This window comes from Ferrimonas balearica, from assembly GCF_019802055.1.
Classification (GTDB): Bacteria; Pseudomonadota; Gammaproteobacteria; order Enterobacterales; family Shewanellaceae; genus Ferrimonas; species Ferrimonas balearica_A.
Window position 1 is genome coordinate 1 of record NZ_JAHVHW010000005.1, and the last position, 57,671, is coordinate 57,671.

Genomic DNA, 57,671 nt, shown 5'->3' on the forward strand with positions numbered 1-57,671 from the left:
TTTGCCTGGTGGCAATAGCGTTGTGGTCCCACCTGATCCCATGCCGAACTCAGAAGTGAAACGCAACCGCGCCGATGGTAGTGTGGGAGTTCCCATGCGAGAGTAGGTCACCGCCAGGCACCTAATTTGAACGAACCCCGTCTCGAAAGAGGCGGGGTTTTTTCGTTTTGGCGTTCGAGCCAACTGGCTTTGGTCCGAAAAATCTTCGAGTGGACCTGGTCTTAGGTTTACTCCTCATCACAAATCGGTTACACCATTGGCCTATGGTGACGCTTTTTGGATCTGAGGCCGAATTTCAGGCCAGCGACTCACAGTCGCTAAATCGCTTTATTCAACTGCACCCGGCTCTGTACGGGGATCTGCTCTATCCCGCTTTCGATCTACGCCTGTTGCATCGCTATCTCGATAGCCAGTGTGGCCCCGAAGTCGCGTCGGAGCTGCTGCAGTGTGTGGATATCGCCCCCAAAGAACTGGATGAACGACAGTACATTCTGGCGTGGCAGATGCTTAAGGCGATGGAGCTGGCCTCTTTAAGGCTGCCACAGCCCGCTGCGGGTCTCCGCTTTGGCCGAACTTTTCGGGCTGGGGACCTGGAAGGTCTTCAAGGTCCGCTATCCCATTCCCGCACTCTGGCGGAGGCGTACCAGATAACCCGCCAAAACCCGAACTTGACCGGTAGCTTCACAGATAATCTTGAGCGTGTTGAAGGGCAGTACCTTGTGGTCAAGGGCGTGAATGTGGCCCAGATAGACGATTCCACACTGCAGTTTGTGTTTGAGCAGGGGCTGGGCTCAATGCTGGCCATCGCTGAGGAGTTAACAGGAAAGCCGGTTAAACTTGCCTGGGTGCGCTTCCCCGGCCCTCCTCCCTGGACGGTGGATCTGGCTCAGTATGAAGCGCTGTTGGGATGTCCGGTCACGTTTGAGGGGCACTTCTTTGAGTGGGCCATTGCGTTGGATGAGCTATCGGCTCCAGTGCTTTGGAAGCCCTCCATTGAAGCGTTAGAGGTGGAACAAGCCCTGCCTGCTCATGAGGATTCCCTGGTGAACCGGATCCTAACCATGCTGCTGGCTGTGCCCGAACATTGGCCGACTCAGGAGCAGGTGGCGGAAGAACTGATGGTCTCCCGCCGTACCCTGCGGCGACGCCTCAGTGAGTTGGGGACTTCCTACCAACAGATCCTCAACCAGGTCCGCTGCCAGCTCGCGATTGAGTGGCTGCAAAAAGGCGAGCGGGACATCGACTGGATCGGAGAGCGCCTCGGCTTCCGCGATGTCAGCAATTTCCGCCACGCCTTTAAGCGCTGGATAGGGAAACCTCCCGGTGCGTTTCTGATTCGTGATTGATTACCCGCAGGTTCCCAGGCTGGGATCCAGACTGTCGATCCAGGCTCGGATAAGCGTCACCGCATCTTCGTGAACCACGGCCCGACCAACCGGAGGCATCTTGTCCTTGGGAGACAGATGCTCCATGCGGTAGGGCAGAATCGACTCTGCACCGTTACCCGGAACGATATCGTAATCCAGCCCGGCTGCTCCGCCATCGTATCCGGGCGGTTGTTTGCAGATGCCGTACTCCATGGTGGAGTGATCCACAAAGTAACCCAGGCGCAGACCTGAGATGCTGGCGAAGCCTTCGGGTCGGTGGCAGTGGGCACAGTTGATGTCGAGATACCCCTTGGCGCGGTCGGTCAGGCTGGCAGAGGTGTCGTACAGGTCAGCGGCGGTAGGAATTGTCGCCGGTGCCCGATCCAACATCCCCTGCTGAACCCATGCCTGAAGCTGGTTGCTCCCCTGATCGCCGGAGCGGTTGAGCAGTCGGGCCTTGATGCCTATCGGGCTGAAGCGCGCCGTGGTGCCGTCGCTCAGTTGATGGCACATCTTGCACTGGGGTTGAGAGGGTACTTCGTATTGAAATTCCAGGGTCTGGTCGCCATGGGTCATCTGGTGCGCGACCAGGGTACCAGCAGGCGTAAACTCGGCATCATCCCCCTGCCAGAGATAGGGCAGGGCCACCCAACCCGACTCCCGATGTATCAGCAGGCGGGTTTCTATCCGGCGTTCGTTGTCGTCCCCTGAAAGGGCGGTGTCATAAGGCAGAGCAAAGGTTTTGACCAATACGGAACCGACCGGCAGGTCAAAGGTTTCGGTGTCGTGATACGCCATCCCCTCGCCGGGAGGCAGGAACAGAAAGCGGTATTTGCTGGCGTAATCGGAGAACAGTGCCGTGGTCAGTTGATAGAGCTGGCCCGGTTGACGAGGATCCCGGGTTGGGACCGAGGGGTCTACGAACAAACCATATTGGGAAAGCAACTCGCAATTCTCGGTCTTCAAGGCTTCCCAATTCACCTCACTGGTCGTGGCGTCGCAGGGTGAGCTTGGGTCAGGATCCGGATTGGTCGGTGGGGGCTGAGGCGGTTCTGGCGGGGGCGGTTCGGCGGCGCTGTCGTCTCCGCCTCCGCAGCTCAGCAGGCCCAAGAGTATGAACAGGTAGAGGTACTTCATGGACGGCTCCAGAGAAAAAGGGCCGGCTCATGCCGGCCCTTTGGGACTTACTGAGAGCAGCTGGCTGCTGGCAAGCGGCTGATCCACTCGTGGATCAGAGCCACACCCGCATCGTGAGACAGACTGCGGCCAATCTCCGGCATACGGTCACCGGGCTCGGTAGAGGCCATACGGAAGTGGGTAATGGACTGCTCCGGGTTACCGGGAACAATGTCGTAGCCCAGGCTTCCGCCACCGTAGGCCACCGGGGACTTACATTCGCCGTGCGCCTGCTCGTTACCCTCATAGGGACGCCAGTACTCCAGCTTGAGGCCGGTGTTGGAGGCGTTGCCCTCAGGGCGGTGGCAGTGGGCACAGTTGATGTCCAGGTAGCCTTTGGCCAGGTCCATCACTTCGGCGTCGGTGGCAGTGCTCAGGTCACCGTTGCCGAGCAGGCCGAAGGCCGGAACGGTCGGGATGCTGGCCAGGTCTGCCGGTGCACCAGTGAGAATGCCGTGGGCCGTCCAGGCACTGAGCTGGTTGGCAGCGCCATCCGCATACTCGTAGTTGCCGTTCAGGTGGCGGGCTTTCGGACCAATCGGCATAAAGCGCGCTACGCCGTCCTCGCCGCTGTACTGGTGACACTGTTTACACTGGTTCAGACTCGGCACCACGTAATCGAACTCCAGGGTTTCCCCTTTGTGTACGACAGACTGCTTGGTGATGCTGCCAGGCTTGGCCAGCTTGGCGTCATCCTTGGTTGCGGTCCAGATGTAGGGCAGTGCGGCCCAGCCAGCTTCGCGATGGATCAACAGTCGGGTTTCGAGGATCTCTTCGTTCTCGTTGCCCGGCGTTGCGGTGTCATCCGGCATGGCAAAAGTCTTCACCAGAACGGTGCCCACCGGGAAGTCGAACACTTCCTGAGCATCGTACTCTGCCGCCTGGCCACCAGGCACGAACACGTAGCGGTACTTACTGGTGTAGTCAGTAAACAGCGGGCTGTTCATGTCATAGGGCAAACCCCCACTGTTGGCGATGCCTTTGGGGTTGGTGCTGTCGGCAAACAGGTTGTAGTCGGACAGGTTGGGGCAGTTGGCGCCCAGCAGTGCGTTCCAGTTAACCTCGCTGCCACTGGCTTCACACAGGCTCAGATCGCCGTCACCGACCAGGCCACCTTCGCCTTCACCGATGCTGCCGCCATTGCCCACGGTTTCGCCACCGTCACAACCTGCGGTGTCATCGTCGATGCCACAACCAAACACTTCGTCGCCGAAGGTCACGGTGTGAACCGGCAGAGAGACCTGGGTACAGTTCATCAGGTTTTTCTGGCTGCTCTCGAACAGCACACCGGGAACACTCAGGTCACCGGCGTGGTCGCCGGCATACAGCTGTCCGAGGCTTACATCGCCATTGCTGGATACACAGACGTTGTCACTGCCATCTTCAGCGAAGGGCGGCTCCTTGAAGTAGAGCTCTCCCATGCCGTTGTTGGCGATCGCTTCACCCAGACCATCATAAAGAATCGCAGGGAAGACACCGTGGATCTGGGTATACGCCCCGATGATCTCCTGAATCAGGTAACCATTGGGGTTGCTGCCGCTGTTGGTGATCTCGTTGTCGTGAATATGGATGTTGCGCGGTACCGCACGCCAACCATCGTCGATCACCCCACCAGGCAGCGCGTAGTTGGGGATAAAGGCGCCCTCGATATCCGGCTCGGCAATAAAGAAGCTTGAGGCGGTAATGGAGAGGGTGTCGTGGTCCTTGATGACGTTGTTGAAGATCTCAACGTCATCGGTGGAGAGGATGATGATACCGGTGCCGGGCGGCACGATATGTACCCCGGCCGGGTTGGCGCTGGCGTTAGCGAAGTTCTTGGTGTTGTTGGCTTCCACCAGGTTGTTAAAGATCCGCACGCTGCTGCCGTAACGGTGGTTACCGATGGGCAGGTCGAACACCAGAATGCCGCCGGTGTTGCCGATGGCGTGGTTGTCGTAAACGTCAGCGTACTTGGAGTTCTCAATCTCGATGCCCGCTACGTTTTCGATGGCCACGTTGCGACGTACCACGATGTATTCGGACTGGCCCACGTAGATACCGGCGTCTGCGGAGCCGCGTACGTAGGTGTCCTCAATCAGAATGTTTTCACACTCCACCGGGTAGAGGCCGTAAGCGCCGTTCTCTTCGTTCAACTCACCATCCCAGATGGTAGCCAGTCGACGCAGAATGATGCCGTTGGAGTTCTTCAGCTTGATGCCGTTGTTTTTGGCTTCATTGACCGACATGTCCTGGATGATGATGTTCACCGCGTTCTGGACAAAGATGCCGTCGCCGGAGGCCGCTTCGGAGAAGTCCAGAATGGTTTTGTCTTGGCCATAGCCCATGATGGTGACGTTCTTGGCAAACACGCCATCGCCGTCCGCATCGCCGTCAAACAGCAACGTACGGTCCAGCTTAAACTCACCTTCGGGCAGAACGATGACGTCGCCACTCTGAGCGTTAATGAAGGCTTCGGTGATGTTGGCGCCGAGGTTCCCCTCCGTGCTGACCATGATCGCGCCTTCCGGGAAGGTCGGGCCTTCCGGCTCCGGCGGCGGGGTGGTCGTCGGAGGCGGGGTCACGGTGACAGGGTCATCGTCGCTGCCACACCCGGCCAGATTGATGGCTACTGCAGACGCCAGCAGAGTTGGCAGTAACCAGGAGCGCTTCTCCCACATCTTGTTATCTCCATGTTGTTGTTATGTGATACCGGTCAAACTTCGAACACTCGTTTGATAAAATCAATGTGCGATGTGGCCAACATTCGTAACGGGCTTGATAAGCAGTGGAGAGAAACTGTGAACTCGGACGGAAAAAGCACACTTTGCTGGGCAATTGAGCATCGGCGGTGGCACTATCTACTGTCCGAACCAGGTCTATACCGATAATAAAGTGGAAACAAACCATGAGCTCCCAAGCACAAGTGCCGCAAGGTGAAAACGGGCGCCTGGCCCGTATTCTGGATGGCATCGAGAAGGTGGGTAACAAGCTGCCTGATCCTGCGATCCTGTTCCTGAGTCTGATGTTGGTTGTGTGGGGCGTGTCTGCCCTGTTCTCCAACATGACCTTTACCGAGATCGACCCCCGCACCGGCGAAGCGGTCGTGATCAAAAACCTGCTGACCGCTGAAGCGCTGACCAGCTTCCTCACCGGTATGGTGAAAACCTTCACCGCCTTTGCTCCTCTGGGCGTGGTGCTGGTTGCGATGCTGGGTGTTGGTGTGGCCGAGCACTCCGGCTTTATCAACACTGCCCTGAAGAAGATGCTGCGCATCACCCCGGTGAAGCTGATCACCCCGGCTGTTGTGGCCGTGGGCATCATCTCTCACACCGCAACTGATGCGGGCTACGTGGTGGTAATTCCGCTGGCAGGCGTAATCTTCTACGCCGTAGGTCGCCACCCCATCGCGGGTATCATGGCGGCGTTCGCCGGTGTTTCCGGTGGCTTCTGTGCCAACTTCATTCCGTCCGCTATCGACCCGCTGCTGCAGTCCTTTACTCAGGCCGCTGCTCAGACTCTGGATGCGGATATCCAGTTGAACCCGCTGAACAACTGGTTCTTCGCTGCTTCCTCCACCCTGCCGATCATCGGTGTGATCTGGTACCTGACCGACAAGGTAATGGAGCCGCGTCTGCAGCGTTCCACCAAGCTGGATGACGGCATCGATGCTCCGGCTCTGGATGAGATCGGCGAGCGCGAAAACAAAGCGTTCCGCTGGGCCTCTCTGGCGATGGTGGGTTCCATGATTCTGGTGGCCGTGCTGGCCATTCCTGAGTCCTCCACCCTGCGTGATGCCAGCGGCAGCCTGACCAACTTCAGCGCACCGCTGATGCAGGCCATCGTACCGCTGATCTTCATCTTCTTCGTGATCCCGGGTGTGGTATTCGGTTACGCCAACGGCGTATTCAAGAGCTCCGCGGACATCATCAAGTCCATGACCAAAGCGATGGAAGGCATGGGCGCCTACATCGTAATGGCGTTCTTCTGCTCCCTGTTCATTGCCGCGTTCTCTCAGTCTGACCTGGGCGTACTGCTGGCTGTGAAAGGCGCGAACTTCCTGCAGTCTCTGGGCATGCCGGCTGGCGTGACCATTGTGGGCATGGTGTTCCTGGTGGGCTTTGTGAACCTGTTTATGGGTTCCGCTTCCGCCAAGTGGGCGCTGATTGGTCCGGTACTGGTTCCGATGCTGATGCAGTTGAACATCTCTCCGGATCTGTCCCAGGCCGCTTACCGTATTGGTGACTCCTCCACCAACATCATCACCCCGCTGATGCCTTACTTCCCGCTGGTGGTGGTGTACTGCCAGAAGTACGTGAAGAACACCGGTATCGGTACTCTGATTGCAGCGATGCTGCCGTACTCCATCGCGCTGCTGCTGACCTGGACAGCCTGGTTGCTGATTTACTGGACCATTGGTCTGCCCCTGGGTCTGGGCGCAAGCTACACCTACGGCCTGTAAAGGCTGTTCGATCTGGTACGGAAAAGGGGCCTCGATTGAGGCCCCTTTTTTATGGGTTGGATTCGCTCAGCGACTGAGTCTGCACAAACTCGGCTATCGCCTTGCGGCTGACCTTCAGCCCCATCTGGGCCAGGTTATCCGGCCAGGGCAGATAGTGACGAGGCCGCATAAAACGGGGCAGCTTCTTCAGGACCCGCTTCTCCCACAGCTCCGGTGCCCATGCTCCTTTGACGACAGCGACGGGCAAATGACCGAACTCCTCGTTGGCGATGGGGATAACGATCGCCTCCTCAACGCCCTCACAGCGTTTAAGCACCGCTTCGATCGCTTCCGGCTGCACATTCTCTCCACCGCTGACAAACATGTTGTCTGCTCGGCCCAGCACCTTGAGCTGCTCGCCGATAAACTGGCCCCGATCCCGGGTGGCAAACCAGCCCTCACTGTCGAAGGGGCGGCTCAACGTGCCATTGGCGTAATAGCCGAGGAAGCGGCAGTCACCGCGCACCTCGATCAGACCGTCGTTGATCCGAACCTGACGCCCGGCCAGCGGCGTGCCGGAGAGGCCCTGATCGTTGGCGGGACCGGTGGTGATCTGGCTGCCCATCTCGGTCATGCCGTAGCTGGTCAACACCTTGATGGGGTAGGGCTTAAGCCGCTCCAGCAGATGGGTGGGAATGGCACCGCCGCCCAGCAGCAGCGTGGTGACGGAGGCCAGCACCTCACCGGCATCATTCCGATCCAACAAACGAACCAGTTGGGTGGCGACCAGTGACAGGTGGGTAATGCGCTGCTGTTTCAGATTGGAGGCCATATCCTGATGGCCGGGCAGAACCGCGGTGGCGCCGCAACTCAGGCAGCGGAACAGGATCGCCAGCCCACCGATGTGGAACAGGGGCAGGCTCAGCAGCCAGCGGTCTCCCCGATGCAGGGGGGTCTGGTCATGACTCCCCTCGGCGGCGGCCATATGCTGCGCCAGTGTGTGCATGGCGGCTTTCGGATGGCCACTGGAGCCGGAGGTGAGGATTAGGGTCAGAGGGCGGTTCAGGTCCACCTGCCAGCTCTGTCCCACCGAAGCGCTGGTGAAGGAGAGGGCACGCACGCCCTGAGGCAACTCACCTTCACTCCAGCACCAGCGGATATCCAGCTCCTTGATCAGGGCATCGCGCTGCGCTTCGGGAAAGCGGGGAGAGAGGGGGGCAAATACCGCACCCAGTCGCATCGCTGCGTAGAGCAGAAGAATCGCCTCCAGATGGTTCTGGCCGATGTAACCCAGATGGTCACCTTCCCGCACCCCCTGGGATCTCAGGTGAAGCACCAGTGCACCGACTCGGGCGTCCAGCGCCTCATAGCTGAGGTCGCCTTCCGGTCCGCTGACGGCGATGGCATCGCTCCAGCGGCGGGCAGCGGTATGAAGGGGGCAGAGGATCAGACTCATAGTGGTTTCAGCTCCGATTCGGTGATCAGGGGCTTATCCTGTCCCCAGGGGTTGGGTTCGATCAGGTCGGCACCCAATGCAGTGAGGGTGTCCAGACCCGGGACGCTGGTGGGGGTCAGTTCCGTTGCCAGGCGTGCCAGATGGGACACGCCGATGTTGCTTTCAAAGCTGGAGGAGAGCACCACCTCGACGCCATCCAGTGTGGCTTGCTCCACCAGGTGTTGCAGGCGGGTGAGGGAGCCAATCAATGTCGGTTTCAGTACCAGGGCGCGTACCCCGGCCAACGACTCATATTGGTAATCCGGGTGCTGGGTGGTTTCATCCAGGGCCAGGGGCAGGCGGTGCTGGGCATGGAGTCGCAGCGTGTCGTTGAGTTCCCGACAGGGCTCCTCCACATAACGCAGGGCGCTTCGGGGCACACAGGTGGCAAAGTGACTGGCCTGTTCGTAACTCCATCCCCGGTTCGCATCGATACGCAGTTTGAGTTTGGGGTTTCGCTCAAGCAACCCGTAGACCAGGGCGATCTCTTCCTCCACCGAGGCGCGAGCCAGTTTCAACTTCACTTCGCCGGGCCGCTCGGTCAGTTGCTCGTACTGGGCCAGTTGCTCATCGGGCGTGCCAACCAGCAATGGCACCGGCGAGGGCAGACGCAGGGGCGTCGGGTTCTGCAACTGCCAGCGGGCGCAATCCAGGGCAAAGCGTGCCGCCGGGGGCAGGTCTTGCTCCTGGGCTTGCCCGTCCCTCATAGCTTTCAGAGCGTCCGCGCACTGCTCGAGGGTGTCCTGCGAGAAGCCGGGCAGAGGCGCGCAATCGCCCCAGCCGGTGCGGCCATCCTGTTCCAGTTTGATCAGCAGCCCCTGACGCTCGGTCAGGGCATGGCCGGCAAAGCGCAACGGCGTTGCCAGTGGCAGGGTATAGGCGTAGAGCTTCATCGATGTCCTTGATGGCGACCAGGCCGATTACAGTGGGCGCAGTGTAGCAAGAAAGGCGTCCGGGCGGGCGCGATGTACGTTGTGGCCTGCGTGGTCGATGATGTGATGTTGCCAGCCGGGGCGGCACCAGTGACACGCCAGCTCGGTAAACTTGGGATCCTGCGCCCCGGTGATCAGTTGCACCGGACAGCGCAAAGTCAGATCCCGCAGGTCCGCCTGATGGCCCAGGCTGGTGCCAAGATAAAGGGCGGCCAGTGCTGCCGGGTCGTTGTCTCGTCGTGCCGCCACCAGGGCGTCCCGGGCGGCCGGGTTCAGGTCAGCAAACACCCCCTGCCGATACCAGCTGTCCAGCCACTGCTCCGGTGCCTCTTCGGCCATTCGCCGGTGCCAGTTGGCATCACTGGCCAATCGCGCAGTGCGTTCGGTGGGATCCTGCAGGCCCGGATGGGCCGACTCCAGGGTGACGCTCAGCAGCCGGTCTGGCTCATGCTGGCTCAGATGGTGCGCCAGGTGAAGCGCGAGACGGCCCCCCAGCGAGTAACCCAGTAGGTGAAAGCGTTCGATTCGGCGGTAGGCCAGGGTATTCAGTATCAACTGAATTACCTCATCAAAGGCGGGCACCTGGTACAGGGGAACCGAGCGGCTTAATCCGTGGCCGGGCAGGTCCAGTGCCAGGCAGTCGAACCGCTGACCAAGCGCTTCTGGCCAGTCCCGATGATCACCGAGAAAGCCGTGCAGCAGCACCATTGGGGCACCCTGGCCCCAACGGCGACCCGAAAGACGACGCTGGGCGTCAGTCATCGCCCCGGATCTGCTCGGCCAACTCGACAATCAGGTCGGCAGACTCACTGGGCGGCACGGCGACCTCAATCACGCTGGCGCCCTCAAGGCTTAACCCTTCGCTGAGGGCCAGGCTCAGTGCGGCCAGGTTATCGGGACGCGCATAGGGCAGATGGAACTGGTTGGCAGCCCCCTCGAAGCCGAAGCCATGGCCCAGGCGATAGTACTGTTGGCGCAGGGACTCGTTGGGCACCGGCAGCAGATTGAAGATGCTGCCCCCATCGTTGTTCAGCACCAACACCACCAAAGGCGTTTTGAGGCTGCGGGCCAGCGCCAGGGAGTTGAGATCATGGAGCAGTGACAGGTCACCCACCACCAGAACGGTCGGTTTGGCGGTTGCCAGCGCTACGCCGCAACTGGTGGCCAGCAGACCATCGATACCGGACGCGCCCCGATTGGTGAACACCGTAGGGGCGTCGCCGGGCGACGCAAGCATGTCATACAGCCGGATCGGCAGACTGTTGCCGATAAAAAGCTGGTGCTCGCCGGTCAGTTGGCGCGACAGCAAGCGGATGGTGGAGAGCTCGGTCAGGCGGCCCTGGTCATGCCGCTCGGCAAACTGATGCTCCAGTTCGAGACTGTAGGACTCCAGGGCATCGGCCCAGCCGGAGCCCGGCAGCAGCGGCCAGGGCAGGGCAGCCAGCATCGGCAGGCTGCCGATAAAGCGGCGTTTGGTGAGGTGGCCAGGGTCCAGGTTCTCCGTGTGGCTCATGTAGTGCCAGTAAGCGTTCCAGGAGTGGCTGGCGATAAAGCTCATCAGCCGCTTGGAGAGCAGGCGGCCCCCAATCAGCAGCAGGTTTTCCGCCTTACCCAGCAGCTTGAGGGCTTTGGGGTGATGGAACATCTGGTCGATATGGTGAACCACACCGTCGGCCTGTCGCAGTTGAGACTGGGCGTCCGCCAACACCGGCCAGCCCAGTCGGCGTGCCAGTGCCAGAATCTGCTCCGGTTGCTGGTGGGGCGCCAGCGTACCAACCACGATGATCCCTTTGCCCTGGGCAAAGCTGTTGCACTCATCCGGCCCCGGCAGAGCGCTGCGGCTGATGGGCGGGATCGCGCTCCAGGGCGTGGTGTTGCCGCGCCAGGCTGCAATGGGGGCCAGGTAGGACTCAAAGGGACTGCTCTGCCCGTCCGGGTAGAGGGGCTCCCGGTACATGCAGTTAATGTGCAGAGGGCGATCCAGATCCACCATCGCTTGATCCAACTGGGCCAGCAGCGCTTGTGGCGGCAGATCCAGGCTGGGAGTTGGCAGATCCAGACGGCGGGCATAGTTGGCGAAGATGGCCGGTTGGATGATCGCCTGGTTGGCACCACAGGCGATCAGTTCCGGCGGGCGGTCTCCGGACAGTACCACCAGCGGGACGCCGGTCTGGTAAGCCTCGATAACCGCCGGGTAGAGGTTGGCCACCGCCGTGCCGGAAGTGGTGATGATGGCTACCGGAGTTTGGCTTGCTTTTGCCAATCCCAGAGCGGCAAAGCCGAGGCCCCGTTCATCAAAATGGGTATGACGCTGGAAGCCGTCGTGGCCGGCAGCCGCCATGGTCAGGGGTGTGGAGCGGGAGCCCGGTGCCAGGCAGAGGTGGCGCACGCCGAGGCGGTGCAGCTCTTCCAGCATCAGTCGCGCCCACAGCAGATTCAATTCGGCGCAGTGAATGGTGGTCATAGTCCGTTGAGGATCCCGAGTACCGTAGTCAATTTGTTGTTCAGTTCCTGCCACTCGGCGTCGGCTTCGGAGTTGGCGACAATGCCCGCTCCGGCAAACAGGGTGACCCTGTCCGCTTCAAACCGGGCGCTGCGGATCGCGACGGCAAACTCGGTTTCATGCGCGCCAAAGTAGCCGCATGCGCCCGCATACCAACCGCGGGCAAAGCCCTCGCGCTGGCGGATAAAGTTCATCGCTGGCTCGCGAGGCAAGCCACCGACGGCGGGAGTGGGGTGAAGGGCGCCCAGAAGCTGGAGGTCATTCACGCCCGCCTTAAGTTCGGCCCGGATGGCGCGGTGCAGGTGCTGAATGTGGTTGAGCTTGAGGATAGTCGGTGTTTCTTCGGCACCGACGTAATCGCTCAATGGGCCCAATTGCTGTTCGATATGTTGGCGCACCAGAAGGTTCTCGTGGCTGTTCTTGCCGTCGTGCAGCAGGGCATTGGCCAGAGCCTCATCTTCCGCTTCAGTGAACCCTCGTGTGGTGGTGCCCGCGAGGGCTTCCGTGGAGAGTTCCCGGCCATGACGGTGGAACAGTCGCTCTGGTGTGCAGCTGACGAAGCTGTGCCGCTCCGTAAATTGGAAGCCGAACTGATAGCTGCCCGGATTGAGCAGTTGCCAGGCGTGCAGAACGGTCCAGTGATTGGGCAGTGCGCTGGTAGTCAGCCGGGTTTCCCGGGCCATCACCACTTTCGGAGTGGTGCTCAGGAAAGCGGGATCGGTGATCTGCTCAATCAGCTCCCGCCAGCGAGGTTGGTCCGGGGTGTCCTGCCGGGCCAGCACATGGGCCGGGCCCAATGGTGACAGCGGCGCAGCAGGCTTCAGTGAGTCCAGTGCCTGGCGTGCTGCCTCCAGCTCCTCGCGCCAGGGACGTTCCTGGGCGCAGAGATTCAGCAACAACGTGGCCTGATCGCCATGACGGCGGATCTCGATGCGGGGCAGGACAAAGCGGGCCTGACCAAAGTCAGGCCAGGCGGGTTGGCGAGGATCGAAAGCGTGGCCACCATAGAGCCGCAACTGAGTATCCTGAGCCGCGCCCAGATACTTGTGATAAAGACGGTCCAGCTCTTCCGACTCAGGCAGCGCGGGGAAGTGAAGATCCAGTGCCGCGCCAATGGCCGCGACCTCTTCGCCACCACGACGACCGTGCCAGTAGATCTTTGGCAGGGTGCTTTGGTTGGCCAGCCAGGCGATCAGCGGAGGAGCAGTGAGCGGTTCACTCAGCTGCAGACAGAGGTGGCCCGGGGGCTGTTGCTCCAGTTGGGTTAACCGCAGCCTGAGTCGCTCAATGGAGCTGGCCAGAGGGTGTTCTACCGGAAGGATGCTGTACCACCTTGTCTAGAGAAGAGGGTAAACCACTGAAATTAAAAATCACCACTGAGTGATGTCAAGGCATCGGCCTGAAGATTGTGATCCCGGCGTCGCCAGAATTAGAGGCCAAAGGCCCAGAGCAGGGCCACCGTCAGGGTCAGTGTGGTCAGGCTGTTGCCCAAACCGGGCTTGCCCAAATAGATGACGTTCCAGACGGTTTTGGTGATGGCAGCGGTGACAACCAGTGTCAAGGCGAGGCTCAGTTGGTGAAGCCACAGCAGATGAAGTGTCAGGATGGCGCCGCATACCCCCAGGGCGAGCATCATGGCACGCTCCAGATGGGTCTGTACAGCCACCATCTCCTGTTCACTCTGCAGCTTTATGGAGCGGCTCTCTTTTAAGCGGATAAGGTGTACGGTCAGTGCCACGAGTCCGAGCAGACCGAGGAGCATGATGGGGAGGGATTGATTCCAGGCACCCACCGCCGCCGTGGCGAGGGTAGTTGGTCGCGCCCAGCTATGCAGACGGGCGGCGGGACAGCCGGAACGGGCAACCATAGCGACTCCTGGTTAAAAGTTATTCCACCATTAGAGCGCTAACTCGACCGGCTATACCAATATAACCCCCTAAAACTTGATAGAAATGTGCACCCGATCCGAGTTGTGAACGGGACATTTCTGAGCGGTTGTTGTAGGGGTGAATAGCCTGTTTACTGACCGGAACCGGACTGTATTGGCTTGGTGACCAGGGTCCGTTCAACCGCTTCCTGCCACCCTTGATAGAGCTGTTGTCGTCGCTCTGCTTCCATCGCTGCATCGAACCGGCGCTCCACCTGACTCAATCCGGCGAGGCTCTCCAGCGACGGCCAGTAACCCACGGTCAAGCCCGCCAGGTAGGCCGCGCCTGCCGCGGTAGTCTCCCGGTTGTGGGGCCGCAATACCGGCGTTGCCAGGATGTCTGCCTGGAACTGCATCAGGAAATCGTTAGCTACGGCGCCGCCGTCCACCCGAAGCTCGGTCAGCGGCAGTGCCGCATCCTGCTGCATGGCATCCAGCAGGTCCCGACTTTGATAGGCGATGGATTCCAGGGTGGCTCTGACGATGTGCTGGCGGTTGCAGCCCCGGGTCAGACCGATCAGCGCGCCCCGGGCATAGGGGTCCCAATAGGGGGCGCCCAGCCCGGTAAAAGCGGGAACCAGATAAGCGCCAGCGGTATCCGGTACCGATTGAGCCAGGGCCTGGGTTTCGCTGGCGTGACGGATCAGGCCCAGTTCATCCCGAAGCCACTGAACGCTGGCGCCGCCCATAAATACCGCCCCCTCCAGCGCATATTCGACCCGCTCCGGACCGCTGCACGCGATGGTGGTGAGCAGCCCGTGCCGGGACTGGACTGCCTGCTCGCCGGTGTGCATCAGCATAAAGCAGCCGGTGCCATAGGTGTTTTTGGCCATGCCCGGTTGTGTGCACAACTGGCCGAACAGCGCCGCCTGTTGATCTCCGGCGATGCCTGCCACCGGAATACGGGCCCGGCCGATCTGGGCATGACCAAACACTTCCTGGCTGCTTTTCACCTCGGGCAGCAGGCTGGCGGGGATGTTCAGTGCTTCCAGCATGACCGGGTCCCAGCGCTGCTGATGGATATCCCAAAGCAGGGTGCGTGACGCGTTGGTGCGGTCAGTGGCGTGCACCGCACCGTCGGTCAATTGCCACAGCAGCCAGCTGTCGATGGTGCCAAAGCGCAGCTCACCTCGTTCGGCACGTTCCCGAGCACCGGGCACATGCTCCAGCAGCCAGGCGATCTTGGTGCCGGAGAAGTAGGGGTCCAGAACCAGTCCGGTGGTCTCCCGGACGTGTTGCTCCAGACCTTTGGCTTTCAGTTGCTCACACAGGTCGGCGGTGCGTCGGCACTGCCAGACGATGGCGTTATGGATCGGGACCCCGGTTTCAGCATCCCAGATTACGGTGGTTTCACGCTGGTTGGTGATGCCGATGGCCGCCACCTGTTCATGGCGGACACCGCAGCGTGCCAGCACCTCGGTCAACACCGCACGCTGGCTGGCCCATATCTCCATGGCGTCATGTTCGACCCAGCCAGCATGGGGATAGTGCTGGGTGAACTCCCGCTGGGCGGCTCCCTGAATCTCCCCTTTCTGGTTAAAGATCAGGGCTCGGCTGGATGTGGTGCCCTGGTCGAGGGCAAGAATAAAGGGTTCGTTAGACATGGCTCAGTGCGGTCGGTGGTTTGGTTTCATGATAGCGAACTGCTGGCGGAAAAACCCAGCCTGCACAGCGGTCTGAATGTGCCTATTTGGGTGGGGGCACCGAGTCGGCAATCAGATTCAGGGCGTCCGCCAGGCCACTTATCATCATCAGTTGAGATTGCCCCTGGCGATGGATTTCGACGGAAACGGTGGCGTTCTCAGGCAACCGGGCCAGGTAGTCCCGGAACTCGGCCCGGGTCAGTACCCGATGCCCATCCAGCGCCCAGAGCACATCGCCGTGTTGCAGAGTTTCCGCGCCACTGCCGGGGCGTACTGTGTCCACCAGCAGGCGATTGGGGCGTCCGGCCCGATGCAGCGCAGCCATGTAGTCGCGATCGGAAAGCTGGCGGCGCGCCTGGTCCCAGAGGGCTTGCCGCTCCCGCACCAGACGCTCATCGGTGGCCCAGCCTTCCGCCAGAGCCTGACGCTGCAGTTTGAGGTCGGCTCGGGTCAGGCGCTCCACCAGGGCGTCGGCTGCCGCCCCTTCCGGAGCGGACGGTGGTGGCGAATTGGGTTGATCGGCTGGCGGCGTTTCCTGCATGGCGGAGAAGGTCTGGATATGGCCTGAGATGTCTCCCTTCAGCCCCGCTTTGACCATCGCCATCAGCATCTGGTTTTCCCACTGCAGCATCGCCAGGGCCTTCGGGTCTGCTTCACAGGGGGCTTGAGGGGGACAGACCGGAGGCTGGGGTTGAAGCCACCAGGCACTGAGTAGGCTGCCACTCAGGGCGCCAGCGAGGAAGGTAAGGGTTGGGCGCAGCATCCATGGGTCCCAAAGTCGGTCAGTTGCACACAGTGTAGCGATGGCCAATCGGGAAATTCGTTGATCCGGGTCGGACGGAAGAGGAAACCCGGTTCAAAAAAACCGGCCCCGAAGGGCCGGTAGACAGAGTTGTGTGGAGCGTTTATCGGTCGATGTTGTCGCCGGTCTTCACCTGAACTTGCGCATCGGTGCTGACCGGAGTGCCCTCCTCATCCACAAACTTAACGACCACATTGCGGTTCGGGGCGCCGCGCAGAATGTCAGCCTGGAACTCAGCAAAGTCCCCTTCGTTGAAATCCGCCAGTTCCACGGTAAAGGCACAGACGTACTCCTCTCCCGGGTCCAGCTTGAGGCTGTATGTCGGCTCATCACAGGCGACAGGCACGTCTGGCACTGGAGCGGTTGGGTCGTCATCAATGCCGGTCAGGGTGCCGCCATCGTTAACGATGCGGAAGCCATTGAAGAAGTTGCCGTCCTTCACCGGCGTATTGAAGATGCTCAGCTCTACAAGCTTGATCGCTTCAAAGCTGGTGTTCTTCACCGCAATAAAGATGGTGCCTGCCAGGCCATATCTGCCGGTAACGGTGGGCGGAACATCTTTAAACAGCACGGTGGCACTGTCCGGTTGGGACTGAATCTGCTTGCCTTGTGTGCTGGTGGCCTTCACGTACGCGGTGTTGACCAGTTGAGTGTCATCGTAGGCGGTGTCACTGACATCGGTGGCGTTCCCGTCCACATAGGCCACCAGAGTGCAGACGTAGGGGGTGCCGAAGGAGAGGGTCTGCGGGAAGGCACACTCATCGCTGCGCTGTACCGGTGCGGCTGTGGCCCGAACACTGCCAAACAGGGTGTCGTCCTCCAGGCTGTTGATGGTGAGGTCTTCCTGGGTGGCGGAGTTGCTGTTGGTCACGGTGAAGCGATAAACCACCGGATGGGCACTGCCACCGGGCTCGTCGATGGTGACCGAGTCCATAAAGCTGGCAGAGCCGATCGCCGGGGTGGGGATACCCACATCGCCGGATTTGGCCACTTTCTTTTCCAGAACCACTTTGGGAGTGGCCCGGGTAACGGTGATCATCGCCATACTGTCGGTACGACGATTCTCATTATCCTTGGCGAAAACCTTAACGGTGTTTGTGTAACTGGCACCGTTTGCGAGAGTGACATTCACGATGTACCGGCAGGTAAATTTCCCTCCGTTGGCGCTGAGTGAGGAGGGATAAGTATCACAGGCCGGGGTGCCAGACTTGTCGATCAGCAGATTGGCGACTGAGGTGTCGGTCAGGCTCAACAGACTCAGGGCGTCGACGGTGCTGTTGTTGGTGATGGTGATCTCATAGGTGATGAGACCCTGATCCTCAACAAACCAGGCTCCCCCAATGTTTTGCAGGCCGGGGCCCGCTACCGGGGTCTTGGTGATGGCGATGGCCGGATCAACATTGGTGATCTTAACGGCGATGATGCCGGAGCAGTTGCCCACATCGTTACTGGTGAGATCGTCGGTCACATCACAGGTGTCGCTGCCAACCGGATCGCCATTGAGATCCTCTGAGCTGACGCGGATAAAGTTCTGGTACTCCTCTTCGCCAGCGGGCGGCATCGGTGTGTCACCGTCGGGGTCGAGTGCATCCGGCAAGTCTTCATCGCTGACTTTGACCTTGAAGTTACAGGTGAAGGTCGGGCTGGCGGCGGTCAGGGTGACCGGCAGCTTGCCATAGCAGTTGTTGTCGGCGCCAAGCAGCGTCAGGTTACCGATGGTGGTGTTGCTGTTGGTGCCATCCAGGTCAAACAGGATCGGCGCATCGCTGCTGCCTACTTTGGGGCTACCAAAGTCGGCGACGGAGCGATAGAGATCATCGATATCGGTGATCACCAGGTCCGCATCAGTAGTGCCTCGCTCAATCTTCACTTCGTACTCAAAGGTGGCCATCGGTTCAGTGCCGCTGTTGCTGGCGCTCTTGAGTGTCTTGGTGATCTTGGGCGGATCCGGCCGGATAAAGATGTTCAGCGGGATAATGTCGCAATTACACTTCGACTTGGAGCTGGGCTCCTGGCCTGGGGCGGCGCCGGTGGCAGAGCAGTTCAGCGGGTCCTCCTGCACATCCCAGGCGGCGCAGTAGTTAAACTCCACTTTTTCGCTGCCGGGTGAGGCGGTACAGGTCATGGTGAACACGGCGTCCACCAGCGTGTATTCGTCATCAACCAATCCGGACTTGGCGATGTCGCCACACTCATCCGCATCCAGATTCTGGGCATTACCGGTGCTCTTGAAGTCATTCTTCGGGATAAGAATGCTGCACGCTTCCTCATCCTGTTGAACCACCTGAGGGGAGTCGAGATCCCGGGAAACAAAGAAGGTGGTGTCATAGCGTTCCGCCGCATTGGTGCGAACGCGAAGATCGGCAGTGACTTCGATGGTGTCGCCGAGAGTACAGGTGAAGTCGCCGGTGGTTGAAGTCTCTCCATCCACCGCTTTGACCGTTACTTCCGCGATCTCCACATCTTCGGCGGTACAGTTAATCACTTCACCAACACGGTCTTTCAGACCTTTACCGCCGGTTTCGATATAGGCGTCAGCCATACAGGAGTCGGCAGTGTTGGCTGGGTTGTTGAAAATCGGATTGTCGGCTTCGGGGACAACGGCAAGGCTGGGAAAGGTGATTCCCGCCGTCGTTAAGGCAACCAGTAGCACCGACATTGGGTGTTTTGGGTGAACCAATGGTGTGCGTCTCATCTTGTTAATCCTGCTTACAGAGACAAAAGCAACCCCTCAGCAGCGGGACCGCTACTGATGAGCAATGAGCCAGTAGGGAACTGGCGTTATTCCTTAAGTGGTGGGAAGTGGCAGTCAACTGCCCCGAGAGTAGGTGACCGCCCTAAGACAGGCCAGATGAGGGGGGATAAGCGTGCGCATAGAGACCTCCGCAAAACGTCCTGCGAATAGACACAACACTATGCTGGGCAAGGGAGCCAAGCCCAAATATCGTTTGGAAAAAGAGTCGGTTTCGACTCTAAGTTAAAATCTAGTTCACTGGCTTCAGGGCGCAAGCGACAAGCGGAATTCGTGGCAGCCTGGTGGCAGGTTATGGGGACAAAAAAAAGGGATGGCATACGCCATCCCAATACCTGCAGGGAGGGGGCGGGAGACCCCTTAGTCGGTCTTTCTGCCGCCTTTCTTCATTGGATCTCCTTCATAGCCAAGGGCTTGCCAGTCGAGGCGCTCCCCTTTGCCATGACAATCCATGCAACCCAGGGCTTCCTCTTTGGGAGAGACCATGTGGTTGATGCGCCACCACATTTCGGTGGGGGCAAAACCGTATTTACCGCTGTAGCTGATGCCCAGCTTTTGCAGCTCAGGGTTGGCAGCCATGCCGAGCTTGGCGGCCTGGTCCCAGTCATAGGTTTTCCAGTAGCCCTGTTCACCCCAGACCTTGGCGGTCACAAAGATGTTGTGGCCCGCATCGTAAATCTGTTGGCCCCGGTGCACTTTAAAGGGGTAGATCTTGGCGTTGGGGTCAGTGATATCGCCCAGCGGGAAGGCCAGCTTGGTTACTTTGGCGGGGTCCATCTTGTCGCCGGTTACATAGGCGTCGCCGTTGCCGTTGTACCAGGCGTATTCGGGCGCAACCATCTTGTCCCAGACAAAGTCCCCTTTCTTGCGCTGATAGGACTTCTTGCCAAACTCATCCAGGGTTTCCTCACGATCTTCGCCTGCGGTAGACCAATCCCACTCCATCTTGGTGGGCTCGTTACGGGCGTAGAAGGGGATATGACAGGTCTGACAGGCCACCGATTCAACGTGCTTGTCCAGTTTGGCGTTCTGGTGCGGTTGGGCATCGTGGCAGCTGTCACAGCCAAAGTGGTTCTGGCCGCCGGGGGAGACGCCCATCGCCTGACCCGCGATCTGGTGATCAGGGGCCTGGTGGCAGGCCTGGCACTGGAAATCCATGCCGTCGACGTCCATATGGACGTCTGTCTGGCGGTCGGGATAGCCCATGCTGGAATCCAGATCGCCATGTTTCACTCCGTCGCCGCCACCGCCATAGAAGTGGCAGCTGCCGCAGTTATCCCGAACCGGAGCGCCCACATTCTGGGCCACTCTCAGCAGGTTTACTTTCTCCAGCGGAGCGCCCGCGCCTGCGGGGTCTTTGATGTAGGTACCGGTGGTGTCGTGGCAGATCAGGCAGTCCACATTGGCCACATTGGTGAAGTCGAAGCTGTTGTCTTCCCAGCCATAGCCAGCGTGGCAACTGGTGCAGCGGGGTTCATTACCGCTGATGGAGGTACAGAAGTTGTTGATGACGTTGCGCTTGCCCCGATCGACCGTCCGGCCGGGCAGTTTCTGCTCCAGAGACCAGGTCCAGTGGGAGCTCTTGATAAAGTCCTTGGCGTGGTCTTCGTGGCAGGTCAGACACTGGGCGGTGGCCTCCGGACCGGAGGTGATTGGGCCCTCGATGAACTCGGCATGGGGGTTGGCCGCCAGAGCGGGCAAACCGACCATACCGAGCAACAGGGGAGTGAGAATCCGTTTCATAAGGTGTCTCCAAAGGTGCCCGGGTTGCCCCGGGCACGTTGGGTCAGAACTTCAGAGCCAGAGTGGCGTTGATGTCGTAGGCGGTGTCGATTACCGGCAGCATGGAGTAGGCGGTGCCAGCCAGGATCTCATCCACGCTCTGCGGTGCGCCCACCGGGGTGCCGCTGCCGCTGTACTCGTAGTCGTAGTAGAGACCGGCCAGTTTGATGTGCATCTTCGGATTGATATCAAAGATGTAGTAGGCCTCGCCGACGTGGCCACGGGTGGCCAGCTTGCTGCCGATCGGGTCGTCTTGGGCCTGAGTGAACGGAGTCCAGTACTTGGAACCGTAGTTGTACTCAAGACCAAACTTACCGCCCGGTGCCGGGATCTGGATGCCCACATAGGCACCGTAACCATCGTGGTTGCCCGCATCCTGGGCAGCCACCGGCACCATCAGGATCTCAGTGCCATCAGCGTTGAGCGCGGCTTCGAAGCGGGCATCAGCCAGCATGCCGCCAAACAGTCCGGCGTTGCCGTTGGACTCGGCACGGGTCCAGCCAAAGGAGGCAAAGCCCACAAAGCCGTTGTCCGCCTCATAGGCGTAGCCCAGGCCACCCAGGTACATGTCGCCAATGACGCTGGAGGGCTGCACCCGAGTGACAAAGTTGAAGTCATCAAACTTCTGCATGTCCTGGTACATGGTGGGGGCGAAGATCCCCGCCAACTGGGTCGGGAAGGCCATCAGACCCTTAAACCCATCGTTGATGTCCTTAGCGCCAAACAGCGTGAACTGAAGGAAGTGGGTGCCGTCGTTGATGGCATCGATATTGAAGCCACCCAAGTGGGTGTCCTTGGTAACGATGTCACCGAACATCTCGCCATTGCCCCACTGGGACTCAAAGCCCTGGCCGTAGCAGAAACGCACCACCTGGCCTTCGACACCGGTGATCTCACCCAACTTGTAGCCCAGAGTGGCGCCATCAAAGTTGAAGTTCACCAGGTGGCCGGACGGGGTCCCGCCGCGGAGTTCGTTTTCACGATATTGGGTCGGTGGCCCGTAAGTGGAGGGGCGACGACCGATGGAGAGGTAGAAGTTGGTGTCGGCGATGTCTTTCCAGTCAAAGTAGGCGCGCTCTACTCGCAGCCAGTCGCCGCTGGTGTTGCCGCTGTTGGTGCCATCCATGGTGAAGCTGCGCCAGGAGTCAAACACCTGCACACCGGTGGAGTCACCCCAGTTCTTGTACATGGTGAGGCGGCCAGCAAAGCTGACGTTGTCCCAGACTTGGGCCTTCAGGTTCAGGCGCAGACGGGTGTTGTAGAGGATGTCGTTATTGACGTCGTAGGTCTGCTTCGGCGCCAGCAGCATCGGCATCACGCCCTGCAACTGGCCGCTCATAAAGGCTTCGGCCAGACCCGGGTTCGCCGCCATCATGGCGCCGAGCGGGGAGTTGGGGTCCATCGGGTCACCCAACTGACCGGACATCGCTTTGGCGCCAAAGTCATTGAAGTCCACCAGCATCGCCGGGTTCCAGGTTACGTCCTGATAATGCAGGGTATGGGCACGTACGCGGAAATCCCCGGTGAATTGAATGCGGTCCGTCGCGGTGTGGCGCTCGGCTTTGTCCAGGCGCTCGGAGAGGTACTCGAGTTCCTCGTTCAGTTCGTCCAGGCGTTGTTTCAGGGCTTCCTGCTCAATGGGATCCGCAGCCAGGGCTGGCGCGGTCAGAGCCATGGAAACCAAAGTGGCAATCAGGGTTCTCATCACAAACACTCCTTTGTCCGGTGTAGGGCCTAGCCGCAGGTGGCGGGTTGGTCAGAGTCGGCCGCGTGGTCATAGAGGAACTGGTTGATATCCAGCAGCTTTTGCTGATTCAGCCCCTCGAACACTTCCGGTGCTTTCTTGTGCTTGTCACGTTGGAAGAAGCGGTCCCACTGACTCATGGTTTTGGACATCGGAGTCAGTTCACCCCCAGCGCCGTCAGCGCTGTGGCATACCTTGCATTCCTTTTTGTAGTGGTGGCGCCCTTTCTTCGGGTTGCCGCCGTCAACGGCCATGGCGCCAGCAGCAAAGGCCACCAGTGCGACCGCCAGAGTGGTTTTGGTGAAGGTTTTCATCAGGATCTCCCTAGGTTTTCTCTTTTTTCAGGGGGGCAACCACTGTCACCACCCTTTAACCAAATGCTAACTCGCTTAATTAGTAAGATCTGCATTAGGAAAAGCTACTTAAGATGATATTGATTTAGATCAATTTGCCACCTAGTGGGACGTTAAGCTCTTGTTTGGTCGATGTTTTATGGAGGTGCGGTGCCGGGTGAAGCGGGGGGCGGTTGCGACTTTGTTGTGAAACTGTGAGTGCCCTCACGCCTTGGGTTTGATGAGTGGACGGAGGAAAACTGCTCGGGTAGGTGGCGGGAGGGGACTAACGGGGTCGAATCATCAAAGGAGTCCCCAACCAGCTCAAAAGTTTGCTGAGGCTCATGCGCAGTTCACGACCATTATTCAGCGATAAGGTGAATTAAGTTACCGGTTTGCTCGCCTTTAGGTGGTGAGGCGGGCTAGGCAAAGGGGCGAAGCGCCGTACAGACAGTCAGAGAAGGTGACAGTATTGACGCCGTTGCAGGCGTCCGACGTCCGAAGGCCAAGCTTAGCCAGGGGCGTAACCGGCACTTGGAGACGCTTTTTAGACCAGATGGATGATTCACCTAAAGGGATGACATGGGATTGAACCTAAAGCCAATTTTATTCTGCCAGGCATTGTGTGCGTTGGTGTTGCTGCAGGGGTGCGGAGAGCCCGAGCCTCAGATACCTGAACCTCCTGTCGTGGATGAAAAAGAACCTACTCCCGATCCCAAACCGGACCCTACGCCCGACCCAGACCCCACGCCCGACCCGGACCCTATGCCCGACCCGAACCCCACGCCCGACCCGGACCCCACGCCCGACCCGGACCCCACGCCCGACCCGGACCCTATGCCCGACCCGGACCCCACGCCCGACCCGGACCCCACGCCCGACCCGGACCCTACGCCCGACCCGGACCCCACGCCCGACCCGGACCCCACGCCCGACCCGGACCCCACGCCCGACCCGGATCCCACGCCCGAGCCGGACCCTACGCCCGACCCGGACCCCACACCTGATCCGGAGCTGAACCAGCCCCCTATGGCCATCGACTACGTCCATCCGGACACCATTGGGTATGGCGCCTCTGTCACTCTGTCCCTGAATCAATTGGGACAGGATGCCGATGGCGACGCGCTGCAATTGGCCCAACTGATCATTGAGGACACCAGCACCTCAGTAACCATCAATGAGCAGGGAGAGCTGACTCTGAGGCCCCTTAAAACGGGAACGCAACAGTGGGCGTTTCAGTTAAGCGACGGCGAAGCGGAGTCTGGGCTGGCCTTCTTGACTGTGACAGTAGATGGCCCGACAAAACGGCAGCATCACCGCTTCCTACTGCAAAGCACTTTTGGCCCAACCTCCGCCGATATGGAAGGCTACGCCAGCTTCGAGCCCGTGGAGTGGCTGGAACAACAGCTCGCCGAGCCTGTCTCTCTGCACCTGCCCAATACCGAGGCGATGGGGATGACCAACGAGGCTCGCGGAGATGCCTGGCTCTACTTCAGCACCACAGCCCCCGATCAACTGCGTCAACGGGTGGCGTTTGCGCTCAGTGAACTGTTTGTGGTGTCCGTCTACGGCAGCCTGAGCAAAAAAGAGAAGGCGCTGATCACCTATTACGACCTGCTGCTCTCCGGCGCCCTAGGCAACTTTCGAGAGCTGCTTGAGCGGGTCTCGCTGCACCCGGCGATGGGGGTCTACCTGACCATGATCAACAGCCGCAAGGCGGATGAGAATCGAGGTTTCCAGCCGGATGAAAACTATGCCCGGGAGGTGATGCAGCTGTTCACCATCGGCCTCTATGAACTTCATCCTGACGGGACATTAAAGCTGGATGCGGCCAATCAGCCGATCCCCTCCTACACCCAGCAGGATGTTCAGAACATTGCCCGCGCTTTCACCGGTTGGCGGAAGTCGGATGTCGATTATGTGCTGCCGATGGAGGCCAACGAGGCGTATCACGATACCGACAGCAAAGAGGCGTTGGGGCATACGCTGCCAGCGGGGCAGACGGCGCTGGAGGATTTGCGGCAGGTGCTGGATATCTTGTTTGAGCACCCCAATACGCCGCCCTTCTTTGCCAAGCATATGATTCTGCGCTTGGTCAGCTCCAACCCCTCTCCAGAGTATGTTGAGCGGGTGGCCAGCGTTTTTATCGATAATGGTGAAGGTGTTCGGGGTGACATCGGAGCGGTGGTGAGAGCGATTCTGCTGGATGAAGAAGCCCTGGGACTGGTGCCCGCTTACCCCCCAAAAAAGCTTAAGGAGCCGGTGATCACCCTGGTAAACCTGGCTCGGGCGATAGACAGTCAGTATGCACCTATGACCACCCTGAACAGCAGATACGCCTATAACAATGCGAAACAGGGGCCTTTGCGTTCGCCCTCCGTCTTTAATTTCTTTTCACCCGACTACCTGATTGCCAATGGGCAGAAAGTGGCGCCGGAAGCGGAGCTGCTCTCCTGGAGCCGCTATGTCTCCCTCTCCAACTACATGCGTGGCATGGTGATGTCAGACACCATTCCTGATTACAGCTATCTCATTGAGGAGTACGACAACGTCGATGGGGTGATAGAGAAGATCAGCGACCTGTTCTACGGCGGAGATATGAACCCCTCTCTGGAGCTCCAACTGAGAGAGTTGATAGAGAGCGCCAATAACCCAACCGGGTCGATAAAGACGATCGGCGCACTGATTGTCTCTTCCGACGAGTTTTTTATTCAGGATTAAGCCGATGCCGATTTCTAGAAGAACCTTTTTAAAGAGCGTGGGCGCGTCGGCACTGGTGTCGCAGGTGGGCTGGGCGACCGAATCAACGTCGAGCAACGACTATCGTGCGCTGGTCTGCATCTTCCTCAATGGGGGAAACGATGGGTTTAATACCCTGGTGCCGACGGACGACAGCCACTACCAGGAGTATGCGGACGTTCGTAAACATTTGGCGATCGCCAAGAGTGACCTGCTGCCGACCCCATTGAGCGGGCTGGATCGTGCAGGGAGCCCGGTTTCCCTGGGGTTGCACCCCGCGATGCCCGAATTTAAGGACCTGTGTGACCGCGGCTATGTCACCGCCCTGCTGAACTGTGGTGTGCTTAAGCAGCCCATGACCAAGCAGGATCTGGGGACGGAGCCGGACATGCTGTTTTCCCATAACTCCCAGAGCCAGGAGTGGTTGCGCGGAGATGCCATCAATAAATCCTTAAGCAGTGGCTGGGGCTCCAGATTGATGGCGCAACTGAGTCAGAGCAGCGCGCTTCCACCGATGTTCAGCTTTGCCGGGCAGTCTCGCCTGTTTCGGGGGAGTGACAAGGCCAACACGCTTTCGCCGGATGGGGTGCGTACCCTGAACATGCCTCCCTATCTCCGCAATCGCTTTGCTCAGACTCTGGACAACCCTCGACAGGACCTGTTTCGGGAGCACCTCCGCGACCTGATGAGGGACAGCATCTACGCCAGCAATGAAGTTAACAGCATCATTCAGCCGGACTCCAACACCGTGCTGGCGGCGGACACCGACAACACCCTTAGCCAGCAGCTGGACGCGACCCTGAAGTTTATCAAGGGGCGGGACACACTGACGCAGAATCGGCAGATCTTCTATCTCAACCTGGGTGGCTTCGACACTCACGCCCAACAGGAGAAAAGCCATCAGGAGTTGTTGGCGCTGTTCAGTCGGGCGGTGAAATACTTCTACGATCTGCTGGATGCGGAGGGGCTGGCCAGCAGCGTAACCACCGTCACCCTGTCCGACTTTGGCCGCCGCATCATTCCCAATCCCACTGGCACGGATCACGGCTGGGGCAACAACCAGTTTGTGATCAGCGGGGCGCAGTTGGCTGCCAACACCATCGGTACCTGGCCCTCGCTGACGCCACGCAGTGAGGATGACTTCAGCACTGGACGGCTGATCCCGACCACCTCGGTGGATCAGATCGGCGCCACCCTGGCGCGTTGGATGGGGGTGGCGGAGTCGGATATGGAAGCGGTGTTCCCCAACATCGCCAACTTTACCCCCAGAGAGCTGCCTCTGTTCAGCTAACCGGGTGGGATGCCGACACAAAAAAAGCGCCCCGAAATGGGGCGCTTTTTCTTGCCGTTAAGTGCGGCTCAGCGCATGGTAACGAACTCTTCCGCGCTGGTGGGGTGCAGAGCCACGGTAGCGTCAAAGTCCGCTTTGGTGGCGCCCATCTTGATGGCCACCGCGAAGCCCTGGAGGATTTCGTCCATACCGAAGCCGATGCCGTGCAGACCGACAATCTTCTCCTCGGGACCAACACAAACCAGCTTCATCTCGGTGGCCTGGCGGTGGGCGGTCACTGCGGTGTACATGGCGGCAAAGGAGGAGGTGTAGACCTTCACATTATCGTCGCCGTACTGCTCGCGGGCTTGCGGCTCGGTCAGACCGATGGTGCCGATGGCCGGGTGGCTGAACACCACGGTGGGCACCAGGGAGTAGTCCATCTTGGCTTCCGGCTGGCCGCCAAACAGGCGCTCGGACAGAGCACGACCCGCTTTCACCGCGACCGGGGTCAGCTCAATGCCGCCCTCCATAATGTCGCCCACGGTGTAGATGCCGGGCACGTTGGTGTTCTGGTACTCATCCACCGGGATAAAGCCCCGCTCGTTCACCTTCACGCCAGCAGCTTCGATGTTGATCTTGTCAGTAGCTGGCTCGCGGCCGATGGCCCAGATCAGGCAATCTACGTTGAGGCTGTTGCCGTTCTCCAGATGCAGGGTCAGGCTGCCGTCCGCCTCCTTCTCCACCGCTTTGGGGATGGAGTGGGTGTGCAGGGTCGGGCCTTCCGCTTCCATCAGCTTGACCAGGGTATCGACGATCATCGGGTCGAAGTTGCGCAGCGGCGCATGCTTGCGCACCAGCAGATGAGTCTCACTGCCCAGGCTGTGCAGCACTCCGGCCAGCTCTACGGCGATGTAACCTGCACCCACAACCGCAACCCGCTTGGGCTGCTCGGTCAGGGCAAAGAAGCCGTTGGAGTCGATGCCGTGCTCAGCGCCGGGGATGGCCGGAATGGTAGGACGGCCACCGGTGGCGATAAGGATATTCGGCGCAGTGTAGTGCTCGCCGTTTACCTCAACGGTGCTCTTATCCACAAACTTGCCGAAGCCCTTCACCAGGGTCACGCCATTGGCGTCCAGGCCGCGGTTGTAGCCGCCATGGATACGCTCAATGTAAGCCTCACGGCTCTCAATCAGTTTGCTCCAGCTGAACTGGTTGATGGTGGTATCAAACCCGTAGTCCGGACCATACAGCTTGATGGCTTCCGCCACCTGGGCACCAAACCACATCACCTTTTTGGGAACGCAGCCAACATTCACGCAGGTGCCACCGAGGTGCTGGGCCTCGATCAGCAGCACCTTGGCGCCTCGCATGGCAGCCCGGTTGGCTGATGCGATGCCGCCGGAACCGGCGCCCAAAACGATGTAGTCAAATTGCTGTGCCATGGAAAGCTTCCTTTACCTTAACGCCCTAAGGGCCGAATACGCATTGCCGGAGTTGTACCCTGATCTGGGGACGCACTCAACCGCAAACAAGGGATTGCCCTTATCGGAAAGGGCGTTCAGAGCCGGTCGCTTAGTCCCGGCCCCGGCCTCTAAGGGCCCGGGAGGGGAGGAGGCTCCGGGTGGAATCAGGATGAGCGCGGTTCAATTTGAGACAAAATCTTTATCCACTGTTTCCTCGTATGCGATCTCTGGTCACAAAAAAACAACCTTCGGATGGCTGAGTGAACGGGAATTGATCCTGGTCACAAAAGCGTTATCACCAATGCCAATAAGATTGATTCGCAATCACGATGAATTTCCAGATAATGCGAGCAGTAGATGATGAAGCGTTCTCTTCTTGCCCTGGCGCTGTGCGTGACCTCTGTGCACGTTGCCGCCGCCGAATACGAAGTCGATTTTGGGTACGACAGCAAATACATCTCCGAGGGCCGGGATAACCTGGACAAGGGGGGCATCTATTGGGCCAGCGGCGCTGCCGGTTTTGAAAATGGCATCACGTTGAGCGCTGCCTACGGCTATGCGGCTGACTCCGATGTGGATTATGACGAACTGAATCTCGGCATTGAGTATGGCTTTGAGGTGGGGGATTTCAGCTTTTACGGTGGCTATACCCGCCTTGAGTTCTTCAAGGATGATGAGTCCGACAATGAAATCAGCGCGGGCGTGGCGTATGGCGGTCTGAGCTGGTTTGAGCCCTTTATTGACTACGTCTACAGCACCGAAGCCGAAGGCAGTTTTGTTGAGATCGGCATTCAGCGGGAGTTTGCCCTGAATGAGCGTTTGGTGCTTACCCCCTATGTTATCGCGGGCCTGGATTACGGTTACGCCAACCCGGACCACGATGGCCAGAACCACCTGGCGGTTGGCGCGACGCTGGGTTACCAGTTAACGGACCAGCTTGGCCTGACCCTGATCGCGGAGCACACCGAAGCGGATCGTCAGATGGCGCGGGATGAGGGGATTGAAACCGACCAAACCTGGGCTGGCGTTCACCTGACCATGGCGTTCTAAGGCCCAGCGGTAGGCCAGACGATTCTCACATTTGGGCTCGCTCAAAAGGGATGGGGTATCCGATAGGACCGCATCCCTTTTCAGATCTTTGAGCCCATAAGCGGACTGTGGCGAGCGTTACGGGACGCCACCCTCACCCACCCCTGCATAGGGGATCCCCGCCAACGCCACCATCTCCCGATCCGCCGTGGCAAGATCCGACAGTGAAAACTCCGACAAGCGGTGGTAACCGCAGGCCCGGGCCAGTACCGCCATCAATTCTGTGCTGCTTTGCAGATAGCGGGCGACCCGCTTGGGTCCTTCGATCACATCCAGACGCTGACGCAACGCGGGGTCTTGAGTGGCGATGCCGGTGGGACAGCGGTTGGTGTTGCACATGCGGGCACCCACACAACCCAGCGCCTGAATCGCCGCATTGGCCAACGCGATGCCATCCGCGCCCAATGCCAGCGCTTTGACAAAATCCGCTGGCGTACGCAGGCCGCCGGTGATGATCAGTGTGATGTCCTGTCGGCCCTGCGCATCCAGATAGCGTCTTGCCCGGGCTAACGCCGGGATGGTGGCGACGCTGATGTTATCGCGGAACAGGGCAGGGGCCGCACCTGTTCCGCCACCGCGGCCATCAAGAATCAGGTAGTCGGCACTGGCGTCTAGGGCAAACTGGATATCCCGTTCGATGTGGTTGGCGGAGAGCTTGAAACCGATGGGGACGCCGCCGGTGATCTCGCGGATGTGATCGGCGCAGCGGCGGAAGTCGCCCGGTGTGGTCAGGTCGGCAAAGCGGGCAGGCGAGATGGCGGCCTGGCCCGGATTGAGCCCCCGGACTGCGGCGATCTCAGCCGTAACTTTGTCCGCAGGAAGATGGCCACCGGTACCGGTTTTGGCCGCCTGCCCGGCTTTGAAGTGCACCGCCTGAACCCCTTTGAGTTTGTTTTCGTCATAGCCAAATCGGGCGGCTGCCAGTTCATAGAAGTAGCGTGAGCAGGCGTCGTGCTCGGCATCCAGCATTCCCCCTTCGCCGGAGCAGATCCCGGTTCCTGCGATCTCCGCCCCCTGCGCCAGGGCGATTTTGGCTTCCCGTGAGAGAGCGCCAAAGCTCATGTCCGACACAAACAGCGGCATCGCCAGTTTCAGCGGTTTGCGCGCCTCCGGGCCGATCACCAGTTCGGTGGCGACCGGAGTGTCATCCAACAGGGGAGCACGAGCCAGCTGTGCCACCATAAGTTGAATCGAATCCCATTGGGGCAGGGTTTGTCGAGGCACTCCCATTGCCACCATTGGCCCGTGGTGGCTGTATTTGAGCCCCTCCCGGGCCAACTGATGGATGAAGGCCACCTCCGGCTCTTCCGGGGTGGGTTCTGCCCGAGGGGCGGCGTGCGCGTTGCTGGGGGCTCCTCCCCCTTCAGGCTTTGGGGACGAGTTCTCCTCCCCGGTGGTGCCGACCTGCTCGCGAGGAATGCGGGCATGGCTGCCGTCGCAATAGGGCTGCTCCTGGCTGCGTTTGCACTGACACAGATACGCCTCCCCATCTTTTTCTGGCGTAAAAGCCAGTGGGGTAAAGCTCGTACTCTTGTGGGACCCATCGCAGAAGGGCTGGCTGGCGGAGCGTCCACATCGGCAGAACCAATAGGACTGGCCCGCTTTCAGGGCGACTTTGGCGGGGCGGTTAGCGGCAATGACCGGTTTGCTCATGGCGGTTCTCCTTGTACCGTCGATGCTAAAAGCCTAGAACAGGGGGCCGGGTAACGATGGAGCTAATCGCTTCTTCGGACTTGAACTTCACGGTCGCTGCCCGCATCTATGGTTACAACATCCCATTACCAACGGGGCCACCCTGCTGGCCTCACAAGGAGTCGCCATGACCAATCCGTTGATGGATCCATCCTCTCTGCCCGCTTTCTCCCAGATCCGCCCGGAGCACGTGCAACCGGCCGTGGAGGCAGCACTCAAGCATTGTCGTGACACGGTGGAGCAGGTGTTGGCCGGCGCTGGCCCCGTCACCTGGGACAGCCTGGTGGCCCCCGTCGACGAAGCGGAGGATAAGCTGTCCCGGATCTGGTCTCCGGTCAGTCATATGAACTCCGTGGTCAGCAACGAGGCGCTGCGCGAAGCACACGACGCCTGTCTGCCGCTGCTCTCCGAGTACTCCACCTGGCTGGGGCAGAACAAAGCGCTGTACGAAGCCTATAAAGCCCTGGCGGCCAGCGACGAGTTTGCCAACCTGAGCCCGGCTCAGAAGAAGGTGGTGGAAAATGGCCTGCGTGACTTTGAACTGTCCGGGATCGGCCTGCCGGAAGCGGAGCAGAAGCGCTACGGCGAGATTGTGATGCGCCTGTCCGAACTCTCCAGCCGCTACTCCAACCAACTGCTGGACGCCACCAATGCCTGGAGCAAACTGATCACCGACGTGTCGGAACTGGCGGGTCTGCCGGAGTCTGCACTGGAAGCGGCGCAGCAAAGTGCCGCGCTGCGTGAGCAAGAGGGATACCTGCTGACACTGGAGTTCCCCTCCTACCTGGCGGTGATGACTTACGCGGATAACGCCGAGCTGCGTCGTGAAGTCTATACCGCGTTCTGCACCCGGGCTTCCGAGCAGGGGCCTCATGCCGGTCAGTTCGACAACGGTCCGCTGATGGATGAACTTCTGGCGCTGCGTCAGGAGCTGTCTCAGTTGCTGGGCTTCGAGAGCCCGGCTCACAAATCGTTGGCCACCAAGATGGCGGAAACCCCGGAGCAGGTGATCAGCTTCCTTAATGAGCTGGCACTGGCTTCCAGAGGGCAGGGCGAGGAGGAGCTTAAGGCGCTGACCGCCTACGCCAGAGCGGAGCACGGTGTGGAAAGTCTGAACGCCTGGGATATCACCTATTACGCCGAAAAGCAGAAGCAGCACCTTTACCAGATCTCTGATGAGGCACTGCGTCCCTACTTCCCGGAAGATAAGGTGCTGTCCGGCCTGTTCCACACCCTGGAGCGCCTGTTCAGTGTGAAGGTTCAGGAGCGCAAGGATATCGATACCTGGCACAAGGACGTTCGTTTCTTTGATCTTCTTGAAGCGGATGGCAGCGTTCGCGGCAGCTTCTACCTGGATCTGTATGCCCGTCAAAACAAGCGGGGCGGAGCCTGGATGGATGATTGTCAGGGGCGCCGTTATCGCGCTGACGGCAGCCTGCAAAAGCCGGTGGCTTACCTCACCTGTAACTTCAATGGCCCGGTGGGAGACAAGCCCGCCCTGTTTACCCACGATGAGGTGGTGACCCTGTTCCACGAGTTTGGACATGGCATTCACCATATGCTCACCCGTATCGAGGACGCCCCGGGCGTGGCGGGCATCAACGGGGTACCCTGGGACGCCGTGGAGTTGCCGAGTCAGTTCCTGGAAAACTGGTGCTGGGAAGCGGAAGCGCTGGGCGAGATCTCCGGCCACTATGAAACCGGTGAGCCGCTGCCTGTTGAGATGCTCGATAAGATGCTGGCGGCGAAGAACTACCAGAGTGCCATGATGATGTTGCGCCAGCTGGAGTTCGCGCTGTTCGATTTCCGTCTGCACCTGGAGTGTGCCCAGCTGCAGGGCGATAACCCGATCCAGAGCATTCTCGACGAAGTGCGGGAGCAGGTGGCAGTGATCAAGGCGCCGGAGTTCAACCGCTTCCAGCATGGCTTCAGCCATATCTTTGCTGGCGGCTATGCGGCGGGTTACTACAGCTATAAGTGGGCGGAAGTGCTTTCTGCGGACGCTTTCTCCCGCTTTGAAGAGGAGGGGATCTTTAATCCTCTGGTTGGGGCTGACTTCCTGCACCATATCCTTGAAATGGGCGGCAGCGAGGAGCCGATGGCGCTGTTTACCCGGTTCCGAGGCCGGGAGCCGGAAATCGACGCATTGTTGCGGCACAGCGGTATCGCACAATAATCCAAAACGGCGCCAAATCGGCGCCGTTTTTGTTTTGTATCAACGGACTCGGTTGATTTTGTGCCAACTGGAGGGCACCTTGGCGTGGAGCGACAGGATGTTGCCAAGGAGCAAGGAATGGATGCCTTTTTGTATCGCTGGGGGTGGGCTCTGGCGGTCTTGAATCTGTTGGGCTGCGGGCTGGCCCTGTTTGGGCTTTATGGGTACCTGTATGAGCCTTATTGGCGAGACCCCGGGCTGATGATGGGCCTTGGGGTGGTGCTGATGATGCCGCAAACCTTTCGTTTGCTGCTGCGCCATTGGGTCGCGGATGAGCGAGTGCTTTAGCTGAACCGGTGGTGCCCTATCCCCGTTGGACACCAAGGTCGCATTGTGGCCGGTCATTCGACCGCTTAGGATTCCGCATTGCGAGCGATTGGATATTGTCTTCATTTATCAAACGATAGCGCTGACTTTGGGTCGAAGAATATTCTTCCTCGACTCTGACACAGACGAAAAATGACCGAAATGAGACAGTTAGCACTCATCTATCTGGGCAGGGCAGCCTGAAATTGTGTTAGGTATGCACAAGTGACTGTTCTTAAAGAGTTATTTTCACCACTAGTGTGATCTTCCGCCCAGTTGGCTTGCGCACTTTTTGATTTCATATGACCTACCCCAACAGGGCAGCGTTTTGGTGCGCTGCGGATGGGACCCAGTTTAAATCAAGGGACAACCTAATGAACAAGTCGGAACTGTTCAAAGCGCGGGAACAGCGCATCTTATCGGCGGCATTGGTGACGGCCCGGGGCAAGGGAGCCCTGGATTTCCGGATGGCAGACGTGGCTCGCGCTGCTGAATGCTCCGTCGGCACACTCTACGGCCATTTCCTCAGCAAAGAAGACATGATGGCGGCGCTGGTTCAGATCAGCCTGCAGCAGCGTCATGAGTGGATTGCTCGTCTGAATGAAATGGACCTGACTCCCATGGAGCGCTTCGTCACTCTGCTGGCTTCTGAGCGCGTTCGCCTGCTTCGCGATGAAGTCCTGGCTCAGCTTGAACTGCTGGTCAGCCACACTGAGCTGTGGCGCCGGGCGGCGGATCAGCGTCAACTGGCGCTGCGTGCGCTGGTTGAGGAGCTGGTAAAGGCACTGGAAGGCATTCTGCAGGATGCTCGTCAACAGGGGCTTCTGGCCCTGGATGAAGCGCAAAGCGCCGCATTGGTTGCACGTGCTCGCGCGCTGCTACTGGGTTTCCAACTGCAATCCAGCCGTCAAACCCTGGCGCCCACGCCGGAGCTGGCGGAAACCGATGGTTTGCTGGACGCGCTGGCCGGTTTGTTGAGCGGGGCAGGCATGGCAGAGGGGCACGCTGACTGGCGCACCCGCTGTCGCGAAGCACTGCGTCGATACCCGGCGCTGCCGGAAGTCGCCCTTCAGACTTCCAACGCTGCCTAAAATCCCTCGCTTGCAGGGCTCCCGGTGATCCACTACTCTCCCGCTGATCACCATGGGAGCCCTATGTCCACCACCATCTATCTCGACCCTGCCAGCGAGCACCCTGAGCGCCTGGCTGAGCTGGCCCAGCGCTGGCACCTTTCACATCAAGACGATGCGCCGTTCCGGTTGACGCTGGAGCAGGGACGTCTGCGCCTGTATGACCGCCAACAGCCGAAACTGGGTGCCATTGAGGTGGATCTGGTCAGTGGCGCCGTGGCCCACCGACGCAAGTTTGGTGGGGGACGCGGTCAGGCGATCGCGAAAGCGGTGGGCCTGAAAGGGGGCGTCACACCCAAAGTGGTGGATGGAACCGCAGGCTTGGGGCGTGATGCCTTTGTGCTGGCGAGCCTCGGCTGTGATGTGGTGTTGGTGGAGCGTCACCCGGTTGTGGCGGCGCTGCTGGAGGATGGGCTGCGCCGAGCCTACGAAGACCCGGAGATCGGCCCCTGGGTACAGCAGCGGATGAGACTGTTCCATGGCAACAGCCTGGAAGCTCTCTCGGCTCTGTCGGAATCCGTGGATGTGGTCTTCCTTGACCCCATGTACCCTCACCGAGCCAAATCGGCCCAGGTGAAGAAGGAGATGCGGGTGTTTCAGGATCTGGTAGGTGCAGATCTGGACGCAGACGGGTTGCTGGCGCCCGCTTTGGCGCTGGCGTGCAAAAGGGTGGTGGTCAAGCGTCCCGACTACGCGGAGCCGCTGGACGGGAAGTTGCCCACCATGAGCATCGACACCAAGAAAAACCGCTTTGATGTCTACGTGAAAGCGGCCATGTCATCCGGATCAGAAGGGTGAGGGATCACTACTGCGCCGCCCCAGACGGTGGCGCCGATCCTGTCCTTGCAGCCCGAACCGTCGATACTGGCGTCGGTCGTGCTGATTGCGCCGCTCTCCTCGTCGGCGCTCCTCTACTTCGGCGGTCATGCCAGAGTCCTTCTTTTAGCCTCATACCAAGTGTAGCGTTGTCGCGGTGAAAGCGATCATGCCGCAGTGGCTTAAACCGGAGGAGGCGCCCCTGGCCAGCCGTTTTTATGCCAGTGAGGGTCAGAAGGAGAAAGCACGCCGGGATGAACGGATCGCCGTACTGAGGGAGCCCAACGGGCAGATCGTTGCGGCACTGAGATTGAGCCCTCGCGAGAGCGAGTGGGTGCTGCGTGCCCTGCGGGTGGCCAGCCACCGACAAGGGCAGGGGCTGGCTCGGGTCCTGATGGAGTTTGTCTTAGAAGCGTTTGAGGCGCCCATCTGGTGTTTCTCGGTGGCTCACCTGGAGCGCTTCTACCTTAGCCTGGGCTTTGTCCAGGTTGCTCCCGCTTCGGCGCCGGAATCGATAGCCGGGCCGTTTCAGGCTTATCTGCGTCATCAGCCCCTGGTGCTGCTGCGTCACCCCGGGTGTAGACGAGCACCGTTTTAGAGGGCGATCACTGCCCGGACACGCAAACTGGTTTCTGCTCACTTTTCTTTGAATCCGCCGGGGTTTATTGCGACTATGTGGCCCACTGTGCCGCGTTAAGACAAGGAGAGAACCATGCTGTCCAAGGCGATGGTCGATAAGCTGAACGAACAGATTAACCTGGAGTTTTTCTCGTCAAACCTCTATCTGCAGATGAGTGCCTGGTGTGAGGATAAGGGCTTTGAAGGGGCGGCGCTGTTCCTGCGCGCTCATGCCGACGAGGAGATGGAGCATATGCGCCGTCTGTTCACCTACGTCAGCGAAGCCGGTGGCCTGCCGATGCTGGGCGCCATTGATGCGCCCGACCATGAGTTCGACAGCCTGGCTGCCCTGTTTGCCCAAACCTATGAGCATGAGCAGCTGGTGACCCGCAAGATCAACGAGCTGGCTCATGCGGCGTTTACCAACCAGGACTACTCCACATTCAACTTCCTGCAGTGGTACGTGGCCGAGCAGCATGAAGAGGAGAAACTGTTCAAGTCGATCCTCGACAAGCTGGAGCTGGTCGGCAACGACGGTCAGGGCCTCTACCTGGTGGATAAGGACCTGGCGAAGCTCGCCACCGAGGAAGCCGCCAGCGTGATGCACGAAGCCCCAGAGGCGTAACCACGAAAACGGATGGCCCAGGCCATCCGTTATTGTTTCAGAGTCTTCCCCATGTCCCAGCCATTGCCGCGCCGACAGCTATTGCTGTTCGGTTTGCTTAACCTGCCCCTCTCGATGCTGATGTCGCCCACAGCGGCGATGCTGCCAGCGTTCTATCTGGAGACGACAGCCGTAACCGCCGCTGGACTGGCTACTGCCACTCTGGTGGCCCGTATCTTCGATGGCATCACCGATCCTTTGCTGGGCTGGCTTTCTGATCGCAGTGGCCGTCGCAAAGTGTGGATGGCCCTGGGAGTGGTATTGGTGATGCTGGGGCTGTGGCCTCTGTTCCAGCCGCACAGTGAAGCGGGACTGGGTTATCTGCTGGGGTGGTATCTGCTGGTGACGCTGGGGTGGACGGCGATTGAGATCCCCCACAGTGCGCTGGCGGCAGAGATGTCCCGAGACTATCAGGAGCGCAGCAGGGTGGTGCTGTGGCGCCAGATGCTGGGCTTTATCGGCGGGCTGCTGTTTATGGCCAGCCCGATGATTCTGTTCGGGCGCAGCGGCTTCACCTCGGAAGTGTTTGCGGTGCTGGCCGGATTCATTCTGCTGACACTGCCCCTTGGGCTGTGGCTGATGTGGCGCGCGGTGCCGGAACCTGGCCATCCGAGTCGGGCGCGTCCGCGACTGAAAGAGCTGCCGGGAGTGCTGACCTCCGTACCGCCACTGCGCTACTTCCTGCTGACTCAGCTCCTGTTTGGGTTGGCCACCGGGGCGGTCTCCTCGCTCTTTGTTATCTATGCCAGCTTCTATCTTGGGCACGCTGATGCCATCGCCAAAATCGCCATTCCCATGACGCTGGTGATGGCGCTGGGTATGCCGCTGTGGCTGCAGGTGCTCAAACGGGTTGAGAAGCATAAGGCCTGGGCAGGATCCGGTGTTGGGATGATCCTCTGCCTGTTGATGGTGCTGCCGCTGGAGCCGGGGCCCGACTCCCTGCTGCCGATGATTCTGGTGATGACCGGTTTTGGCTTCTTTGCCGGCCTCTCATCCCTGGCGTTGCCGTCACTGCTGGCGGATGTGGTGGACTATGACCGCTGGAAGAACCGCAAAGATCGCGCCGCCATCCTGTTTTCATTCCAGGCTCTGATCATCAAATTCAACCAGGGGATCGGTGGCGCCATTGCATTGGGAATCGCCGCCCTGTTCGGATTTACTGGAAAATCGACGCTGGAGGGGCTGGCGGTGACCGGCCTGAAGCTGGGCTTTGTGATTTGGCCCTGCGTGTTGCTGGTGCCGACCTTGCTCCTGGCCTGGCGTTACCCGCTAACCCGCCACCGACAGGGCCTGCTGGCACGTCGATTGGATCGCAGAATCGCAACAAAGTCGGAGGGTTAGGTGCCCGGCACCGAGCCCTTTGTGAACTGCTCAACGAAATCCTTCCGGGCATCTGGTTATGCTGCGTGACCGCCATCATTAACCGGGTTCAAACGGATGCAATGCCCCAGCTCAGCCGCGCAGTATGACCGCTGCCAACTTATTCTGAACGCCACAGAGTGGCTGATCGAAACCCAGGGGCTGATCGCGTTTAAGATCTCCGACCTTTCCAACCATGCCGGCATCGCCAACAGCTCGCTCTACAAGCTGTTTGAAAGCAAGGAAGACCTGTTGGTGTGCTGCTTCCTCCGCAACGCCACCAGCAACCACTTCGCCTCCTTTGAGGCACAGTACCCGGATATGACGCCGATGCAGCGGGTGCTGGTTCCCATCATGTTCACCTTTGAGGCCACCCACTTTGCCCCCACCTTCAACCTGGTGCGGCAGGTGGCGGTGAACCCGATGGTGTGGCGCCGCGCCAGCCCCGAAAAGGTGAAAGCGTTTGAGTCCCGCATCAACCTGTTCTGGCGAGCGATCAAGGGGTACGTACAGGAGGCGGTGGAGTCCGGTGACCTGGTGGCAACCGATGAGGAGGTGCTGGAGCTGACCCAGGCGATCACCTTCTATCTGAGTGGGGCACTGTCGGCCTATCAGAGCCAACTGATCGACAGCCACTATCTGAAAGAGAAGCGCTTTACCCTGTTCCGTCAGCTTCAGAAAGTGTTGTTGCCCTATCAGTGGCGGGAGCCGCTGGCGCTGGCGGACTTTGAACGGATTGGGATGCGTGCGCACCTCTATTACCGTCAACTGGGGGAGAACTTTAACCGCTGTGAACGGTGCCAGCAGGCGGGACGGTGTGGGCAGCCGCCATCCCTGGCGGCGAAGTAACGCTTACTCGAAGCGGTCCGCATTGGTGCCGTAAGGGCCCAGGCCCATGGCGGCTTTGCGCATGATGTCGACGCGGTCGAAGGCGTCTTCGGCCACCCGCAGGTTCTTCACGTCTTTACGCCAGTAGTACTTAAAGCCGTCGAAGTGGGCGTTTTTCGGATACCAGTACAGCACGCCGAACCCCTCCTCTTCGGTGATCGGGGTGTTGTGGATGGTGTTGCCCGGAATGTAGAAGTACATCCCCTTCTCCATCCACTTGTACTCGCCGTCCGCCAGAGTGCGGGCGCGACCACTGACGGCGTAGTAGCACTCGGGCTGACCGTGGAAGTGGGGTTCGTGATCGGACTTACCGCCATAGGTGATGCCGATGGTGACCGGGGCATCAGACAGCTCTTTCCACAGATAGCCCACCGGGGCGTTTTCCAGTTTGCAGTCTTTGACTTCCAGAATGTTACCGTCGTTGTCCAGGCCCTTACAGAAGCGTTGGTCCTTGGCGATGGAATCGTTTGCCGTGATGGTCTTAAAGTCGATCTTGCCCGCTTCCCAGTCGGCGATGTACTGCTCAACCAGAGGGTCGCGGCACTGCTCCGGCATGGTGGATTGCGGGGAGTAGGGGCTGTAGTCGTAGGGAATGGCCGTGGGCTGTTGGTAGGGGCGCTGCTCCATCTGGAAGGCGGGTTCACCATAACCGGCGTAGGCGCTGCTGGCGAACAGCGCCGCCATGATCAGGGTGGCAGGTTTCCGTTTCATCGTCATCTCTCCGAGGGTTATCTAAAAAAGAAACGGGCCCGTCTGGACGGGCCCGTTGGCAGGCTTCTTAGCGCTCGTTGAACCAGGTGCGGTGGCACTCGGAACACACCGGCGCTTTGGTTTCGTGCTCGGCGTGGCAGGCCAGGCAGCTGGCGCCGTTGCCGTAGTGGATGCTGGTGTGCGGGTTGGCTTCCTCCAGCACCAGTTCGGTGGTGATCTCGATGGTGTCGATGGTGCCGTGGCACTCGACACATGCGGTGTCGTCGACGTACTTCTTGGCGTTGCCGGTGTGGCAGCCGTTACAGCCATCTTCGTACAGGAAGGCGTGGTTGCTGCGGCCTTCCAGTTTGCCTTTCATGGCAACCAGTTCGCCGGCTTGTACGCCAGAAGTCAGTGCCAGTGCCAGGCCCAGGCTGATCAGCAGTTGTTTCATTGTGACTCTCCTCAGGCGTCGGCTTTGATGGCTTTAGGTACGATGAAGCCCATTGCCAGGCCTTCCAGGCAGGCGCAGGAGCTCAGACGTGCTTCGCCGTGGGTACCACCGCTCACCTCACCGGCAGCGTACAGGCCCTTCATCGGCTCAAGGGTCTTGGCGCTCAGCACACGACCGTCGACGTCGGTTTTCAGGCCGCCCATGCAGTAGTGCACTTTCGGCCAGATGCGGGAGACCACGAACGGCGCTTTCAGCTCTTCGGCGGTGTCCATCTTGCGGTTGAAGTCCGGGTCAACGCCCTGCTTCACCTGCTCGTTCCAGCGGGCTACGGTCTTCTTCAGCTCGGCCACCGGCACGTTGAACTTCTCAGCCATCGCTTCCAGGCTGTCCACTTTCCACGCCATCTCATCACGCAGGGCACGGGTAACACGCTCGTCCTTGCCGTACTTGTCGTAGTTGATGAACACCAGCGGGTAGGCCGGAGAGCCATCTTCGTAACGGTTGGCCATGATGCGGGTGGAGCAGTACAGGCGGTCAGCACGTTCGTCCATGTAGCGCTTGCCGCTCAGGACGGAGACGGAGATGCCCTGGTGCCAGCCGATGGAGAGCAGGGCGTTGGACCAGCCGAAGCCACCTTCGTCCGGAGAGCCCCAGTGGCCGGTCTGGATCATGTTCAGGTGCACCGCCAGAGCGCCGTGGCCCATGGCAGACAGCATCGCCTCACCGGTTGCACCCAGGTGGTTGGTGCCGTCCAGAGTCGGATCCAGGGAGGGATCCACCATGGCGCGAAGCTTCATGTTGCGGGTGAAACCGCCGGACGCCAGGATCACGCCTTTGCGTGCCTTGATGCGAAGGGTGTGACCGGTTTTCTCATCTGGGAAACGATAGCCGCGGCGAACCACAACACCGGTTACCGCGTCGTTTTCCACCACCAGGTCTTCGATAAAGTGCTGCAGACGGAAATCAACGCCCTCTGCTTTCGCCACTTCATACAGCTTGGAGGTGATGTCACCACCGGTGCCGTGCTGGGTGCGCACTGCGCGGGCCTTGTTGTGGCCACCCACCTGGATGTTGAAGTCCTTTTTGAACTTCACGCCGGATTCGACACACAGGTTGTAGGAGTCCAGGGCGTGGTTGGCGATCTTGCGCAGCTTGGCCTCGTCACCCATACCGCGGGCGGCGATCAGTTGGTCTTTCACCAGCTCTTCCGGGCTGTCGTCATTGATGCCCTGCGCCAGCTGGATCGGGTTGCGCGGTACGGCGAACCACCCGCCGTTGATGGCGGAGTTACCACCGATAACCTGCATCTTTTCCAGTACCAGTACGCTGCCCAGACCTTCACGCTTGGCGTTCAGGGCGCAGGACAGGCCGGCAAAGCCGGAACCGATCACCAGTACATCCACCTCTTCGTCCCACTTGGGGGCGTCAGCGGCTTTGGCTGGCAGGGATACGGTCAGCCCGGTGGCAGTCAGGGCGGCGCCGTATTTCAAAAAGGAGCGTCTGCTCGACATGATTCTCTCCCAAAAAATCCTCAGTGTTCTTCGAGGCCAAGGTTACGCGTCAGCCATCGGGGCTACCGTGACCGGGGGATGGAGGAAGTTTTCTCCCTTTCAAACGGGGTTTTAGGCCGGTTTTCGGCGATTTTGACCGGGCAGCCAGAGGGCGAAAGGCGGGCGGGATCGATAAAGGGGACGGTTATGTGATGGAGCTCCCGATGATGTTTCTCCAACGATGCCCTGGGCAGGGGCATATCGCAGTGCTGGTTTGATGTAGGGAAGCTGTTACTATCGAGCCATTGCCCCCTGAGTGTCATAACGGACGCAAAATGAATGACCTGGAGCTGGTGCGACGCCTGGATCGCCGCTTGGTTGATGACTACCGTCTGGCTCGAAGCTACTGCCTGGACGTGCCTACGTTTGCCCTGGTGCACCTGCGCTCCATAGCCCACCGGCTGACCACCTGGCTGGGAGAGCGGGCAGACCTCGAATTCCACAGCAAAAACCTCTATGACCGCATCGAGCAGCTGGCCAGAGCCAAGGTGATCGATATGCGTCTGGCCCGCAAGCTGCACAAGCTGCGTGGGGACGGCAACAAAGGGGCCCACCCGGAGAAGTATCATCTTTCGTTGGAGCAGTTGGTTCAGCTGGCGGGTAAGAGCGTTAAGGACACCGCCCGGCTCTGTGCCGAGGTGTTCCCGTTGCTGCATAGTGGTGAGGAGGCGCCCCAGTGGCAGTTTGAGCCGGTGGATGTGGTGGCTGGCCGTGAGCTCTGCTACCGCGCCGTGATGGAGGATGACCCGGAAGCGCAATATCTGGTGGGTCTCTCCCTGAAGGCGCGCGCCCTGATGCACCAGGAGCGGGCACACTCCTTTGCCGCGGCCAATGATGGTCAGGCGCCGGATATGAGCGATGCCCGGCGGACGCTGGAGCAGGCCGCGTACTGGTTCCGCCGTGCGGCGGCGGAGAACCCTTCTGCGCGATTTGAGCACGGTGTGGCCCTGTTGAATGGCTATGGCGGCGAGCGGGATCCCCAGGCGGCGGTGCGTTTGATCGAGGAAGCCGCTGAACAGGGGGTGGCGGATGCGCTGGCGCTGGTGGGGTATTTCTACCTGGCGGGCAGTCAGGGCTACGGCCAGGATCCGGTCAAGGCGGAGCACTACCTGAGCGAGGCCGCAGAGCAGGACCAGCCTGAGGCGATGGCCAATCTGGGTGTGCTCTACTATCAGGGATTGCTGGGTCAGCCGGATCTGGCCCGGGCCCGCACCTGCTCCGAGCAAGCCGCGCTGGCCGGGTATCCTCATGCCCAGTACCACCTGGCAGTCATGCTGTTTGCCGGTGAGGGTGGTGAGGCGAATGAAGACGCCGCGCTCGGCTGGCTGCAGCAGGCGGCGGAGCAGCACTACCCCGAAGCATTGGCGGACTTGGCTCAGCGTACCCTGGATGGCGACGGCGTCGAGGCCAACCCGGCGGCCGCCGTTACCCTCTACCAGGAAGCGATCCGCTACGGTCGTCTGCCTCGCGCCATGTTCGAGCTGGCTCTGGCCCACTTTGACGGTGAGGTGCCCAATCGTGACCTGGTGGAAGCGGGCACACTGCTGCATCGGGCGTTCTCCTACGCCATCCCCGACAGCGAACTGTCCGAGGCGATCTGGCAGATGGCGCCGGAACTGGTGCAACAACTGGACCACGCCCTGACGGCCGAATTCGAAGAGAACGAGGCGTTGGTGGAAGTCCGGGGGCGGTTTGATGAGTCCGGCTATCCTCTGGGCAACTGGCGGTGACGCCCCTTCTTAATTCTCTCGCCGATTCCTGAGCCCCTGTTCTGACCGGCCCCCTTCTCTGGGGGCTGTGCCCGTTCCCTACCTGCAATTGGCCCGCTTGTCCGTTTGACTCACCGGCACCATAACGACAACGTACTGAACCATCTCACCTTTTTTCTGCCCAAATTGTTTACACCCGGTTGGACACGGATCCAGCTGGTGGCATTATGCTCAATCAAACTTTGACCAATCCGTCACAAGGAGTGCTTTATGGGGATCCGCCTGGCGACCCTGGCCCTTGGGCTGGCGCTGAGTCCGCTTGCCCAGGCCACCACTGCCGATGATGTTCAGACCCTGGATCTGGCCAACGGCATGCGCATTCTGGTGCTTGAGGATGACACCATCCCGAACGCCAACATGTACCTGTTCTGGAAAGTGGGCTCCCGCAACGAGGTGCCCGGCATCACCGGCCTGTCTCACTTCTTCGAGCACATGATGTTCAATGGCTCCAAGCAGTACGGTCCCAAGATGTTTGACCGCACCATGGAAGCGGCTGGTGGCGCCAATAACGCGTACACCACAGAAAACCTGACCGTCTACACCGACTGGTTCCCCGCGGATGCGATGGAGACCATCTTCAAGCTGGAAGCGGACCGCATCGCCCATCTGTCGATCGATCCAGCGATGGTGGAGAGTGAGCGCGGGGTGGTGGATTCCGAGCGCCGCACCGGCCTGGAAAACTCCAACTGGCGGATGCTGCAGGAAGAGGTGAAAGGGGTCGCGTTCCGGGCTCATCCCTACAGCACCCCGGTGATCGGTCATCAGTCCGACATTCACGCCTGGACCCAGGATGACCTGGTGAACTTCCACCGCACCTACTACGCCCCCAACAACGCTGTAGTGGTGATCTCCGGCGCGGTGACCTTCGAACAGGTCAGCGCCCTGGCCCAGCAGTACTTTGCGCCGATCCCGGCCCAGACTCCGCCGCCGGAAGTCCGGACCGTGGAGCCGGAGCAGAAAGGGGAGCGCCGGGTTTACGTGCAGAAGCCTTCGGTTTCCACCCCCAACCTGATGCTGGCCTACAAGGTGCCCGCCACCAGCAGTGAGGACTATCACGCGCTGGAGCTAGCGCTCTCTCTGCTGATCGACGGCAACAGCAGTCGCCTGAGCCGGGCCCTGGTAGACAACCAGATGGCGCTGGCGGTGGATGGCTACCTGCCGGAAAGCTTTGATCCCAACCTGCTCTACCTCTATGCAGTGGCAGCGGCGGGCGTTGAAGTGGCGGATCTGGAGCAGGCGATGGTTGCCGAAGTGAACCGTCTGGCCTCCGAGCCGGTGACTCAGGCGGAGCTGGACAAGGTGAAAAACCGCAAGCTGATGGCGTTCTACGACACCATGGAAACCATCAACGGCAAGTCCAATACTCTGGGCACCTACGAGCTGTTCTTTGGGGATTACCGCACCCTGTTCTCCGCGCCGGAGGCGTATCAGGCGGTGACCGCTGAAGACATTCAGCGCGTGGCGCAACAGTACCTGATCAAATCCCGCCGCACCGTGGGTGTGCTGGCTGCCGAGGAGGACACCGACCAATGAAAGCCAAGATGATGCTGTTGAGCGCGCTGGTGATGGCCGGATGCAGCGCCACCCAGAAACCGGCGGAACCGGTTCAGAACACCAACCTGACCCCGCCGCCCGTGGCGATGAAACCCGCGCCGAAGTTTGCTCTGCCGGAGTACCAGGTTCGCACTCTGGATAACGGGCTGATGGTCTACCTGATGCCGCGCAAGCAGGTGCCGATCATTACCGTTAACGCCGTGGTTCGCGCCGGGGCGGTTAATGACAGTGAGCCGGGCCTGGCCGCATTGGCGGCGGAAGGCTTGCTGCTGGGCACCCAGAAGATGAAAAAGGCGGAGATGGAAGCGATGGTGGATGGCCTGGGGGCCAGCCTGAGCAGCTCTGCCGGAAAAGAGGGCACCACCCTCAGCGCCCGTTTTCTAGCCAAGGACGCCGACGCCATGCTCGATCTGGTGGCCGACATCGTTCAGCGACCGGCGTTTCCTGCCGACGAAGTGAAGAAAGCTCGAGACCGCTACGTGGCGATGCTGGCCCAGCAGAAGGAGAGCCCTCGTCAGGTGATCCGCCAGTATTTCGACATGCTCTACTATGGCGACCACCCCTATGCCAACACCACCGTTGGGGATGGGGCGCGGCTGGCTCAACTGGACGCCTTTGACCTGCGCATGTTCCATGGCAGCTGGTATCAGCCCCGCAATGCCGCCCTCGTGGTTGCCGGTGACTTTGATGTGGATGCCATGGTGCAGGCGATTGAGCAGCGCTTTGGTGGCTGGCGGGATGGCGACACCCCCACTGCCCCCAAGTTGGCGCAGCCGGTGAAGGTACCGGACCACGCCCGGGTGCTGCTGGTGGACAAGCCGGACGCCCGTGAAACCACCTTCCTTATCGGTGGCGCGGGTGTGGCACGGGATAACCCGGACTACGTCGGTTTGCAGGTGATCAACACCATCCTGGGCGGGCGTTTCACCTCTTGGCTCAATGATGAGCTGCGGGTGAATGCCGGTCTCACCTATGGCGCCCGCTCCGGGTTTGCCAGCTATGGTGAAGCGGGCAGCTTCCAGATCAGTACCTTCACGGCGACCGAGCACACCAAGGCGGCGATCGACCTGGCGCTCAAGACCTACCAGCGCCTTTGGACCCAGGGCATCGACGAAGCCACGCTGGCGTCCGCCAAAGCCTATGTGAAGGGCCAGTTCCCCCCTCGCTATGAAACGGCCGGTCAGCTGGCTGGATTGTTGGGGCAGATGTACCTGTATGACCTGAGCGACGAGCAGATCAACGCCTTCCAGCAACAGGTTGATGCGTTGACGCTGGAGCAGGCTGAGGCTCTGGTGGCCAAGTATTTCCCCAAAGCCGATCTACAGTTTGTGCTGGTGGGCCAGGCAGACGCCATCCGGGATATCGCGGCCCAGTATGGTGAAGTGGCTGAGGTTGCGATCAGCGCTCACGGATTCTGGTTCTGAGTTAGGGTACCTGGGAGACACTGATGACCGCCTTAACCTTGGGGATGTTGGGATTTATTGCTCTGCACCTGATGCCCGGCACCGCCCTGCGTGAACGGATGGCCAGCGCCCTCGGCGAGCCGCTCTATAAGGGGCTGTTTGCCCTGTTGTCGCTGGCGGCTCTGGTGCTGGTGGGGTGGGGTAAAACCCAGGCCGGTTACGTTTCGGTTTGGGTGCCACCAGTCTGGACCCGCCACCTGGCCCCCTTGCTGATGCTGGTCAGCTGCTACCTGATGGTCACCTACCTGTTAGGCGGCAAGCTGAAGGGGCTGACGGCCAACCCGATGTTGTGGGCGGTCGTGATCTGGGCTCTGGCTCATCTGCTGGCCAATGGGGATCTGGCGTCACTGATCCTGTTTGGGGGCCTTGGCGGTTACAGCCTGATGGCGATTCATCGCTCCCGCAGTCAACGGCGCAAGGACTACACCGGTCGCCATGAATTGGTGGTGGCGGTTGTCGCGTTGACGCTTTACGTGGTTCTGTTGATGGCGCACCCCTATCTGTTTGGGGTTGCCGTGATGGGCCGCTGAGTGATTGCTTCAGCAAAAAAGGCGCCGCAGGGCGCCTTTTTTTATCCCTATTGGGCGTTGAGCACCGTTTGATGAGCGCGCCAACGCCACAGCAACAGCGTGGACAGTAACCCGACGACAAGCACGCTCCAGGTGAGTGTGGTGTGGGCGTGATAAAACAGCGTCAGCGCAGTGCGCTCATGCCAGAGCAGAGCGGGGCCCAGCCCAAATATCCCGACCCAGACCGCAGTGGCCAGTGCGTTGCCCAGCAGGAAAGCGCGCAAGGGCATATTGGCCAGTCCGCAGCCCAGCGCCATGGTCTGTTTCAACCCTTCGACAAAGCGGCTGAGCAGCAGGACCGCAATGCCGTATCGACCGATAAAGCGGTGTAAGCGGGCCTCGGTGTCCGCTGACATCCAGCCCTTGCGGCGCAGCCAACTGTCGCCTTTCAGGCCAAGAAAATAGCCAACCAGATTGCCGCTGAAGGCGCTGAGAGTGGCGACCAGCAATACCCAGTGCAGCGCCAGTTCCCCGTCGGCTGCCAGTACCCCTGAGACCATCAGCAGGGCCTGCCCGGGAGCCGGAATACCAAACCCTTCGACTGCGATTGCCAGGGCCAGCAGCAAGTAGCCGTATTGCTGCAGATAGGGACTCAGGTCACTGACCAGGGTTTGCAGGGTGTGGAGCATGAGCGTTGCCGGTCCGGGGAAAGCCTTGATGATAAGAGATTGGCACCGGCGTCAGGATGATCATTTGTTCATGTTCGGAGAGAAGGGCTCAGCCTGAGGCTGAGCCCAACTGGAGGGGGTTACTCCCCGGAGATATCACGGGCGGCGGGCAGCCCGCCGGCGGCTTCCGCGGACTGAACGGCGCGATGGATGGCGGTCTCCATCACCTCGGCCGCGATGACCCCCAGAGTGTTGATGTTGACCGGGCCCAACGCGCCGGTGCCGGCAGCAAAGATGGCGTCGCCATCGTTCATGGTGTGCACCGGACGGATCGCCCGGGCGTAACCGTCGTGGGCCATCTGGGCCACCTTGAGCGCTTCGGCTTTGGTCAGGGTGGCGTTGGTGACGATGGCGCCGATGGTGGTGTTCTTACCGACAAAGCCCGGCTCATTGGCACCCTGGAAGATCAGGGCGGTGCCGGGGATAAAGCCGTTGTCGTCCCGGGTGCCCGCCAGGATCTCACCGTCGCGGTCATACACATCGCCCCAGGCGTTGACGGCAACGATGGCGCCCACCACCAGGCCACTGTCGAGCTGCACGCTGTAGACGCCCAGACCGGACTTGGTGGCGTGATCCATACCGCGGATCTTACCGACGCTCGCGCCGGTGCCTGCGCCGACATTGCCTTCGGTCAGGCCATCGCGCTTGGCCACCTTGGCTGCTGCCTGGCCCATGGCAGAGTCAGGACGCGCTTTGGGGTCGCCGACCACCAGGTCAAACAGCACGGCGCCGGTGACGATGGGTACCCGGGCCACACCGGTGTTAAAGCCGATCCCTTCCGACTCCAGCTGGCGGGCCACTCCGCTCATGGCATCAAGACCAAAGGCGCTGCCGCCGGAGAGGACAATGGCGTGGACCTTATCCACCAGGTTTTCCGGTTTCAGCAGATCGGTTTCCCGGGTGCCGGGTGCGGCGCCTCTCACGTCCACCGACGCCGTGGCGCCCTGATCGAATCGCAGCACGGTAACGCCGGTCAGCCCTTTCTGATCGCTGATCTGGCCCACTTTCAGGCCTTCGATAGCAAACAGCGCGTTGGGGTCATACTCCTGAGCAGAGAGGGGCAGAGTGAGGGTGGCAAGCAGGGCCAGCCAAGCTTTCATGGGAGGTTCCTAACGGGTTGTGGATGGGGTGACTCTAGGTGCCAAGTCCCGGAAAAACAAGCGGCGACCCGGAGGTCGCCGCACTTGGCTGGGTCGCTCAGTGAGCGATCAGTTGCTGTTGCACATTGGGTGGTACCACCTCGTAGCGACTGAAGGCCATGGAGAGCTGGCCCTCACCGCCGGTCATCGCCTTCAGGCGGGTGGCGTAATCGTCCAGAGCGGCCAATGGCGCTTCGGCATTGATGTCCACCTGCTGGTTGGCCAAGGTCTGGGTGCCACACACCATGGCGCGGTGCGCGCTCAGATCACCGGTGATGTCGCCCATCTTGTCCTGATGCACCTGTACATGCATATCAACAATGGGTTCCAACAGAACCGGACTGGCTGCCATGACCGCTTCCAGGAAGGCTTTCTTACCTGCCATATGGAAGGCGATCTCCTTGGAGTCCACCGGATGATGCTTTCCATCCAGTACGACGACCCGGATATCCTGCATCGGATAACCGCCCAGAACGCCTTCGTGCATCGCCTCTTTCACGCCCTTCTCCACCGCCGGAATAAACTGGCTGGGGATGGCGCCACCGACGACCTTGGAGGCGAACTCGAAACCGCTGCCCCGCGGCAGGGGCTCCACCATCAGATGCACCTCGCCAAACTGGCCGGCGCCGCCGGTCTGCTTCTTATGGCGATGGCGACACTCTGCGGTGCCGGTAATGGTTTCCCGGTAGGCCACGGAGGGCTTCTGGGTATCCATATCCAGGTTGAACACCTGCTGGGCTTTTTCCAGGGCAATCTGGACATGCATGTCGCCCAGCCCCTGAAGCACGGTTTCATTGTCGGAGCCGTTCTGGCTGATCTGCAGGCTTGGGTCCTCCGCCACCAGCTTGTGCAGCACTTCCGCCAGTTTCTGCTCGTCGCCGCGGCGCTTCGGCCGGACGGCAAGGCCAAACAGGGGTTGCGGCAGGTCCAGCTCCAGCATGTGGAAGTCATCTTCCTCATGGTGATCATGCAGGATGGAGCCCACCTCCATACCATCAATCTTGGCCAGAGCGCAGATGTCTCCGGGGCCGGCACTGTTGACTTCGATCTGCTCCTTACCCTGCAGCTTCATCAGGTGGGTAACCTTAATGGGCTTGCGGTCGGCACCGATAAACAGCTTCTGACCGGAGCGCAGCACCCCTTGGTGGATGCGGAATACGCCCATGCGGCCCACATAGGGGTCGATGCTGATCCGGAACACATGAGCCAGCAGGTGCCCCTCCTCGTCGAGCGTGAGGGAAACCGGCTCTGCATTGTCGCCCCAGCCATTGACGAAGCTGGGCGGGTTGGCTTCCTGCGGGTTGGGCAGGACCTGATCCAGAATTTGCAGCAGATGGTTGATGCCGATCTGCTTCTCGGCACTGGTAAAGCATACCGGTACCAGTTCACCCTGCCTCAATGCCGCTTCCAGCGGAGCATGGAGCTGTTCCGGAGTCAGGGATTCCTCCTGCTCCAGGTAGATCTCCATCAAGGCTTCATCCTGCTCCACCACGGTGTCGATCAGGGCGTCATGAGCGCTGCGGACATCGCCAAACAGGGTGGGGGTGTCGTAGTCCGGAGCGAAGTAGCAATCCACCACCTTGTTGCCTTCGGCATTGGGGAGATTCAGGGGCAGACAGCCGTGGCCAAACTGGGTCTGGATCTGCTCCAGCACCGCTTCCAGTTGTGAGGCGTGTTCATCCATCTGGTTAATCACGATCAAAATGGATTTGCCCTGGCGGCGGGCCTCTTCAAAAGCGCGTTGGGTGATGGGTTCAATGCCGCGATCGGCGTTGACCACCAGCAAAATGCTTTCCACCGCTGGCATAGCCAGTTGTGCGCGGCCATAAAAATCGGGCAGTCCGGGGGTGTCGATTAGATTGATGTGCGTGTTGTTGTGGTCGAGGGAGAGGAAAGATGCTTCCAGGCTGTGGTGGTGGGCTTTTTCCTGGGGGGTGAAGTCGGCATGGTTAGTGCCGTCCTCGACCCTGCCACGTTGACTGATGGCTCTGGCGCCAAAGAGCAGGGCTTCCAGCAAGGTGGATTTGCCGCTGCCACTATGACCCATTAGAGCCGCATTCCTTATCTGTTCGATGCGATGCTCGGGCATGTCTGCCTCCTGTTGTCCTAAATCCATCAGGTGCACCCTTGACTATAGGGGGGTGAGGGTGACTAGGATTTGACCGGGATCAGGTTCTGCCCCGATCCCTTGAAACCTCAGGATCCGGAGTTCCTTACTCAGGTTTTCCGGGAGGGTAAAATTGAGCATAGATCGTCTAACTGGAGCCAGCCTGTGATCCCTTACATTCGTCCGGAAAGCCTGGGCTTTCTCACTGAACTCAAGGCCAACAATTCACGGGACTGGTTCAACGCCAACAAGCCCCGTTATGAAGAGACGGTACGCGGCCCGGCTCTGGATCTGATCGCCAGTTTTGCGCCCATGCTGGCGGAGTTTGCCCCCCGTTTCCGGGCCGAGGCGCGCAAAGTGGGTGGGTCACTGATGCGGCCCTACCGGGATACCCGCTTTTCCCGGGACAAAACCCCCATCAAAACCAACATCGGTATCCAGTTTCGTCATGATCTGGGCAAGGACGTCCATGCGCCCGGTTATTACCTGCATATCGAGCCTGGCCACTGTTTTCTGGGAGTCGGGTGCTGGCACCCGGAGGCCAAATCCCTGGCGGCGATCCGGGAGGCGATCGACCGCAGCCCCATTCGCTGGCTGGCGGCCCGGGATGATGGTGAGTTCTGCAGCCGATTCGCCCTTCAGGGTGAGAGTCTTGTGCGCCCGCCCAAAGGCTATGACAAGGCGCATCCCCAACTGGAAGATCTCAAACGAAAGGACTTTATCGGAGTGATGCCACTGCGTGACGAGCAGGTGATTGGGGAGGGGTTGCTGGATGAGATGGAGCAGGCGTTTGTGGGGGCGGATCCCTTTATGCGTTTCCTCTGTCAGGCACTGAAAGTGCCGTTTTAATCGCCACCCTGGCGGCGTTTGCGTCAGCCAGGTGTGCGCTGCTTCAAGATTTGATTCTTTTTCACTGAACGCCGGGCACCGCTCACCGTTGTCATGCTCAAAAGAGGTTAGTTTGTAGCGCGTTAACCGAACTTTAGGAGCGACATCATGTTGAAGCGGGTGGTCCTGGCCATGGCGGCAATGGGGATCATGGGGTCGGCGGCGGCAGTGAGCCTGCCTCCGGCACCGGCAGTGGGCAAACTGGGTGCCGTGGTGGTGGATCCTTACGGGACAGCACCGCTGACGGCGCTTATCGAGCTGGCTGGCAAGTCCGTGTCCGATGTGCACGTTACCGTTCAGGGCAAGGGCCCGGAGGGCGTCAGCATCGATTACCCGGTGGGGCGGCAGAGCCTGCTGACCCATGATGGCATCCCGGTATTTGGCCTCTATGCCAATCACCTCAATAACGTGACGATTCGTTACCAGTTGAATGGGGAAGTGGTTGAGGAAACCTACGACATCCGTACCGGCAGCTTGCAGAACCGCTATATGGACAACCGTTCCACCTCGGAACTGCAGCCCATTGAGGTGAAGACCGTCGCCCCCGGATTTGAAGACCGCCTCTACCTTGTGAACAGCCATACTCTGCTGCCTCAGGGTTCTGATCTGCACTGGGGCGCGCTCAAAGACGCCAGCTCCGGCCTGTTGGATGCCAACCCGGCCGGTGGCTCCATGCCTTTTGATGCCATCCCCATGACCTTCATTGTCGATACCCAGGGGGAGTACCGCTGGTGGATGAGTCAGGACGCCGTCTATGACGGTAAGCGCCACGATGTGGATCGCCGTGGCTACCTGATGGGGGTTAACCCCACCGCCTCCGGCAGCTACACCTTTGTGCAGGGTCAGCGCTGGTATGAAATGGACCTGATGGGCCGTTTTGCCCAGAACCAGAAACTGCCCCGGGGCTTTATCGATGCCTCCCACGAATCGGTGGAAACCCCTCAAGGCACGGTGTTGCTGAGGGTGGCCAAGCGCAACTACCAGCGTGACGATGGCCAGGTGGTGCATACGGTGCGCGACCACATCATTGAAGTGGACAAGAGCGGCAACCTGCTGGATGTCTGGGTATTACCTGAGATCCTCGACCCGCTGCGGGATGATCTGATCAAAGCACTCGACGCTTCCGCCGTCTGCATCAGCCGCAATGTCGATGCCGAAGGCAAAACCGTGGTGCTGGAGCCGGATGCGCCCTTTGGCGATGCCGTGGGTGTGGGGGCTGGCCGCAACTGGGCCCACGTAAATTCCATCGCTTACGATCCCAGTGATGACAGCATCATCATCTCCCCTCGTCACCAGGCCAGCGCCATCAAGATTGGCCGCGACAAGCAGGTGAAGTGGATTCTCAGTGCCAGCATTGGCTGGAGCGGGGAACTCGCCGAGAAGCTGCTGACACCGGTGGACGCCAGCGGCAAGCCGATCGACTGCACCGTGAAAGGGGTGTGCGAGGGTGACTTCGACTTCTCCTACTCCCAGCACACCGCCTGGATCAGCGATAAGGGCACCCTTACCGTGTTCGATAACGGCGATGGCCGTCACTATCGTCAGCCGTTCTTCAAGACCGAGCGATACAGTCGCGCCGTGGAGTACAAGATCGACGAGCAGAAGATGACGGTTCAGCAGCTGTGGGAATACGGCAAGGAGCGCGGTTACGACTGGTTCAGCCCGATTACTTCATCCGCGGAGTACCAGTCTGACCGGGACACCATGTTCACCTTCGGCGGCTCCATCCACCTGTTTGAGGGTGGCAACATCATCGGAAAAATCAACGAGATTGACTACGATACCAAGGCGGTTAAGGTGGAGATCGACGTGATTTCGGACAAAACCAACTCGCCCCATTACCGGGCGCTGGTGGTGCATCCGGACCAATTGTTCCACTGAGCCCTATACTGAGTGCCCGGAAACCCCGGAGGAGGATAAGGATGAGATGGCAAATGCCAGCGCTGCTGGCCATCGGCGCCCTGCTGGGCGGCTGTGGCGGTGAGGCGCCCACTACGACTCCGCAACAGGAGAGCGTCACCATGGAAACCATCACCGGCCAGGCGCTTTATCGTGAGCGCATTCTGCTGAAGCCGGGTACCACCATGCAGGTGGTGCTGGAGGACGTATCGAAAGCTGATGCGCCTGCGGAGGTGATCAGCGAGCATCAGTTCGAGGTACAGGGGCCGCCGCCCTTCGCTTTTGCGCTGCAGTATGACCCGGCCAAACTGGTGGAGAACCACCGCTACGGCCTGCGTATCCGCATCGAAGAAGCGGGCAAACTGCGCTTTATCAACGATTACCACGTCGACCCGTTCGGGGGAGAGTTGGATCAGATCGTGCTTAAAGGGGTAGGGCAGTAACCTGCGCACCTTTTGAAATGCCATAAAAAACGCCCGCATCTGCGGGCGTTTTTGTGTGCTGCGCTGGCCATTACTGGCGCGGCGCGTTATCCAGCAGTTGAATGCGGGCAGCATCAACATTGCCGCTGTTGACTCCAATCAGGGTGCCGTACTCCTTGCTGCGCTGGTACTCCTCCTCAAACTGGGAGAGGTCCACCGGGCTCAGAACATTGATGCGGGGGAAGATAAAGAGACCGGTCTGGTCCTGCTCATTCTCATCAATGATATCCATGGTGCGAACGGAGCGCTCCAGCACCAGGTGACGGCCATCCGCCATAGAGGTGATCACGGTCCAGTTGCGTTTACGACTGTAGGTGGCCCAACCCTCGTAAACGATTTCGCCGGTCAACTGGTACTCGTGAGCCCCGACCTGTTCCCAGTTTTGGAACGCGGCGTAGTAGGTTTCGAAGTAGCCCTGGTCTGCGATCCACTCACCGGTGGTTGGCTGGTAGTAGGTACCGAAGGTCCAGCTCAGGCTGCCGTCTTCACCAAAGGTGTAGCCATAGACGGTGTCGAAGTCGGGACGGGTCGGGTCCCCTTCGCTGGCCATCCAGCTGTTGATCCAGGCGCCCAGGACATAGGGCATCTCCTGAACCAGATCATCCGCCAGGGAGGCGTTGTCCTGGTCATATTGGGCGATCCAGGAGATCGTGGACTGCTCAAACTCGCCTTTAGAAAGGGTGATGATGGCGCTGTTGAGCGCGTCGCTCTGGGCATAGGGCTGGTAGCTGACGGTCCAGTCTCCGGAGGTGATGGAGAGGCTGCCGTCGGCAAATTGCCACTGGCCACGGGTTTCGCCAGCTTCATCCAGCACCGAGCCGCCTTCTGCCAGGGTCACCTCATTGTGAACCAGGTAGTCATAGGCCTGGGTGTCGTAGAAGCCCTGAATGCTGGTGACCATCGGCAGCGCCCAGGTGCCTTGCGGCGCGCTGTCCCAGTGGGAGGCCACCTGACTGCCAATATGCAGAACACCAGTCGCTTCAAGTTCGCTCTCCTGATAGCTGGGCAGGTCGCCTTCCCAGGCCAGGCCGGCAGAGGTGGGATCCAGGGTAAAGGTACGGCTGACTTCAATGGCCACTTTGCTCTCTGCACCATCGGTCAGTTTGGTGAACTTGATGGCATCAGTAGACTGAACAACCCGCAGTTGGCCCTCCTGCCAGTTCGGAGCAAGGGTGTTTGCGGCGGTTTGTCCCCAGCGCTCGGCGACCTCTGCCAGCGTCAGGTACGGGTAGCTTTCCTGCTGGTTGTCGCCGTATTCCACAACCAGGCGATTCTCCTCATTGATGAGCCACTCTGAGCCAACATCGGCGCCCAAAAAGTAGCTGTAAACATTGGGATCGCTCACAGAGGCTGTGCCATCGGCAGCCAGGTTCAGCACATCGCCGCTCAGTGCCACCCAGCCCTGAGTTACGGAGGTGGTGAAGATGTTGGCGCCGAGCAGCTCCTCGGCCGTGAATGCCAGGGTAACTGCCGGGTCGTTCACGGTCTCTTCTGCGGCTTCCTGGAAGGCGGCTTCAAACGCTTCGGTCATCTCTCCGTTTTCGTCGACCAGACCGTTCTCTTCCAGGTAGGCGTCAACGGCTTCCTCAACGCTCTCTTCCCCTTCCGGCGTCAGCAGTTCCAGAATGGTGCCGGTTTCGGGGGTGTATTCCGGATTGTCGGCCAGAACCTTGATGAGGGCACTGAGTTCCAGCAGGGCTTCGGTTTCCACCTGAGCTTCGGCTTCGGCCAGCGCTTCATCGCTGGTCAGTTCAACGCCGGTGTCCTCGGCCAGAAGGTGCAGCGCGGTGCTGACCTGGGTGATGGCGGTACGAGAAGACTCATCCTGAGCCAATACGCCGTCGTCGCCAGCCTGTTCATTCAGTGCCTCGAATGAGCCCAGTTGGCTGATCAGTTCGATATGGCCCTGATCCCCTTCGCCCTGAGCGTTCAGTACCACCATCTCATCACCGCTCATACTGCCCTCTTCATACTCGAACTCGAGGGTATAGAGGCCATCTTCATCGGCGGTGGTGGTGAGGGTTTGATCGCCGAGTGTTGCGGTGATGGTTGCATTGGCAACCGGGGCATCAGTGGCGATCCCCTGGATGGAAAAGGTCAGAGTCTGAGGCAGCGGGGGGGCTTGAGTGTTGTCGTCACTGCCACCGCAGCCAGCCAGAGTGGTAATCGCCATCAGGCTTAGGGCGACTTTGGAAAGGCGCATAGTGTTGCTCCTGCAAGTTTGGTTCGTCCTTGAAAACCGTCCGGACACAATGACGAGATCCAATTGAAGTCATTGAGTAAACCCGGGCGGCAGTTTTGCAAACTGGGGAAGTTAATGTGAATGCGACGTTAAATCAATCGGTTCTGGAATCAACCGGTTAGCGATTAGTCAAATAAAAAACGCCCGCATCTGCGGGCGTTTTTATGACTCAGGGTGCGGAATTACCACATCAGGTCATCGGGGATCTGATAATCGGCGTAGGGATCGTCCTCATCCGGGGCATCCGCAGATTTGTCGTTGAGCAGAACGATTACGCTGGCATCACGCTGTGCCACTTTCTCTGCCACTGCCGCGGCGATCAGGTGGTACTCCTCATCCAGTTTGGCAATGGCCAGTTGGCCATTGATCAGCCCCTGTTGCAGAGCCGCAGTGACGTAGATCTTGGTGATGGTGCCATTATCGGAGAAGTTGTAGGCCAGCTCGCCCTTCTCCCGGGATTGGGCATTAACGGTAATCAGCTGGCGGATCTGCGCTTGCAGCGCTTTCTTCTCTGAATCCGCTTTGCGCTGAGCATTGAGCTGACGGTCCCGTTCAGTCTGCTCGGCGCGCTTCTGAGCGGCGTCAGCCTTGGCTTCATTCACCACCTGCTTGCCCGCTTTGCGTGCCCGGTGTTTGTCTTTGTTGGCCTTTTTGGCGTCGTGCTTGGTCACGAGCCCGGCTTTCAGCAATTGGTCCTGCAGTGACATGGGAGAGGTCCTCACTTATCGGGCAGATGGGGGATGTAGGCAGGCTCTCAGAGCGCGCCATCAAAGTCCAGTTGTCGCCAGGCTTCGTAGCTGACGATGGAGACCGCGTTGGCCAGGTTCAGGCTGCGTGCTTCCGCTTTCATCGGGATGCGGATCCGTTGCGCCAGCGGAATCGCTTCACGCACCGCCTCTGGCAATCCCCGGCTTTCCGGGCCAAACAGCAGCACATCACCGGCTTGATAGCTGGGCTCGGTATGGGGGCGGCTGCCTTTGGTGGTCAGGGCAAAGATGCGGCGACCCGCCATGGCGGCAAGGAACGCCTCGTAGTTTTGGTAGCGGGTGACGCTGGTCAGTTCGGCGTAGTCG

The 57,671-nt window shown here is 60.0% G+C and carries 46 protein-coding genes and 1 rRNA gene (1 of these 47 running past the window's edge); 21 read left to right on the top strand and 26 right to left on the bottom strand.

Annotation, left to right across the window (positions count from 1 at the left end):
• Positions 1 to 4: 4 nt before the first annotated feature.
• Together rrf and KUV52_RS04625 are read left to right on the top strand one after the other, a co-directional pair.
• Positions 5 to 119, top strand: a 5S ribosomal RNA gene (rrf, locus tag KUV52_RS04620).
• Between the two features lie 144 nt (positions 120 to 263).
• Positions 264 to 1,346 (top strand): AraC family transcriptional regulator, encoded by a 1,083-nt coding sequence (locus KUV52_RS04625; RefSeq protein ID WP_222524772.1) that lies wholly within the window; start codon positions 264 to 266, stop codon positions 1,344 to 1,346.
• Here KUV52_RS04625 and KUV52_RS04630 read toward each other — a convergent pair whose 3' ends face one another.
• Complete coding sequence (locus KUV52_RS04630; protein WP_222524773.1) at positions 1,347 to 2,504, bottom strand: SO2930 family diheme c-type cytochrome; 1,158 nt, start codon at positions 2,502 to 2,504, stop codon at positions 1,347 to 1,349. It lies immediately after the preceding gene.
• A 47-nt stretch (positions 2,505 to 2,551) separates the two neighbouring features.
• On the bottom strand, positions 2,552 to 5,200 hold the full coding sequence (locus KUV52_RS04635) for a parallel beta-helix domain-containing protein (protein WP_222524774.1): 2,649 nt from the start codon (positions 5,198 to 5,200) through the stop codon (positions 2,552 to 2,554).
• Positions 5,201 to 5,427: 227 nt separating this feature from the next.
• Between KUV52_RS04635 and KUV52_RS04640 the strand changes: the two genes are divergently transcribed.
• Positions 5,428 to 6,981 (top strand): AbgT family transporter, encoded by a 1,554-nt coding sequence (locus KUV52_RS04640; RefSeq protein ID WP_222524775.1) that lies wholly within the window; start codon positions 5,428 to 5,430, stop codon positions 6,979 to 6,981.
• A gap of 49 nt (positions 6,982 to 7,030) precedes the next feature.
• On the opposite strand, the gene menE is transcribed toward KUV52_RS04640, so the two are convergent.
• From menE to KUV52_RS04700, 12 genes are all read right to left on the bottom strand, one after another.
• Entirely contained in the window at positions 7,031 to 8,416 is a 1,386-nt protein-coding gene (gene menE, locus KUV52_RS04645) for an o-succinylbenzoate--CoA ligase (protein ID WP_222524776.1), read from the bottom strand.
• Positions 8,413 to 9,348 carry an o-succinylbenzoate synthase gene (menC, locus tag KUV52_RS04650; protein ID WP_222524777.1) on the bottom strand — a complete coding sequence of 312 codons (936 nt, stop codon included), beginning with the start codon at positions 9,346 to 9,348 and terminating at the stop codon, positions 8,413 to 8,415. Before menC ends, menE begins: the two co-directional genes overlap by 4 nt.
• 27 nt (positions 9,349 to 9,375) lie before the next feature.
• Positions 9,376 to 10,149, bottom strand: coding sequence for a 2-succinyl-6-hydroxy-2,4-cyclohexadiene-1-carboxylate synthase (gene menH / locus KUV52_RS04655; RefSeq protein WP_222524778.1), 774 nt, complete (start codon positions 10,147 to 10,149; stop codon positions 9,376 to 9,378).
• Positions 10,142 to 11,851 carry a 2-succinyl-5-enolpyruvyl-6-hydroxy-3-cyclohexene-1-carboxylic-acid synthase gene (menD, locus tag KUV52_RS04660; RefSeq protein ID WP_222524779.1) on the bottom strand — a complete coding sequence of 570 codons (1,710 nt, stop codon included), beginning with the start codon at positions 11,849 to 11,851 and terminating at the stop codon, positions 10,142 to 10,144. Before menD ends, menH begins: the two co-directional genes overlap by 8 nt.
• Entirely contained in the window at positions 11,848 to 13,212 is a 1,365-nt protein-coding gene (locus KUV52_RS04665; protein WP_222524900.1) for an isochorismate synthase, read from the bottom strand. Before KUV52_RS04665 ends, menD begins: the two co-directional genes overlap by 4 nt.
• 107 nt (positions 13,213 to 13,319) lie before the next feature.
• On the bottom strand, positions 13,320 to 13,757 hold the full coding sequence (locus KUV52_RS04670) for a hypothetical protein (RefSeq protein WP_222524780.1): 438 nt from the start codon (positions 13,755 to 13,757) through the stop codon (positions 13,320 to 13,322).
• Between the two features lie 152 nt (positions 13,758 to 13,909).
• Positions 13,910 to 15,421 carry a glycerol kinase GlpK gene (glpK, locus tag KUV52_RS04675; protein WP_222524781.1) on the bottom strand — a complete coding sequence of 504 codons (1,512 nt, stop codon included), beginning with the start codon at positions 15,419 to 15,421 and terminating at the stop codon, positions 13,910 to 13,912.
• Positions 15,422 to 15,503: 82 nt separating this feature from the next.
• Positions 15,504 to 16,223, bottom strand: coding sequence for a PDZ domain-containing protein (locus KUV52_RS04680; protein WP_222524782.1), 720 nt, complete (start codon positions 16,221 to 16,223; stop codon positions 15,504 to 15,506).
• Between the two features lie 142 nt (positions 16,224 to 16,365).
• Positions 16,366 to 18,957, bottom strand: coding sequence for a hypothetical protein (locus KUV52_RS04685; protein WP_222524783.1), 2,592 nt, complete (start codon positions 18,955 to 18,957; stop codon positions 16,366 to 16,368).
• 417 nt (positions 18,958 to 19,374) lie between these two features.
• On the bottom strand, positions 19,375 to 20,757 hold the full coding sequence (locus KUV52_RS04690; RefSeq protein WP_222524784.1) for a tetrathionate reductase family octaheme c-type cytochrome: 1,383 nt from the start codon (positions 20,755 to 20,757) through the stop codon (positions 19,375 to 19,377).
• Positions 20,758 to 20,800: 43 nt separating this feature from the next.
• Positions 20,801 to 22,501 (bottom strand): DUF3373 domain-containing protein, encoded by a 1,701-nt coding sequence (locus KUV52_RS04695; protein ID WP_222524785.1) that lies wholly within the window; start codon positions 22,499 to 22,501, stop codon positions 20,801 to 20,803.
• A gap of 29 nt (positions 22,502 to 22,530) precedes the next feature.
• Positions 22,531 to 22,857 (bottom strand): c-type cytochrome, encoded by a 327-nt coding sequence (locus tag KUV52_RS04700; protein WP_222524901.1) that lies wholly within the window; start codon positions 22,855 to 22,857, stop codon positions 22,531 to 22,533.
• A gap of 780 nt (positions 22,858 to 23,637) precedes the next feature.
• Between KUV52_RS04700 and KUV52_RS04710 the strand changes: the two genes are divergently transcribed.
• Both KUV52_RS04710 and KUV52_RS04715 read left to right on the top strand, forming a co-directional pair.
• Positions 23,638 to 25,593, top strand: a complete 1,956-nt coding sequence (locus KUV52_RS04710) for a DUF1800 family protein (RefSeq protein WP_261389893.1) — start codon at positions 23,638 to 23,640, stop codon at positions 25,591 to 25,593.
• A gap of 4 nt (positions 25,594 to 25,597) precedes the next feature.
• Entirely contained in the window at positions 25,598 to 26,902 is a 1,305-nt protein-coding gene (locus tag KUV52_RS04715; protein WP_222524788.1) for a DUF1501 domain-containing protein, read from the top strand.
• Between the two features lie 68 nt (positions 26,903 to 26,970).
• On the opposite strand, the gene gorA is transcribed toward KUV52_RS04715, so the two are convergent.
• Complete coding sequence (gene gorA / locus KUV52_RS04720) at positions 26,971 to 28,326, bottom strand: glutathione-disulfide reductase (RefSeq protein WP_222524789.1); 1,356 nt, start codon at positions 28,324 to 28,326, stop codon at positions 26,971 to 26,973.
• A 378-nt stretch (positions 28,327 to 28,704) separates the two neighbouring features.
• On the opposite strand from gorA, the gene KUV52_RS04725 reads away from it, so the two are divergent.
• Positions 28,705 to 29,397 (top strand): hypothetical protein, encoded by a 693-nt coding sequence (locus KUV52_RS04725; RefSeq protein WP_222524790.1) that lies wholly within the window; start codon positions 28,705 to 28,707, stop codon positions 29,395 to 29,397.
• A gap of 117 nt (positions 29,398 to 29,514) precedes the next feature.
• Here KUV52_RS04725 and KUV52_RS04730 read toward each other — a convergent pair whose 3' ends face one another.
• Positions 29,515 to 31,089, bottom strand: coding sequence for a glutamate synthase-related protein (locus KUV52_RS04730; protein WP_222524791.1), 1,575 nt, complete (start codon positions 31,087 to 31,089; stop codon positions 29,515 to 29,517).
• A 166-nt stretch (positions 31,090 to 31,255) separates the two neighbouring features.
• Here KUV52_RS04730 and prlC point away from each other — a divergent pair, with 166 nt between their 5' ends.
• The 4 genes from prlC (at position 31,256) to KUV52_RS04750 (ending at position 35,577) form a co-directional block, all read left to right on the top strand.
• Positions 31,256 to 33,304 (top strand): oligopeptidase A, encoded by a 2,049-nt coding sequence (prlC, locus tag KUV52_RS04735; RefSeq protein ID WP_222524792.1) that lies wholly within the window; start codon positions 31,256 to 31,258, stop codon positions 33,302 to 33,304.
• A 117-nt stretch (positions 33,305 to 33,421) separates the two neighbouring features.
• Entirely contained in the window at positions 33,422 to 33,631 is a 210-nt protein-coding gene (locus tag KUV52_RS04740) for a hypothetical protein (protein WP_222524793.1), read from the top strand.
• A gap of 392 nt (positions 33,632 to 34,023) precedes the next feature.
• On the top strand, positions 34,024 to 34,740 hold the full coding sequence (locus tag KUV52_RS04745; RefSeq protein WP_222524794.1) for a TetR/AcrR family transcriptional regulator: 717 nt from the start codon (positions 34,024 to 34,026) through the stop codon (positions 34,738 to 34,740).
• 63 nt (positions 34,741 to 34,803) lie between these two features.
• A complete protein-coding gene (locus KUV52_RS04750; protein WP_222524795.1) occupies positions 34,804 to 35,577 on the top strand; it encodes a class I SAM-dependent methyltransferase in 774 nt (257 codons plus the stop codon).
• Here the strand turns inward: KUV52_RS04750 and KUV52_RS04755 are convergent.
• Positions 35,566 to 35,706: a hypothetical protein gene (locus tag KUV52_RS04755; RefSeq protein WP_222524796.1), complete on the bottom strand. Its 141-nt coding sequence runs from the start codon at positions 35,704 to 35,706 to the stop codon at positions 35,566 to 35,568. The genes KUV52_RS04750 and KUV52_RS04755 overlap by 12 nt on opposite strands.
• Before the next feature lie 46 nt (positions 35,707 to 35,752).
• On the opposite strand from KUV52_RS04755, the gene KUV52_RS04760 reads away from it, so the two are divergent.
• The 4 genes from KUV52_RS04760 (at position 35,753) to KUV52_RS04775 (ending at position 39,085) form a co-directional block, all read left to right on the top strand.
• Entirely contained in the window at positions 35,753 to 36,193 is a 441-nt protein-coding gene (locus KUV52_RS04760) for a GNAT family N-acetyltransferase (RefSeq protein ID WP_222524797.1), read from the top strand.
• A gap of 114 nt (positions 36,194 to 36,307) precedes the next feature.
• Positions 36,308 to 36,838, top strand: a complete 531-nt coding sequence (gene ftnA / locus KUV52_RS04765) for a non-heme ferritin (RefSeq protein WP_222524798.1) — start codon at positions 36,308 to 36,310, stop codon at positions 36,836 to 36,838.
• A gap of 51 nt (positions 36,839 to 36,889) precedes the next feature.
• Positions 36,890 to 38,218, top strand: coding sequence for an MFS transporter (locus KUV52_RS04770; protein ID WP_222524799.1), 1,329 nt, complete (start codon positions 36,890 to 36,892; stop codon positions 38,216 to 38,218).
• 96 nt (positions 38,219 to 38,314) lie between these two features.
• Complete coding sequence (locus KUV52_RS04775; RefSeq protein WP_222524800.1) at positions 38,315 to 39,085, top strand: TetR/AcrR family transcriptional regulator; 771 nt, start codon at positions 38,315 to 38,317, stop codon at positions 39,083 to 39,085.
• A gap of 3 nt (positions 39,086 to 39,088) precedes the next feature.
• On the opposite strand, the gene KUV52_RS04780 is transcribed toward KUV52_RS04775, so the two are convergent.
• The 3 genes from KUV52_RS04780 to KUV52_RS04790 form a co-directional block, all read right to left on the bottom strand.
• Entirely contained in the window at positions 39,089 to 39,835 is a 747-nt protein-coding gene (locus tag KUV52_RS04780; RefSeq protein ID WP_222524801.1) for a cupin domain-containing protein, read from the bottom strand.
• Positions 39,836 to 39,902: 67 nt separating this feature from the next.
• Positions 39,903 to 40,268, bottom strand: a complete 366-nt coding sequence (locus tag KUV52_RS04785) for a cytochrome c3 family protein (RefSeq protein WP_222524802.1) — start codon at positions 40,266 to 40,268, stop codon at positions 39,903 to 39,905.
• A gap of 11 nt (positions 40,269 to 40,279) precedes the next feature.
• Entirely contained in the window at positions 40,280 to 41,779 is a 1,500-nt protein-coding gene (locus KUV52_RS04790) for a flavocytochrome c (RefSeq protein ID WP_222524803.1), read from the bottom strand.
• 314 nt (positions 41,780 to 42,093) lie between these two features.
• On the opposite strand from KUV52_RS04790, the gene KUV52_RS04795 reads away from it, so the two are divergent.
• From KUV52_RS04795 to KUV52_RS04810, 4 genes are all read left to right on the top strand, one after another.
• Positions 42,094 to 43,548 carry a DUF4145 domain-containing protein gene (locus KUV52_RS04795; RefSeq protein WP_222524804.1) on the top strand — a complete coding sequence of 485 codons (1,455 nt, stop codon included), beginning with the start codon at positions 42,094 to 42,096 and terminating at the stop codon, positions 43,546 to 43,548.
• A 249-nt stretch (positions 43,549 to 43,797) separates the two neighbouring features.
• Positions 43,798 to 45,120, top strand: coding sequence for a M16 family metallopeptidase (locus KUV52_RS04800; protein WP_222524805.1), 1,323 nt, complete (start codon positions 43,798 to 43,800; stop codon positions 45,118 to 45,120).
• Complete coding sequence (locus tag KUV52_RS04805; protein ID WP_222524806.1) at positions 45,117 to 46,565, top strand: insulinase family protein; 1,449 nt, start codon at positions 45,117 to 45,119, stop codon at positions 46,563 to 46,565. The genes KUV52_RS04800 and KUV52_RS04805 overlap by 4 nt, the downstream gene beginning before the upstream one ends.
• Positions 46,566 to 46,588: 23 nt before the next feature.
• Complete coding sequence (locus KUV52_RS04810) at positions 46,589 to 47,134, top strand: NnrU family protein (RefSeq protein ID WP_222524807.1); 546 nt, start codon at positions 46,589 to 46,591, stop codon at positions 47,132 to 47,134.
• Positions 47,135 to 47,181: 47 nt separating this feature from the next.
• Here KUV52_RS04810 and KUV52_RS04815 read toward each other — a convergent pair whose 3' ends face one another.
• The 3 genes from KUV52_RS04815 to fusA all read right to left on the bottom strand — a co-directional run bounded on the left by KUV52_RS04815 (position 47,182) and on the right by fusA (position 51,096).
• Positions 47,182 to 47,802: a DedA family protein gene (locus tag KUV52_RS04815; protein WP_222524808.1), complete on the bottom strand. Its 621-nt coding sequence runs from the start codon at positions 47,800 to 47,802 to the stop codon at positions 47,182 to 47,184.
• Positions 47,803 to 47,921: 119 nt separating this feature from the next.
• A complete protein-coding gene (locus tag KUV52_RS04820; RefSeq protein WP_222524809.1) occupies positions 47,922 to 48,941 on the bottom strand; it encodes a P1 family peptidase in 1,020 nt (339 codons plus the stop codon).
• Positions 48,942 to 49,038: 97 nt separating this feature from the next.
• Entirely contained in the window at positions 49,039 to 51,096 is a 2,058-nt protein-coding gene (gene fusA, locus KUV52_RS04825; RefSeq protein WP_261389895.1) for an elongation factor G, read from the bottom strand.
• A 156-nt stretch (positions 51,097 to 51,252) separates the two neighbouring features.
• Between fusA and KUV52_RS04830 the strand changes: the two genes are divergently transcribed.
• The 3 genes from KUV52_RS04830 (at position 51,253) to KUV52_RS04840 (ending at position 54,317) form a co-directional block, all read left to right on the top strand.
• On the top strand, positions 51,253 to 51,936 hold the full coding sequence (locus KUV52_RS04830; RefSeq protein ID WP_222524810.1) for a DUF2461 domain-containing protein: 684 nt from the start codon (positions 51,253 to 51,255) through the stop codon (positions 51,934 to 51,936).
• A 147-nt stretch (positions 51,937 to 52,083) separates the two neighbouring features.
• A complete protein-coding gene (locus KUV52_RS04835) occupies positions 52,084 to 53,856 on the top strand; it encodes an aryl-sulfate sulfotransferase (RefSeq protein ID WP_222524811.1) in 1,773 nt (590 codons plus the stop codon).
• Positions 53,857 to 53,897: 41 nt separating this feature from the next.
• The gene (locus tag KUV52_RS04840) at positions 53,898 to 54,317 is read left to right on the top strand and encodes a YbaY family lipoprotein (RefSeq protein ID WP_222524812.1); all 420 of its coding nucleotides are present in this window, start codon (positions 53,898 to 53,900) and stop codon (positions 54,315 to 54,317) included.
• Between the two features lie 70 nt (positions 54,318 to 54,387).
• Here the strand turns inward: KUV52_RS04840 and KUV52_RS04845 are convergent, their stop codons facing one another.
• From KUV52_RS04845 to KUV52_RS04855, 3 genes are all read right to left on the bottom strand, one after another.
• Positions 54,388 to 56,559, bottom strand: a complete 2,172-nt coding sequence (locus tag KUV52_RS04845) for a carboxypeptidase-like regulatory domain-containing protein (protein WP_222524813.1) — start codon at positions 56,557 to 56,559, stop codon at positions 54,388 to 54,390.
• Between the two features lie 221 nt (positions 56,560 to 56,780).
• A complete protein-coding gene (locus KUV52_RS04850) occupies positions 56,781 to 57,305 on the bottom strand; it encodes a DUF2058 domain-containing protein (RefSeq protein WP_222524814.1) in 525 nt (174 codons plus the stop codon).
• Positions 57,306 to 57,352: 47 nt separating this feature from the next.
• Positions 57,353 to 57,671: the 3' portion of a tRNA (cytidine(34)-2'-O)-methyltransferase gene (locus KUV52_RS04855; RefSeq protein WP_222524815.1), read on the bottom strand. The gene runs 146 nt beyond the window's last position; 319 of the gene's 465 nt are visible here — the last part of the coding sequence; its start codon lies off the right edge, out of view; the stop codon is at positions 57,353 to 57,355.

What these genes read in the sequence shown, in the direction of transcription:
- KUV52_RS04625 (WP_222524772.1), top strand. Translation starts at nt 264, where the DNA reads ATGGTGACGCTTTTTGGATCTGAGGCCGAATTTCAGGCCAGCGACTCA.
- KUV52_RS04630 (WP_222524773.1), bottom strand. Translation starts at nt 2,504, where the DNA reads ATGAAGTACCTCTACCTGTTCATACTCTTGGGCCTGCTGAGCTGCGGA.
- KUV52_RS04635 (WP_222524774.1), bottom strand. Translation starts at nt 5,200, where the DNA reads ATGTGGGAGAAGCGCTCCTGGTTACTGCCAACTCTGCTGGCGTCTGCA.
- KUV52_RS04640 (WP_222524775.1), top strand. Translation starts at nt 5,428, where the DNA reads ATGAGCTCCCAAGCACAAGTGCCGCAAGGTGAAAACGGGCGCCTGGCC.
- menE (WP_222524776.1), bottom strand. Translation starts at nt 8,416, where the DNA reads ATGAGTCTGATCCTCTGCCCCCTTCATACCGCTGCCCGCCGCTGGAGC.
- menC (WP_222524777.1), bottom strand. Translation starts at nt 9,348, where the DNA reads ATGAAGCTCTACGCCTATACCCTGCCACTGGCAACGCCGTTGCGCTTT.
- menH (WP_222524778.1), bottom strand. Translation starts at nt 10,149, where the DNA reads ATGACTGACGCCCAGCGTCGTCTTTCGGGTCGCCGTTGGGGCCAGGGT.
- menD (WP_222524779.1), bottom strand. Translation starts at nt 11,851, where the DNA reads ATGACCACCATTCACTGCGCCGAATTGAATCTGCTGTGGGCGCGACTG.
- KUV52_RS04670 (WP_222524780.1), bottom strand. Translation starts at nt 13,757, where the DNA reads ATGGTTGCCCGTTCCGGCTGTCCCGCCGCCCGTCTGCATAGCTGGGCG.
- glpK (WP_222524781.1), bottom strand. Translation starts at nt 15,421, where the DNA reads ATGTCTAACGAACCCTTTATTCTTGCCCTCGACCAGGGCACCACATCC.
- KUV52_RS04680 (WP_222524782.1), bottom strand. Translation starts at nt 16,223, where the DNA reads ATGCTGCGCCCAACCCTTACCTTCCTCGCTGGCGCCCTGAGTGGCAGC.
- KUV52_RS04685 (WP_222524783.1), bottom strand. Translation starts at nt 18,957, where the DNA reads ATGAGACGCACACCATTGGTTCACCCAAAACACCCAATGTCGGTGCTA.
- KUV52_RS04690 (WP_222524784.1), bottom strand. Translation starts at nt 20,757, where the DNA reads ATGAAACGGATTCTCACTCCCCTGTTGCTCGGTATGGTCGGTTTGCCC.
- KUV52_RS04695 (WP_222524785.1), bottom strand. Translation starts at nt 22,501, where the DNA reads ATGAGAACCCTGATTGCCACTTTGGTTTCCATGGCTCTGACCGCGCCA.
- KUV52_RS04710 (WP_261389893.1), top strand. Translation starts at nt 23,638, where the DNA reads ATGCCCGACCCGAACCCCACGCCCGACCCGGACCCCACGCCCGACCCG.
- KUV52_RS04715 (WP_222524788.1), top strand. Translation starts at nt 25,598, where the DNA reads ATGCCGATTTCTAGAAGAACCTTTTTAAAGAGCGTGGGCGCGTCGGCA.
- gorA (WP_222524789.1), bottom strand. Translation starts at nt 28,326, where the DNA reads ATGGCACAGCAATTTGACTACATCGTTTTGGGCGCCGGTTCCGGCGGC.
- KUV52_RS04725 (WP_222524790.1), top strand. Translation starts at nt 28,705, where the DNA reads ATGATGAAGCGTTCTCTTCTTGCCCTGGCGCTGTGCGTGACCTCTGTG.
- KUV52_RS04730 (WP_222524791.1), bottom strand. Translation starts at nt 31,089, where the DNA reads ATGAGCAAACCGGTCATTGCCGCTAACCGCCCCGCCAAAGTCGCCCTG.
- prlC (WP_222524792.1), top strand. Translation starts at nt 31,256, where the DNA reads ATGACCAATCCGTTGATGGATCCATCCTCTCTGCCCGCTTTCTCCCAG.
- KUV52_RS04740 (WP_222524793.1), top strand. Translation starts at nt 33,422, where the DNA reads ATGGATGCCTTTTTGTATCGCTGGGGGTGGGCTCTGGCGGTCTTGAAT.
- KUV52_RS04745 (WP_222524794.1), top strand. Translation starts at nt 34,024, where the DNA reads ATGAACAAGTCGGAACTGTTCAAAGCGCGGGAACAGCGCATCTTATCG.
- KUV52_RS04750 (WP_222524795.1), top strand. Translation starts at nt 34,804, where the DNA reads ATGTCCACCACCATCTATCTCGACCCTGCCAGCGAGCACCCTGAGCGC.
- KUV52_RS04755 (WP_222524796.1), bottom strand. Translation starts at nt 35,706, where the DNA reads ATGACCGCCGAAGTAGAGGAGCGCCGACGAGGAGAGCGGCGCAATCAG.
- ftnA (WP_222524798.1), top strand. Translation starts at nt 36,308, where the DNA reads ATGCTGTCCAAGGCGATGGTCGATAAGCTGAACGAACAGATTAACCTG.
- KUV52_RS04770 (WP_222524799.1), top strand. Translation starts at nt 36,890, where the DNA reads ATGTCCCAGCCATTGCCGCGCCGACAGCTATTGCTGTTCGGTTTGCTT.
- KUV52_RS04775 (WP_222524800.1), top strand. Translation starts at nt 38,315, where the DNA reads ATGCAATGCCCCAGCTCAGCCGCGCAGTATGACCGCTGCCAACTTATT.
- KUV52_RS04780 (WP_222524801.1), bottom strand. Translation starts at nt 39,835, where the DNA reads ATGAAACGGAAACCTGCCACCCTGATCATGGCGGCGCTGTTCGCCAGC.
- KUV52_RS04785 (WP_222524802.1), bottom strand. Translation starts at nt 40,268, where the DNA reads ATGAAACAACTGCTGATCAGCCTGGGCCTGGCACTGGCACTGACTTCT.
- KUV52_RS04790 (WP_222524803.1), bottom strand. Translation starts at nt 41,779, where the DNA reads ATGTCGAGCAGACGCTCCTTTTTGAAATACGGCGCCGCCCTGACTGCC.
- KUV52_RS04795 (WP_222524804.1), top strand. Translation starts at nt 42,094, where the DNA reads ATGAATGACCTGGAGCTGGTGCGACGCCTGGATCGCCGCTTGGTTGAT.
- KUV52_RS04800 (WP_222524805.1), top strand. Translation starts at nt 43,798, where the DNA reads ATGGGGATCCGCCTGGCGACCCTGGCCCTTGGGCTGGCGCTGAGTCCG.
- KUV52_RS04805 (WP_222524806.1), top strand. Translation starts at nt 45,117, where the DNA reads ATGAAAGCCAAGATGATGCTGTTGAGCGCGCTGGTGATGGCCGGATGC.
- KUV52_RS04810 (WP_222524807.1), top strand. Translation starts at nt 46,589, where the DNA reads ATGACCGCCTTAACCTTGGGGATGTTGGGATTTATTGCTCTGCACCTG.
- KUV52_RS04815 (WP_222524808.1), bottom strand. Translation starts at nt 47,802, where the DNA reads ATGCTCCACACCCTGCAAACCCTGGTCAGTGACCTGAGTCCCTATCTG.
- KUV52_RS04820 (WP_222524809.1), bottom strand. Translation starts at nt 48,941, where the DNA reads ATGAAAGCTTGGCTGGCCCTGCTTGCCACCCTCACTCTGCCCCTCTCT.
- fusA (WP_261389895.1), bottom strand. Translation starts at nt 51,096, where the DNA reads ATGGATTTAGGACAACAGGAGGCAGACATGCCCGAGCATCGCATCGAA.
- KUV52_RS04835 (WP_222524811.1), top strand. Translation starts at nt 52,084, where the DNA reads ATGTTGAAGCGGGTGGTCCTGGCCATGGCGGCAATGGGGATCATGGGG.
- KUV52_RS04840 (WP_222524812.1), top strand. Translation starts at nt 53,898, where the DNA reads ATGAGATGGCAAATGCCAGCGCTGCTGGCCATCGGCGCCCTGCTGGGC.
- KUV52_RS04845 (WP_222524813.1), bottom strand. Translation starts at nt 56,559, where the DNA reads ATGCGCCTTTCCAAAGTCGCCCTAAGCCTGATGGCGATTACCACTCTG.
- KUV52_RS04850 (WP_222524814.1), bottom strand. Translation starts at nt 57,305, where the DNA reads ATGTCACTGCAGGACCAATTGCTGAAAGCCGGGCTCGTGACCAAGCAC.